The sequence below is a fragment of the Polyangiaceae bacterium genome, from assembly GCA_020633235.1.
Classification (GTDB): domain Bacteria; phylum Myxococcota_A; class Polyangia; order Polyangiales; family Polyangiaceae; genus JACKEA01.
Genome location: JACKEA010000010.1, coordinates 87,672 through 145,026 on the forward strand (window position 1 = coordinate 87,672; position 57,355 = coordinate 145,026).

Consider the following 57,355-nt stretch of genomic DNA (forward strand, 5'->3'; position numbering starts at 1 on the left):
GCATGAAGGTGGCCTTCACGGACGGCAGCCCCCACGGGCGCCTGGCGGCGGGTGAGTCGAAGGAAGGGATCGTTCGCTGGTCACCGCCGAAGGGCAGCGAAATCCCCGAGATCCACGGCCACCTGCTGGTGGTGATGGAGGGCCACGCAGACGTGGCGCTTGGCTTCGCTGCCGTGCTTCACGGACAAACCGGCGCTCAGAACCCGCTGCTCTGGTGGGTCCTGGTCCCGTTGCTCGGAGCCGCGATCGCCTTCGGGGTACGGGGCCGAGGCAACCTCGAGCGGCAGCTGGTGTTCGTGGTGGCGGCGGCGCAGCTCGCTATCGGCATCTGGCTCGCGGCGCGCTTCGACCCGCGCTTCACGCGCTTCGACGGCGCCAGCGGATACCAGTGGCTGGAGCGCGTGCTGCTCTCGAAGCAGTGGGGCATCGAATACGCGCTGGGGGTGGATGGCGTGTCCCTCAGCTGGCTCTTCGTCGTACCGCTCACGCTGCTCGCGGCCCTGGGGCTCGGGTCCAATGGCGCTCGGCGCGTGCCCTGGCACTGGCTCCTGGCCCTTTGTGCGAGCGTGAGCTTTGGCGTGGTCACGCTGGATCTCGCGCTGTGGCTCGGCAGCTGGCTCTTGGCGGTGCTGTTCGTGGTGCTGACGCTCATGGACGACGCGGCGCTCGCGAAACGCGTGGGCGTGGTGCTGGGCGTCGGCATCGTGCTCGTCGCCGTCTCGGTGGTGCTCTCGTCCGGCAGCATCGGATCGCTGTGGCTGCTGGATGGCTCGCACGCCACGCGCAGCTTTTCCCTCATCGATCTGTCTCACGCCGCGGCGCGCGTGGGTGCGGCTCCGATCTTGGGCCTGGCACCGATGCAGGTGCTGTATCCGCTGTTGCTCGTCGGCTGCTTGGTGCTGATGGGCGCGGCCCCGCTCCATGGCTGGCTTTCGGCCGTGGCGGCCCGGGCGTCGGCGCCCGTTGCTACGGTGGTCATCGGCGCGCTGTCGTCTGCGGCGGGGTACGGCCTGCTGCGTGTCGCCTACACCACGCTGCCGAGCGGCGTGCGCTGGGCGGCGCCCGCCACCTGCGCCGTGGGTGCGCTGGTCGTGCTCGCCGGCGCCCTCGCCAGTTGGGTGCAGAAGGATCGCCGCGCGCTGGTCGCCGACGCCATCGCTGCGCAGACCGGCTTCGTGCTGCTCGCCGTGGGGGGCCTCACCGCCATCGGCGTGCAGGGGGCTATCGTCGTGCTCGCCGGCCGCGCGTTGCTCGCGCCGCTGTTGCTCGGTGCGCTGGGCTCCGAGAGCCGCGTGCTGGGCGTTGCCCGGGGCGTGGGCTTCGCCGCCGTGGTGGCGCTCCCGGGCACCGTGGGATTCGTCGGCGTCGGTCTCGCAAGCCTTGGAGCGTTGCCCAAGCAGCCTGTCTGGGCGTTCGTAGCTCTCGCGGCGCTGGTCATCCTTGGAGCGCAGCTGCATCGCGCCGCAAAGGTGGGACGTGAAGGTGCGTTGCCCACATCCGACGCCCTCGGAAGCGTGGCAGTGGCCGCGGTTCTCTCGTTGTTGCTTGGTGTGTGGCCTCACCCGTGGCTCTTCCGGGTGGATGCGGGAGTGCTCGATTTGGCAGCGCGCGTGAATCCGCCGGGCCTACTGGAAGTGGTCCGTGCTCCCACATCGACCGAACGCGGGATGTTTGCTGGCAGATCTTCGCAGCGGCGGCGCACGACAGTTCCTGGCTGAGACTCGTTCGCGTTCACCGACCTAATTCTTCTTAAAGGGTGGGGTTTTCCTGCCGTTGTCCACCATCGTGGTGACGACGGTTCGAGTCTTGTCTGCTCTGGCCCTTTCGGCGGCGTTCCTTGCGCCTGCCGTGGCACAGGCGGAGACCTGCCGCTGGCCGCAGGATTCACTGACGTTGGTGGTCGATCCCTCCCTGGACGACGTGCAGGGGCACGGCACCGCGGCGGTGGGCGCCGCGGTCTCGGCCTGGACTTCCGAGCCGGTTGCCCTGCCGGCGGTCACGGTGAAGGTCGCCGATGCGGACGCGGTCGGCTACGTGCCCGGGCTCGCCAACAAGAGCACCGTGCGCTTCGCGCCCAGTGGACATCCGCTGACCAAGGGAGCCCTGGCCGTGACGGTCGTCACCAAGAGCGTGAGTCAGGGCGTGATCTTGGACGCCGACGTCATCGTGAACGGGGACTACCACTTCCGGCTCCTGGACTTGGAGGACGACTCCCAGAGCGACGGGCCCATCGTGTACGACCTGCAGAACACGCTCACCCACGAGCTGGGGCACGTGTTCGGCCTGGGGGAAGACTACGACCACACCGAGGCGACGATGTACGCTTACACCAAGCCTCGGGAGACCAAGAAGCGCGTGCTGTCGGCGGACGATCTGGACAGCATCTCCCGGGTGTATGCGGCCGTCGCCGAGAGCGACGCTGGCGGTGCGTCCTGCGGTGTGGCGGGTGGTCCGAGCGGTGGCTCTCCGTGGATCGCGATCGTGGCCACCGCGGCCGGCGTGGCGTTGCTCCGGCGGCGGCGCTGGCGCTGGGCCCTCGTCGCCGGGAGCTTTGCTCTCGCCTTTGCGCTGCCCGGCCACGCCGAGGCGACGCCCGTGTGGGAGACGGCGCGGATCACCTCCGTGAGCGCGCACTGGGAAGGCGGCCTCATCGTCAGTGAGCTTTCCTGGCGTGGGGACGAATGCGACGAGACCTGCCCGGAGGGCGCGACGCTCGTTCTCGGCGGTCGGGTGGGCGACATCGTTCAGGTGGTCGGCCACGTGCCCACCCCAGAGGCGGGCGCGCGCGTGCGAGTGACGAGGACGAACGGTCAGACGGCGCTGGCTCCAGTTTTGGAACGAACGACCAACGAGGGAACGAGGTAGGCGATGGAAGCAGTGAAGACCCAGGAGCTACGCAGCGAGCGGCCCGAAGCGCGCATCACCCGTCTCGAATCCAAGCACCCGAGCGCCGAGCCGAATCGCCGCATCCACCCCCGCTATGCCGTGGAGCTCGACGTGAGCGTGGGTAGCGACCACAACTTCTACGCGGGGTTCATCGAGAACATGAGCGTGGGCGGGGTGTTCATGGCCACCCATCTGCTCAAGCCGCTGGGCGAAATGATGGAGCTGACGATCTACTTGCCGGGGCGGGAACACCCGGTTCGCGCTCGCGGCGAGGTGCGCTGGGTGCGCGAGTTCAACGAAGCGAGCAACGTGCCGCCGGGCATGGGCATTCGCTTCGTGGAGGTGGACTCCGACTCCGTGCACGCGATCGACGAGTTCTTGGGAAGCCGCGAGCCCATGTTCTTCGACGACGACTGACGGGTATCGCGCCGAGCCAACAAGAAATCAGTAACCGAAGTCGCCCTCTTTGACCGTTGCCGTGGGTTTGGCGGTGGCGGTGGCCGTGGGTTTGGCGGTGGGCTTCACCGTTGGGTGGTGGGTAGCGACTGCAGGCTTGGACGTGTCCGCCGCCGGGGGTTCTTCGGTGGCTTCCGCGCTGGGTTCCGGTGCGGTGGCTGAGGGTTCCGCGGTTTCCGTGGTCGCTGGTTCCGTAGAGGTCGGCTCTGCGGTGGCGCTCGCGGGGGACTCGGGCGGGGTGACGTCCGCGGAGGCGACGTTGGCCGTGGGCTCGCTCCGAGCGGCGACGGCGCGCCAGGTGAAGAATGCACCACCACCCAGGACGAGCAGGGCGACCAAAGCGACCACCGCGATGAGCGCGGGGTTCGGGCCACGCTTGGGGATCACCGCGGACTGCGAGCTGCTCCAGGCGGACACGCTCGCGGATTGCGCAGGCACGCCGGCGGCGGGGCGCGGCGCAGCGTTGGTTGGTGGCTCCGTAGGGCGCGCCGCGGGGGGAATGGTGACCGGACGACCGGCGGTCTGCCATTCGTCGAGAGCCTTGATGAAGTCCTGCGCGGACTGGAAGCGATGGGTCACGTCCCGCGACATCGCCTTCAGCGTGATGGACTCGAAGGCCGGATCGAGCTCGGGGCGCACCTGCCGGAGGGGCGCGGGCTCGCTGAGCACGATCTTGAACAGTAGCTCGTTGAACGTCTCTGCGTTGAACGGCACGCCACCGGTGACGGCCTCGTACAGGATCACCCCCATGGAGTAGAGATCGCTGCGCGCGTCGATGTCACGGCTGCCTTTGGCCTGCTCCGGAGACATGTAGTACGGCGTGCCCATCACGGCGCCGGTGCGCGTCATGGACATGTCGCTGCCCGTCGCGGAAAACTTCGACACGCCGAAGTCGATGATCTTCACGAAGTCCGAGCGGCCCGCCTTCTCGCGACAGATGAAGATGTTCTCCGGCTTGAGGTCGCGGTGGATGATGCCGGCGGCGTGGGCCGCGTGCAGCCCCTCGAGGGCCTGACGCACGAGCGGCGCGACCTGCAGCGGATCCATGCGGCCGAGCCGTTTGATGCGAGCCCCGAGGGTTTCCCCGTCGAGGTACTCCATCACCATGTAGCGCTCGCCCTCGGGCAGCGTTCCGAGATCGATGATCTCCAGGATGTGGTCACTGCCGATGCGACCGGCGGCCTGGGCCTCGCGCTCGAAGCGCTCGACCACGTCGGTATTCGCGGCGGCCGCCGGGTGCAGCACCTTGATCGCCACGCGGCGGTGGATGAGGACGTTCTCCCCTTCGTACACGCCGCCCATGCCGCCCTCGCCGATGAGATCGACGATGCGATACTTGCCGTCGAGGATCTGTCCTTGCTCGATCATTGGCTGCCCCCCCGGTGAATCGCCGAACGAATGACGTAAGCCGCGTGAGCCCGGGCGCCGTCCGCCCAACCGAGGAGCTCGATGGATCCGTGGAAGATGGCCACCCACGGGTCGGGAACCAGTGCGATGGAGCGTACGACCCACAGGGCGCGCTCGAAAGGGATGTTCTCCCGCTGCTTGGGCGGCAGGTTGTTGTAGATGATCTCCGCGCAGCCCTGGATGGTCTGCTCCGACGGGGGCACGGCCTGGCGCAGGGCCTCGTGAGCACGGCGCACCAGCCGCGCGACCTTGAGCACGACTCCGTGCCGCACGCCGTTCATGGTCCAGGCGTCCCAGGCGCGGACGATGGCGGCCTGCTCCTCGTCGGGGATCAGACCGCGTGCGATGGCCGACTCCAAGGACTCGGCGAGGACCCGGGCGGCGCGCATCCATTCCGGAGCGTCCGCCGGCAAGGGGACGCGGGGCTGGGGAACCTTGCCGGAAGACGCCGCGATGGACTCCGGCGAGTCCAGGTCCAAGCGGGCGGTGAGCTGGATCAGCTCCTCCGCTGGGGGTGCGAAGGCGGTGACCGCATGCGTGGGGTCCTTGGGAAGGCGCTGCGTGCGCGGGTCACCCCGCACCAGAGTCAGGGTTTCGTCCAGGTCGGGCCGACGGGTCATGCGTCGAGAGCTCTCCGCGAAATGAAGGGTAGGCGCGTTCCCCATGATGGCACCCGGCCCCGAAGCTGCAAAGTCCCAGCCCCCCTTGTGCTAGCATTCGCGGCCGAGATGATGGGGCAAACCACCTTTCGGCGAGCGCTTTCCATTGGCGCGCTTTCGGCATTCATGTTGGTCGCATCCGGGGCTGGGGCACAGACCGATGCGGAGCGCGCGGGCGCACGGGCCGCGGCCAGCGAGGGTCTGAAGGCCTTCAAGGCGGGAGACTACGCCAAGGCCGTGGACCTGTTCAGCCGGGCGCAGTCCCTCGTCGATGCGCCGCCACACCTTCTGTACATCGCTCGCAGCCAAGAGAAGCTCGGGCATCTGGTGAAGGCGCACGAAGCCTACGTGAAGATCACGCGCGAGAAGCTGACCCCGGATGCGCCAGATGCGTTTCGCGACGCGATGGAGAAAGCGCAGACGGAGCTCAAAGCGCTGGAGCCGCGGCTGCCCTACTTGACGATCAGCGTGACCGGCGATGGCGCGGATGGCGCCGTGGTCACCATGGACGGCAAAGAGGTGCCCAAGGCGCTGGTGGGTGTGCCTGCTCCGGTGGATCCCGGCAAGCACGAGCTTCAAGCGACCGGTGACGGTGTGCAGAGCGACCTCGCGACGATCACGTTGGCCGAGAGCGCCAGGGAGACGGTGAAGCTGAACTTGGCGCCCGCGCCCGGCGCCACGGTGCCGGGAGGGACGCCCGGAGCGGAGCCGAACGGATCGGAGCCGGCGGGCACGCCGCCCACTACCGAGCCGACCCACGACAAGGGCGGCCTGAGCGGGATGCGCATCGGTGCCTACGCCGCGCTGGGTGTGGGCGTCGTGGGGTTGGGCGCCGGGACGTTCTTCGCGCTGCGCTCCAAGAGCAAGCGGGACGACGCCAACGCGTTGTGCACGAGCGCCGGCTGCCCCGCCGACAAGAAGTCGGAGATCGAGGACTTGGACAGCGCGGCGGACAGCGCCAAGACCAACGCCACCATCGGTTTCATCGTGGGCGGCGTGGGCGTTGCCGCAGGCGTGACGCTGCTCGTCCTCGACATGACCCAGAAGAAGGATCAAGCTGGGATACAGCCTTGGGTTGGGCTCGGCTCGGCGGGGGTCGCGGGCCGCTTTTAGTAGGGAGGAACCTCATGTCGCTTCGCCGCACGTCTTTGGCCGCTCTCACGTTGGTGGCGCTCGCGCCTGTGGCTTCGGTGGCCTGCGGCAGCGCGCAGGATCGGAACTACATCGAGACGGACGCCAGCTTGGGAGGCGGGTCTGGGACTGGGGGCGGCAATACCGGCGGGAGCGCGGGGAGCAGCACCGGTGGGAACGCGGGGAGCAGCACCGGCGGGAGCGCGGGAACGGGAGGCATCACCGACGGCGGCATTCCCGACGGCGCCGTTGGATGTAGCTCGCCGGCGGACTGCGACGACGGCGACGAATGCAGCGGCGTGGAGACCTGTACCAACGGCTTCTGTCAGTTCGGCACGCCGAAGAAGGATGGCGATCCGTGTGCATCCCCGGATGGTGGCGCCTGGAAGTGCTTTCTGGGTGCGTGCACCAAGAACTGCACGGCCGACAAAGACTGTGACGACGGCAACGTGTGCACGGGCACCGAGATCTGCCTCCAAGGTTCTGGAACCTGCGCAACGGGGACGCCGCTCTCGTGCGACGACAACGACGACTGCACCACCAACGAGTGCGATCCGGAGAAGGGCTGCTTCTATCCGGTCATCGACAACGACGGCGACGGCCAGGCGTCCACTTCCATCGGCGCGTGCGGCAAGGACTGCGACGACAACGACAAGACCATCTACGACGGCGCCGCGGAGCTGTGTGATGGCAAGGACAACAACTGCAACGGCCAGAAGGACGAGCTGGCGCCCACCTGGTACGTGGACTGCGATGCCGATAGCTTCGCGCCGAACCTGTCTGGCTCGGTGCAGGGCTGTGACAAGCCCACTCAGGCGAGCGCTTCGTGCAACGGAGTGAAGGGCGCCACGTGGACCGCCAAGGCGCCCGGAAAGGGCGCTACGGACTGCTGGGACCTGGACGCCGACGCGCATCCGTACACGGCGGCAAATGACTCCCAAGCCTTCCATACCGTCGGCATTGCCGGAGCGCCGGTGAGTGTGGACTTCGACTACAACTGCGACGGCAAGGAAGAGCAGCGCTACACCACCACAGGCATTAGCAGTGCAGCGCCCTGCACGTGGGTGGTCTCGGGTGGATTCGGGCAGTGCACCGGCCCCTACGGTTGGACCAGCAGCGTTGCGCCCGCTTGCGGCAAGTCCGCAACGTATACGAGCTGCAGCAGTCTGCTCGGGTGCAGCCGAGCAACTGGGTCCAGAACGCAAGAGTGCCGCTGACCCCTTCTGCCGCTCGACAATCCGGGGGAGTCGGAGCAAGCTCAAGGGTCGTATCGACTCCTTTAGCTTGGGAAGGATCACATGTCGTCTTACCGCACGTCTCTGGCTCTCTTGTCTCTGGTCGCACTCGTTCCCACGCTGTCCGTCGCCTGCGGTAGCTCCGAGGATCGGAAGTTCGTAGAGACTGACGCGTCCGCCGGTGGCTCGGGCGGAGGGAACACAGGCGGCGCTGCCGGCAGTACTGGCGGTGCCGCGGGGAGCACCGGCGGTAGCGCGGGAAGCGGCGGGGCGATACCGGATGGCGGCACGCCATGCACGTCACCGACGGAATGCGACGACGGCGAGGAGTGCAACGGAACGGAGACCTGCGCCAGCGGGTTCTGTCAGCCAGGCACCGCGAAGAAGGACGGCGACGCGTGTACCTCTGAGGATGGCGGCGCGAAGGTGTGCTTCGGTGGTCAGTGCGTTCAGAAGTGCACCGAGGACAAGGAGTGCGACGACAACGACGTCTGCACCGGGACCGAGGTGTGTCTGAAGGGCCAAGGGATCTGCGCTACAGGTACGCCGCTGGCTTGCGACGACAACGATGCGTGCACCAACAACGAATGCGATCCGCTGACCGGTTGCTACTACCCGGTGATCGACAACGATGGCGACGGGCAAGCGTCTACGTCACTCGGCTCGTGCGGCAAGGACTGCGACGACAGCGACAAGACCGTGTACGACGGCGCGGCGGAGCTGTGTGACGGCAAGGACAACAACTGCAACGGCCAGAAGGACGAGTTCGCTCCCACCTGGTACGTGGACTGTGACGGAGACGGCTTTGCGCCCAACACTTCCGGCGCGGTTCAGAACTGCGACAAGCCGACACAGCCCAGCGCATCGTGCAACGGTCTAGCCGGCGCGACATGGACGGCCAAGGTGCCCGGTGCTGGCACCTCCGACTGCTGGGACAAGGATGCGGACGCGCATCCTTACACCGCAGCCGACAACAACAACGCGTTTCAAGATCACGCGATCGCTGGTGCACCCGTCGGTGTTGACTTCGACTACAACTGCGACGGTACGGAAGAACCCCGCTATACGACGGCCGGTGTGAGCTCAACGGGCGGCTGCGCCTACATCAACAACATCTGTGGCGTGTTCTCTCCCGCCGGTTGGACCAGCACGAAGCCACCGGCATGTGGACAAACGGGCACCTACTCATCCTGCTCCTACAACAAGACGACCAAGGTTTGCGGCCGCTTGAACCTTCCCCGGAAACAAGAGTGTCGTTGACGTGACGTCTGCCGCGGCGGACCAACATCAATCGGAAGAAGACGCGCGTAGGCGCTTCTCTTCCTGACCCAGCTCGCCGATCACCTCGAGGCACCGCTCCGCGATGGCCTTGTAGGTGCGCGGCGAGCCGTTCTTGTCGAGCAGGTCGCCGAAGTCGACCGGCTCTCCGAAGACGATGTGGATGTCCTTGCCGGTTCCGTCGAAGTTGCTCAGCACCTGGCGCGGCAAGTCGTTGATGAGGCCGTTGATGAACACCGGCAGCACGGTGGCGCGCGAAGCGTGAATCACGCGCCCCACTCCGGGTTGGGCGGGCAGGAACGTGTAGGGGTCGTCGTCCTTCTTGCGCGTGCCTTCGGGATGGATGCCCACGAAGGTGCCGCCTTGGCGCACGAGCCAGGCCAGCTCCTCCAAGCTCAGCAGATTGAGCGCAGCGCGCTTCCGGTCTCGGAAGATGGGCGGGTACATGGCGAAGAAGCTCATGATCCCGTTCACGAAGAAGCCCGCCGGCGTGTCGTAGAAGAAGTTCGAGCGCACCGGAAACAGGATGCGGTGCTCGAGACCGTTCCGCACCAGGTGGCCAGTGACCACGTACAGATCGAAGAAGCTCCGGTGGTTCGAGACCAGGATGTAGCTCTTGTCGGGCGAAAGCGGCGGCAACCGCTCGAGGCCGTGCACGTGGCGCAGGTGCTTGGTGAAGTGGTGGATCCAGGTGGAGCCCACCACGCGCTGCAGCGTGCGCAACGTGTGGTCCATGCGGCCCGGCTCGAAGGTCTTGCCGATCCAGCGGATTTGAGCGCGCTCCAAAGCGCTCAGTCGATCCCCCGCTGCCGAGATCAGGTCGGGACGACCTTTCTGCGATGTCATTCCGGGCGTTCGAATATCACGTCGATGTAGCCGGGGGGAGGCAGAGCGTCTTTCACGGCTTCGATGATGAGCTGAGCGATGTCACCGAGCTCTTCGTCCGGACGTGTGGTGATCACGCGCAGCGTGGGATGCGGCTCCACGTCCCGCTCCGGGTTGAACGTGCGGGCAAGTGTGTAACCCGTTACGCCCTCCTGCTTGGCGAGACAGGCCTCGATGGCGCTGACCAGCTCCGCGGGATGCTCGTCACCGGGGTCGGCCTCCAGCGTCTCCTCGAAGTCCTGCTCCGGGATGGCGTTGACGTAGCCCACCAGCGGCACCGCGGTGCCGGCCAAGATGCTGGCGAGCTCCGAGCGCCGGAGCATGAGCTCGGACTCGTCCATCGGGTTCAGCACCACGCCCAGGACGTTCTCTTCGTCCACCACGTCCAGCGCCATCTCCAGCGCCACGCGCGCGGGCACGGTGGCGTACTCCAGCGCCTCGCCGTCCGTCTCCCAACCGAGCTGATCCACCAGCGGCTCGAGCAGATCCGCCCGGGTGAACAGGGCGCAATACAGCTTGCCCTCTTCGTCCACCAGCATCTGCGGGGACAGACGGAAGCCCTCGTCCACCTCGAGCTCTTCCCCGTGCTCCGCATCGGGGACCGAGTGCAAGAGCGGGATCAGGATGGTGCCCGCGTCCAACATGCGCACCAGTACGTCCACGTCACGCCGAAAGCCCCGCCGCGCGGTTTCCACCGCGATGGTCAGATCGTTCGGATCTCCGTGGCCATTTCCATTGCTGCCGTTGCTCTGGCCGTTCTCGGTCATGGTCGCGGAGGCCGTAGCACGGGGTGGGCGGACGCGTCGAGGCTCGACGCGCGCGATGGAGCCTGCGAAGGTCGGGACATGACCGAGCGGCGCACCCTTTACCCCGAGATCGAGCCCTATCGAAGCGGCAGGCTCGCCGTTTCCGACGTGCACGAGCTGTACTTCGAGGAGAGCGGCAACCCCGACGGCAAGCCCGCGGTGTTCCTCCACGGTGGCCCGGGCGGCGGTACCGATCCGAAGCAACGGCGCTTCTTCGATCCTGCGCGCTATCGCATCGTGCTCTTCGACCAGCGCGGTTGCGGCAAGAGCACGCCCCACGCGAGCTTGGAAGACAACACCACCTGGAGCCTGGTGAGCGACATCGAGAAGCTGCGCGAGCACCTCGGCATCGAGCGTTGGCAGGTGTTCGGCGGTTCTTGGGGCAGCACCCTGGCGCTGGCCTACGCGGAGAAGCACCCCGAGCGCGTGACGGAGCTGGTGCTCCGCGGCATCTTCCTGCTGCGCGAATACGAGCTCCGCTGGTTCTATCAAGAAGGCACCAGCTACCTGTTCCCGGATGCCTTCGAGAAGTACCTTGCGGCCATTCCTCCGGAGGAGCGCGGTGATCTCCGCGCTGCGTATCACCGTCGCCTTACCGGGGACGATCCCGAAGAGCGTCAGCGCGCCGCGCGCGCCTGGAGCGTTTGGGAAGCCTCCACCAGCTTCTTGCTACCGAACCCGGAGCACGTGGAGCACGCCGGCGAGGACGACTTCAGCTTGGCCTTCGCGCGCATCGAGGCCCACTATTTCCATAATCGAGGCTTCTTCAGCCACGAGAACCAGCTGTTGGACGACGCTGCCAAGCTCGAAAACATCCCCGGCGTGATCGTGCATGGTCGCTACGACGTGGTGTGTCCGCTGAAGAACGCGTGGGAGCTGTCCAAGGTGTGGCCCAAGGGTGAGCTCCGCATCGTGCCGGACGCCGGTCACTCCGCCTTCGAGCCAGGCAACGTCCACGAGCTGATCCTCGCGACGGACCACTTCGCTTCCGTTTAGGTTTGTTGGCTCGCCGCGGGAACGGCCTCGACAAGCAGCTCGAAGGACGCGCGATCGAAGGGTTTGCCAGGCGGCGGGCTGCGACGGACCACGCGCTCGCGCAAGCCCTGATCCGCAAGGCTGAGCGCGCGGTGATGGCAGTATGGATTATTGCCAGGACGACCGAACAGCGAGTCCGCCGTCCAGGTGCAGCCGCCTCCACAGGTGTCGGCGTAGTAACAATCCTTGCAGAAGCCCCACAGCTCGGAAGCCGAGCGGGTGCGCAGCTCTTGCAGCGTGACGGCGCGTTCCCAGATGTCGGTGAGCGATGCGGAGCGGACGTTGCCGGCACTCCAGCGCTCCGTGCGCAGGGAGGGGCAACCCTTGACGGTGCCATCGGCTTCGATGCCCAGCGTGAAGCTGCCCGCGCCGCAGCCGAGGGAGTGCGAGCACGGTAGCTCGGCGCGCAGCACTTCCTCGAAGGGGCCGAAGTAGCCGACGTTGTTGCCCGTCGAGATACGAATGCCCTGCGCGCGCGCCCGCGACACTTCGCGCGCGAGAATTGGAAATGCGTCGAGCAGCTCGTAGGGCTGCAGCAGCACCTCCGGTTGGTCCGCGGCGCGACCCATGGGTACGGTCAGCGCGAACTGCCACGCGTACACGTCCTCCCGAATCATCGTGTCTACCAGCGCTGGCAGCGTCGGGATGGTCACGCGGTTCAGCTGCGTGTTGACGGACACGCCGAGGCCCGCGCTTCGGAAATGGCGGACGGCCTCCACGGCGCGCTGGAACGAGCTGGGCGAGCGACGCAGAGCATCGTGAGCAGCGGCATCGCCATCGAGGCTCACCGCAACGGCTTGTAGCCCCGCCGCGCTGGCCTTCACCGCGCTCGCTCTGGTCACACCGCGGCCCCCCGTCACCATGTTGCAGCGCATGCCGGCTTGGCGGATGGCGCGGATGATGTCCAGCCAATCGTCGCGCAGGTAGGCCTCGCCGCCAATCAAGCTCACTTCGCGCACGCCCAGCGCTGCCAAGGCGGAGACGACATCCAGACATTCCGCGGTAGTGAGCTCGTCGGGGCGCGCCGCACCTGCGCGCGAGCCGCAGTGGGCGCAGGCGGTGTCGCACCGGAGGGTGAGCTCCCACACGGCATGGCGCGGTCGCGTGGCGCGATCGATGGCTCGCGAAGCCGCAAGGCCTGCGAGGGGGAGATGGACACGCGCCGTCAGGGATCGCCTCCCGAGAGGATCTGGAATTGGACGCGGCGGTTGGCCGGGTTGGGGGGCGGAGCAGTGGGCCAGTCCTTGCCAAGGGATTTGACCGTCAAACGTTCTGCCGCCACGCCGCGCCTCACCAGCTCCGCTCGAACCGCCTGCGCGCGCGCCTCTGCGAACTTGGGCGACTCGCCCTCGTCCGAGTGGCCTTGAATCTCGACTTGCATCTTGGGGTACTTCGCGAGCAGTTCCGCGATGGCGTCCAAGGTGGGCGCCTGAGCGGCGACGACGTTCGCGGAGTAGGGCGGAAAGGTCACCGACTTGGTGATCTTGATGGCGGTTGCGCTGTAGATCGCGATGACGTTCCTCGGCAGAGCGTCAGGAGCTTCCGCTTCCGGTCCTGCGTCGGCCGTTGGCGCTTCCGGCGGGGCTCGGACTTCGGTCGCCTCACGGCTGGGCGCCGGCGGCGGCGCGACGTTCGTCGGCCCGCCGCCAGAGGCGCAGGCGACGGCTCCCACGCCTCCCAGCGTGAGCTTCCACGCGAGCTGGGCCGCACGCCCGAAGCGCTGATCCGGAAGCTCGTCGCCGCGAAGGTCGCTGCTTGCGAGATCGCGATCGCAGAACGGACACCGTAGCTCGGCCACGCGCACGTGGCGGCGACACTCCGGGCAAGGGGCGTAGGGTGATCGCGGCATGTCTACGGCATTGGCGGTGCGCCGTAGATCGGCTGCGAAGCAGCGGTGCCGCCGTTGCCGCTCGCGCCCGCCATCCCCGCCGTGCCTCCGCTGCCGGCAGCGCCGGCTTGACCTGCGTCGCCCGCAGCGCTGCCGCTCCCTGCGACGCCTCCGCCGGTGCCGCCGCTACCGCTGCTGTCGTCCGAGCCGCAGCCCAAGATCGTGGCGCCGGCGATGGCAGCGCCGAAGGCGAACAACGCCGTGCGCCCCAGGCGGCCGCAAGGCATGGGCCGCGCGGGTGTTGCGGACAGGTCGAGGGCGACGCCGCAGAACGGACACTCGCTCTCACCTGATCGCACGTGGCGATCACACGCGGGACAGGGAACCAGGTGACTCATCGAGCTTCACCCCCAGCTTGTTGGTTCGGCGCGCTGGCCGCGCGGACGTCGATCGCGCGGCCAGCGTACTGCGCGTCACGGAAACGGAGGTGCGCCATAGAGCGGCTGCAGACCGGCGGCGCCACCGTTACCGCTGGCGCCCGCCATTCCCGCGGTGCCGCCGCTGCCTGCGGCGCCGGCTTGGCCGCCGCCGCCGGCAGCGCCACCGCTGCCCGCACTGCCGGCCATGCCACCGCTACCCGCGGTGCCGCCGCCGGTGCCACCGCTACCCGCGGTGCCGCCGCCGGTGCCACCGGAACCGGACGTACCCGCGGTGCCCGCGCTTCCACCGCTCCCGCTGCTGTCGTCGGAGCCGCAGCCGACCATGGTGGCGCCGGCGATGGCGGCGCCGAAGGCGAACAACGCTGCGCGTCCGAGACGGCCGCGGGGCATGGCTCGCGCCGGCACGGCGGACAGCTCGAGGCCGGCGCCACAGAACGGACACTCGCTCTCGCGAGACCGCACGTGCCGGTCGCATTCGGGACAAGGAACCAGATGACTCATCGCACACTCTCCTCGCTTTCGTCGTCTTCCACGATCAGATCGAAGGCGCCGTGATCGAACGGCTCGCCCGGTGCAGAGGCCTTCTGCACCAGTCGCTCTCGCTTGCCCTGCCGCTTCATCTCCAACGCACGGTGATGGCAGTAGGGGTTATTGCCAGGGCGACCGAACAGGGAGAACCCCGTCCAGGTGCAGCCCGCGCGACACTCGTCGGCGTAGTAGCAAGTGCGGCAATAGCCCCACAGGTCGTCCACCGTGCGGCTACGCGTGTAGCGGAGGGGCTCCGCGCGCTCCCAGATGTCCTGGAGCTTGTCGTCACGGATGTTGCCGCCCGTCCAGGCTCCGGTCTGCAGCGACGGGCAGCCCTTGATGGCGCCGTCCGCTTCGATGCCCAGCGTGGAGCGGCCCGCGCCGCAGCCCGCCATGTGGCCCTTGGGCGTCGTCCCCCGAAGCACGGACTCGTAGGGGCCAAAGTAGCCCAGGTTGTTGCCAGGCCAGATGCGCACGCCGAGCTCGTCCGCGCGTTCTTTGAGCTTTGCGAGCAGCGGAAACAGCTCGAGCAGATCGTAGGGTTGGAGCAGCACGTCGGGCTCGTCTGCGGCGCGACCCATGGCCACCGTGAGCTGCAGCTGCCAGCTGTGGACTCCCGCCGCGCCGATCGTCTCGAGCACCTCCGGGAGCTCCGGCATGCTGAGGCGATTGATCTGCGTGTTGGTGGACACCTTCACGCCCGCGCTCCGCAGGTTCTTCAGTGCATCCAGCGCCGAGCGATAGGAGCCGGTGACACCCCGCAGGCGATCGTGCGTCGCTTCGGCGCCGTCGATGGAGATGCTCGCGCTCATCAAGCCCGCGGCCGCAGCCGCTTCAGCACGCTCGGGCGTCACGCCGCGACCGCCGGTGGTCATCGTCGCTTGCATGCCGCGCCCGCGGATGGCGGCCAGGATCTCGACCCAGTCTTCGCGCAGGTAGGCTTCGCCGCCTATGATGGTGACCTCTTGCACGCCGAGGTCCGCCATCTGGTTCACGAGATCCAGGCACTCCGCCGTGGACAGCTCTTCCGGCCGGGCGTGACCCGCGCGAGAGCCGCAGTGACGGCAGGCGAGATCACAGGCGAGGGTGATCTCCCAGACGGCGTACAGCGGGCGCCACTCGCGATCGACGGGGCGCACCGCTTCCGCCAGCGGAAGGCGCCGGCGCGGCGGCTTCGCGACCGGCGCGATGGGCAGCTGCCGCGGCCGCGGCTCGCGCAGCGCGCGAGCCCGTTCGTCCGGCGTCAGTGGGTCCGGGCCTCGATCGACCATGGCCCGACCAGATTAGCAATCGCCGGGCCAGAGATGACAATCGTCATCATTCGTTGGATAGCTCAGTATCTTCGCTACGTTACGTTGTGGGTCCGATGTGCCAGCGCCCAATCCCTCTGACACACTGTGATCCCGCCGCCCCTTGCTACTGGCAGATCCCGTCCGTGTTGCAGCTCTGGCCCGTTGGGCAGTCGCCCACGATGTTTGCTCGACATGCCTTCAAGCATGCGCCACCGACCGGGTCGCATTTGCCTTGGAACTTCGAGCCATCGTACGCGCAGAGGGGATTGGGCGCCGCGCAGGGGTCCCCAAGCTGTGCCGAATCTCCGAAGGCCGACGGTAGACACACAAAGGGGCCGCAACCGAAGTCTGTGGGACAGTCCGGAGTCAGCGCCCAGAAGTCACAAGTTTCTAGGCAGGTGTCCAGGCAGATGGCTCCGGCCTCGCAGTCACTCTTTGTGATGTCGGTGAACGCCAGACCGTTCGGAATGTTCGTACAAGGGTCGCCGACCTTTGTTGAACCCGCGTCGATGCAGAAGCCAGTGCCATCGTCAGATCCGGCCGCGATGCAAGTCTGGCCTGAAGGGCAGGGGAACTCTGGGATCTTGCACTTGGTGTAGCAGGCGCCTTGGGTCAGCTGGGGGTCCTGGTGAACGCAGATTTGACCGCCTAGACAAGCCTTCGTGTCAGAGCATTGGAATGCGGAGCACGTGTGCGTCGCGGGATCGCATATGAACTTGCTTGTGTCGCCACAGTCCTGTGCGCCAACACAGCTCGGCCCAGCATCAACGCCGCCTTCGCTTCCTCCCAAGCCGCCGTTGCCCGAAGCGCCGCCGATCCCTGCGAAGCCGCCGCTACTGGCTCCGCCAGTCGCGGCTCCACTCGAGCCGCCCAGACCACCGTCTGCTCCACCTGAACTCGTTCCCGCGCCGCCGCCCGTACCTGCTCCTGCGGCTCCACCTTTCGCTGAGTTGGAAGGTTGGAACTCGTCGCTGCTGCAGCTGGGTACTAGCCACAAGAGTGCCGCTCCGATCACGCTCCCCCGGACTATCAAGTGTTGCATGCGTTGACGCTACACTCGTGCGACAGGTTCTGCCAGTTGGTTGCGCGAGGTTCCCCTCCTTCGAGGGTTCCGAAGCGGCTCGCGCCGAACCAACCAACAAATGTAAAGGGGGAGCTACTGGATGACGACGAAGTTCTTGTTGGTCTCGTCGTAGGCCCAGAGCTTCTTGGCGACGCGGTCGAAGGCGAGGCCGTAGGTGCTGGTGGCGCTGGAGTAGCCGGTGAGGACGTCGCTGTAGGGCGTGGCGCCCGCGGGATCGCAGACGAAGTACACCTCGCCCGTGCCCGTCTTGAAATACAGGTAGTCGGCGGTGCCATCGTTGTTGGTGTCGTCGGCAATGACGTCGTTGTGCAAGGTGGACAGATCCCAGGCGTCGGTGATCAACGTGACCACGCCGGTGGTGCGGTTCACGCGGATCAAGCGATCGAGATCGGCGCAGGCCATGTAGTAGTAGGTGTCGTCCATGGCGAGGCCGCTGCAGTAGCGCTCGTTCTTCACCTTGAGGGCAACGGAAACGGTGCCCGGAATCGTGGTGGGGGCCGCGTCCATGCTCCACAGCTCGGTGTCCGTGCCAACCGTGTACTCGTTGGTGGCCATGGTGATCTTGCCCTTGTAGGAGACGATGGACTCCAGGTAGTCCGACGGCGAACCGAGGAAATCTCCGAAGTCCGTCAGGTTCCAGCTGCTTCCGCCGTCGTTCGTGATGCGGAACAGCTGACCCGAAGAGCCGGAGCTCTTGGACTCCAGCGTGAACACGTTCTGGCCGTCCACCAGCATGGTGTAGCCGAGCTGGCTGGAGGTGAGGCCCGCGTCCACGTACAGGTCCTGGGCGGTGCCGCCGGCCTTGGGTACGCGGAAGAGATCGATGTAGCCACCGATGTACACCCAACCGTTCGGCTGGTCGTCCACGCCCATGTAGTACTCGGTGAAGGACGTGCTGATGCCGGTGGGGATGGTGCTGGTGGTGGTGCCGATCATCCCGTTCTGGCCCGGTGTGCACGGCGGCACGATCACGTCGAAGGCCCAGGTGGGCTGAGCCACCGGGTTCTTGCAGGTCGCGTCCACGATGCCCGTGAAGCTCACGGTCACGTGCTCTCCGGCCTTGAAGGCGGTAGCGGCCACGGTGAGCGTCTTGTTGCCGTTGGAGAAGCTCACGGCGCTGGGGCTGGTGGACAGATCGAGATTCAGGCTGGTGCCCTTGTCGCCGGTGGCCTTGAGCACGCCCGTGGTGGTGTCGATGGCGGCGTCGAAGTCGACCACCAACTTGGGCGCCAGGGTGTTGGTGGTGGAGCCGTTGGTTGGGCTCACCGGCGTGGCCGTACCAGAGAACGTGGCGCAGTTGAGCTCCGTGAGGGTCACGTTCAGTGGGTTGGAAAGCGGAGCCGTGCCACTGGTCGTATCCGCGATGTAGATGTAGACGGGCTTGCCGTTGGAGACCGGCACGCTGCCGCCCATGGTGTCCAGCGTGTACTCCGACACGCAGGCGAGCTCCGGCACCAACGTGCCGCAGGCGCCGTCCGTGGCCAGCGCCACCCAACGGTTGTTGGCGGGCTTGTCGAAGGAGAAGTCGATGCTGCCGTCGAAGCTGGGCTGATAGACCAACACCACGTCCGGCCCATCCACGGTGTAGAGGTCCGCGCACTGGGGCGTGACGGTGAGGTGATCGTTCTTGGTGGCCGTCCAAGCAATGCTGTGGGTGCCCGCGGTGATCGGGATCGCCGTGCCGCAATCTTCACCGGTGGCGGGAGCCGTTTGGCACGAAGCCGTGCTGCCGTTCGCGACGCAGGTCTGACCGAAGGGGCAGGTGGTGTCCTTTTCCCACTGCTGGCAGGTGTTCGGCTTCAGCGTGCACACCTGTACCTCGTTGAAGAGGCATTGCTTGGCGCCGACGGTGGGGCATACGTCGAAGCAGTTCGCGACGCACGCCGCAGTGCTCCCCGTGGTCTCGCAGATCTTGCCTTGGGACGGACAGTTCTGTCCGGTCACCCAGTCCAGACAGCCATTGCTCTGCTTGGTGCAGGTGGTGACGGAGCCGGCCACGCAGCTCTGGGCGCCTTCCGTTGCGCATTGATTGGAGCAGCTTCCGCTGCAGATGGCGGCGGTGCCCTGGGCGACGCACACCTGTCCGGAGCTGGTGCAGTCTTGCGTGGTGCTCCAACCCAGACAGCCGTTGCTACCCTTCGCGCAGGTCTGGATCACGTTGCCGCTGCATTGATAGTCGCCGGCATTCGGGCACTGATCCGTGCAGCCCGCTTGGCATACCGCCGTACCGCTCGCGAGCTGGCAGGTCTCGTCGTTGGGCTTGCAGTCCTTGCCCGTCGCCCAATCCAGGCAGCCGTCGCTGCCCATGGTGCAGGTCTCGATCACGTCACCGTTGCACTGGGTGGTGCCCGCCTTGGGGCACTGATCGGTGCAGCTCTGGACGCATTGAGCCTTGCCGCCGGCGTCGCTGCAGGTTTGGTTCAGCGTGGCGCAGTTGGTGAGCGACACCCACAAGTGGCAACCGCTGGAGGCGAGGTTGCACTTCTGCGTGACGTCGCCCTTGCAGCGCTCTTCGCCATCGGTGCACTCGTCCTTGCAGCAGGCGTCGGTGTTCACCGTGCAGTCCGGGTTGCAGCTCACTCCGCCGCCCACGAAGCCTTGCTCCACGCAGTCGTGGCCGTAGAGATTCTGGCCGTCGCAGGCTTCGCCACTCTCCACGATGCCGTTGCCGCAGCTGCCGCATTGCCCACCCTGACAGCTGGTGCAGTCGCTGGGACAGCTGGTGATGGTCTCACCGGCCTCGCAGATCCCGTTGCCGCAACCCGGCAGCATGCCGCCAGGTGTGGTGGTGTCGTCTGCTGCCGCACATCCAACCACCATCGAGAGCGCAAGCCAGAGCGCTGCGAAGAGTGTCGCCTTCTTCATGGAATCCTCCAGTTCAGCGAGTCCCGTCACACCTCGCTGAGGGCGGCGGCCACGTACCAGCGGATCTCGAGGGAGTCAATTTGGCCCGCGGGCCGGCCTCCGTCGCGGTAGACCCACGACGTGCATTTGAAGGTTCTTCACGCCGAAGTGGACGCGGAAGCACAGGCGTTGGCAGCCCGCCACGCCTCCCGCCTTCATTGCCGCCAAGGCTGCTCGGCCTGCTGCACCGACGATCTCACGGTGTTGGAGGTCGAGGCCCGCAGGATCCGCGAAGCCAACACCACGCTGCTGCAGAACGAGCAGCCGGCACCGGCGGGGCGGTGCGCGTTCCTCGATGCCGAGGGCGCGTGTCGCATCTACCAAGATCGGCCCTACGTGTGTCGCACCCAGGGGCTGCCGCTGCGCTTTCTGAGCGAGGACGAGGACGGAGAAATCGTGGAGGAGCGCGACATCTGTCCGGAAAACGCTGCGGGTCCAGCCCTCGAAAGCATGGACGAAGCGGAGCTCTGGCTGATCGGACCTCGGGAGGAGCAGCTGGTGGAGCTCCAGCTACGGGAGCACGGCGAGCTTCGGCGGATTCCGTTACGACAGCTATTTCGGCAGCGCGGGTGACGGCTGTGAAAAATGCTTTAGGATCCGGCCATGACGCTCTCAGTCGACACCACGCAAGCCAAGCCCGCCGCATCCTCTCGCCACGCGAGTGACGAGGAGATCGTCGCTCTGGTGCAGCGCATGCGTTCGACCTTCGAGTCGGGCGTGACGCGCTCGGCGGAGTGGCGCATGCGGGAGCTCAAGCAGCTGGAGCGTCTCATCAGCGACAACGAAGCCGAAATCACCGAAGCGCTGCACGCGGATCTCGGCAAGTGCCACTTCGAGGCGTTCATCGGCGAGACGGGCTTCATGCTGGGGGACGTCAAGCACGCCATCAAGAACGTCCGCCGCTGGATGAAGCCCAAGCGGGTGAAGGCTCCGCTCACGGTGCAGCCCGCGAAGGCCGTGGTTCACAGCGAACCGCTCGGCGTCGTGCTCATCATCGCCCCGTGGAACTACCCGTTCCAGCTCGCGCTTTCCCCGTTGGTGGGCGCCATCTCCGCGGGCAACACTGCGATTATCAAGCCTAGCGAGGTGGCCCCGGCAACCAGCGCAGTGATCGCCAAGTTGGTTCCGCGCTATCTCGACCGCGACGCGATCGCCGTGGTGGAGGGCGGAGTTCCGGAGACGACGACGTTGCTCGCGCAGCGCTTCGATCACATCTTCTACACGGGCAACGGCACCGTGGGGCGCATCGTGATGGAGGCCGCAGCCAAACACCTCACGCCGGTCACGCTGGAGCTTGGTGGCAAGAGCCCCTGCATCGTGGACCGCGAAGTGGATCTGGACGTGGCGGCGCGACGCATCGTGTGGGGCAAGTTCTTCAACGCCGGCCAAACTTGCGTGGCTCCCGACTACATCTTGGTGCACGAGAGCATGCAGCAGCGCTTGCTGGACAAGCTCGACGAGACGATCAAGCAGTTCTACGGCGCGGATCCCCAGGCCAGCTCGGATTACGCACGTATCGTGAACGAGCGCCACCACGACCGCCTCACGAAGCTCTTGGACAGCGGCGAGGTCGTCAGCGGTGGCAAGGCGGACAAGAAGAACCGCTACATCGCGCCCACGGTGCTGCGGGACGTACCGGCTACCGCTCCCGTGATGGCGGACGAGATCTTCGGGCCCATCTTGCCGGTGCTTTCCGTCAAGGACATCGAAGAGGCCATCCGATTCATCAACGACCGCCCGAAGCCGTTGGCGCTGTACGTGTTCACCAAGGACAAGGACGTTGCCGAGCGCGTGCTGGGGCAGACCAGCTCCGGCGGTGCCTGCGTGAACGACTGCGTCACTCACCTGGCTCCACCGGACTTGCCCTTCGGTGGCGTGGGTGCGAGCGGCATGGGCGCGTATCACGGCAAGACCAGCTTCGATACCTTCACCCACAAGAAGAGCGTGCTCGACAAGGGCTCCATGGATCCGCCGCTGCGCTATCCGCCCTACACCGACGACAAGCTCAAGTGGGTGAAGCGACTGTCCTGAGGCAAGCGGGGTCAGCGGGGCAGAACGCCGCGCCAAGAAGTGCGAATTCCCCGAGAATTCGCCTGGCATACAGCGTGCTCGATAGTCCTGTATGCAACGAACACTCGTGGCCGTCTGCGCCGGCGTCCTGCTGGCGTCCATCGCACCGTTGGCTGCTGCCAAGAAGCCGCCTCACGACCGTCCCCGCGTCGTCGAGCTCATCGGGCTCGGCATGCACGTGTTCGTGGACGGAGTCGAACTGGTTCAGTTCGACTCTCCCGTGCTGGATGACCTGCGGGCGAAACCCGATGTTCACAAGCGCGGCGTGACGCTGGGGCTCAGGTTCTGATGGGCTCGCCACTGCAGGTGCGTGACGTCATGAGCAAGGACGTTGCTACCGTGGATTCCCACGAGTCCGTGGGCGCCGCGCGAGAGAAGCGGAGCGCTGCGGGTGTGCACTACCTTGCCGTTCACGACGAAGGCGAGCTCATCGGTGTGGTCTGCGCCTGCGACTTGTCGAACGAGTTCTTTGATCACGCGGTGCAGAGCGCATGCGGTCGGAGCCCCGTGTTCGTCAGTGGTGAGAGCAGTCTTCAGCACGCAGCGGAGGTGATGACGAACTGCGGCGTGGGGTCGCTCCTAGTCTTGGACGATGGCGTGCTGGTGGGCATCATCACGAGCGCGGATTTGGTCGCGCAGAACATCTGGCAGCGCGACGCTTGGTCCTGCGCCTCGTGTGGGGCTCACCATCACCTGTCGGGGAGCGAGTCAGCACGCTTCTGTGCGGATTGTCTGGAGCAGACTCGCAGTGACGGCTACCGCCAATACTACTTCACTCTGGGTGGCGGGGACTGATTGGAGCAAGAACATGACCATCGCACCCACCCTGGATACGACGCTGAAAGGCAGCGTCGACGCCCGTCCGATGCGCGTCGTTGCGGCAGGCTTCACGGACGTGGGCCGTCGGCGCGCCCAGAACGAAGACGCCTATCTCATCGCCCACGTGGAGCGCAGCTTGGCGCTGGATGCGACCAACTTGCCCAGCGTTTCGCTGCCGGCGGCAACGCCGGAGGGCACGCTCCTGGTGGTGGCGGACGGCATGGGAGGTGAGGGCTCAGGGGACGTGGCGAGCGGCTTGGCGATCGAGAGCGTGGTCGCCTCCCTACAAACGTTCCTGCCCTTCGTGGATCGCAAGATGGCGGCGAAGTCCTCCCACGCGTCGCTCAACGACGTGCGCGCCGCGCTGGACACCGCCATGGTGGTGGGGGACGAAGACGTATTTCGCGCGGCTGGTCGCGGCGGCAACAGCCCCACGATGGGAACCACGCTCACGCTGGCGTATCTGTTGTTCCCCGTCCTGTACGTGGCGCACGTCGGAGACAGCCGCTGCTATTTGTACCGCGGTGGCAGCCTCGAGCAGCTGACCCACGACCACACCTTGGCCGAGGAAATGGCACGCGCCGGAGAAGAGCGGGTGCCGGACGAATACAAGGACATGTTGAGCAATGCCCTCGGCGGCGGCCGCACCGGGGTCCACCCCGAGGTCAGCAAGTTCGGCATTCAGCGTGGTGACTGCGTGCTCTTGTGCAGCGACGGCTTGTCCAAGCAGCTCACCGCGCAGGAGATCGCGCGGGAGATCGAACGAAATGCCTCTCCGCGGGATCGCTGCCGGCGCCTCACGATGCTCGCGAACGAACGGGGTGGCGTGGACAACACCACCGTGGTCATCGCGGCGGTACAGTAGCTACACTGGGTCGGTGTCCGACCATCCTTATCCCGATCCGCCCTGGCACATGCATGGCTTCGCGGTGCTTTGCCCCGTCATCGTGCGGGCGCGGGATCTCGAGCTCCCCTCCGGCCTAGAGCCCATAGTCGTGGCCGGGCGTGCGACGGGAATGATCGGCTACGTGGAGTATCTGCCACCGAGCCCGCTCACCTATCACGAGCTCATTTGGATGCCCTGCCAGGTGCGCTTCCGTTCTTCCGGGGGGTTGGCTCGCCGCGGTTACTACGTGGCCCGCATGTACGTGGACAGCGCGGCGACCCTCGCCGGCGGCCGCGAGATCTGGGGCCTTCCGAAGACCATGGCGGAGTTCGTGCGGGACGACCGCCACGTGCGCGTCCAGGCCGACGACGGTACGGCTCTGGAGCTCGAGGTCCGCGGCGTGGGTCCGCGCTTCTCGGCGAAGACACGGGTCGCCACTCTGCAGGCCCCCGAAGGCGAGGACGTCATCCGCTTTCGCGGCAGCTTCGACGCGCGCGCTCGTGTTTCCACGCTGCGCGTCACCAAGATCCAACACGCGCATTCAGCGTGGCGCACCTTCGGAGGCGCGTGGCGCCTGCCGCGCCCGGCAGTGATGATGGACCCGTTCGACAGCGAGATGAGCGAACCAGAGCGTATCCCGCGTTGAGCAGCGACGTTCCGCGGCGGACCGACAAGAAACCCGAAGGAGCGCTTGTTGCCGTGAGCTACTGATCGAGCACTGCAACGTCCGGGTGTTGCGGGTCCACACGGACGTAGAGCATCGTTCCCGGCATCAAGATGTGTTGCTCGCCGGGGTTGACGAGCATGCGAATGGCGGTGCGCACCGGCGGTTGGAGCAGCACTTCCAGCTCGACACGCATCTCCGGAATGTCGTTGATCTGCGTCCCCGTGGGCGCCGACCCGATGACCCGCGCTTGGGCCCGCACGCCGGCGGCGAACACCCGTCGCTCGCGAAGGCCCACGCGCAGCGTCCGCAATCCCCAAAGCCCGAACGCGAGCACGAAGATGAGCGAGAACGGAACTCCGATGGCGGCTTCGTAGCTTCCTTCGGCGAGGAACTCGTACAGCGCGACGCCGCTCATGATCACGAAGGGCAACAGCGAAACGCCGATGAGCACGCAGCCCATGCCGATCTTGCCCGTGCCCGCCGTCGCCCGGGCGGCCTGTTCGTGCGCGGCCTGCACCGCGGGCATGGTCTGTTGCATGAGGCCCAAGCTCGGATACTGCGCTTGGATGCTCTCCACGGCGTTGCGCATGCCCGGACCCTTGGCGAACAAGTCGCGTAGCTGTTGGGTCGCTTCCGCGGTTCGCCCCATGCGCTCGAGCGCATTGATTCGAAAGATCGCGGCCTGAGGATCGAGGGCGTCCTGGATGGCGATCTGGTCGAAGGCACTGCCTACGGCGTTCAGCACCGCCATGAAGTCGCCACGCGCGGTGGCCACCACGGCGGTGCTCACGCGCAGCTCGCTCTCGGATTCGAGATCTTGGGTCGCTTCGAAGCAAGAGAGCCACGCGCTTGCCGATTGGACGTCGCCGGCACGCGCAGCCATGCGTGCCATCATTCCGAGCAGGATCGAGCGCTGCCGTGGGAGCTGCACGCTCTCGAGCGCGGCCTCGATCATGGCGCGAGCGCGTGGGAGGTCTCGTCGCGCCTCGGCCTTGCTCGCCAGCTCGCGGGTGAGCATGCAGATTTCCTCTCCCGCGCCGACGTCCATTGCAGCCGCACGCCGGCGTGCGCCTTGCCAGGCCACGAGCGCTTCGGCCTGGCGATGCGCCGGGATCTCCCCGCCGTTTTCCCAGAGGAACATGATGTTGGGCGGCGGCACCAACGGCTTTCCGTCCTGCGCGCGCATAGCCGGATGTTGCGGTCCCAAGTGAGTGTTCTGCGGAGTCGCGAAGCTCGCCCGCGGCTTGAGCTCCACCATTTGAGCGCACCGGCCACACTGCGCTTGGCCGCCGTCCGGACCCGAAACCGGCTCACCGCATTGCCAGCAGCAGGACATGCGCTGCGAGAACGAGAACGGAGCGCCCATCATGGGACCCTGCATCATGGCTCGTGCCTCCGAGTGGCGCCGACGCTATCACGCGCAGTGGCGGTGGGTGCGTGCCCTGCGATCCGCAGTACATCGAGAATGCCGAGCTACTTGCTGGAATTGACGAAGGAATTCTCGCTTGGTGGCAACTTTTCACGGGCACCGGTAGAGACTCGAGATGGCTCGCTACCTCGTCCGCACGCTGGGCGTGCTCGCCGCTTTGAGTCTGGGTGCTTGTGGATCGTCGGATGAGAGCACCACCAGCGAAGTCCCCGAAGGCTCGCTGAACGTCTCCTGCAGCGGGAAGTGCGACGGCTGGGGCTCCATCAAGTCGCTGTGGGGCGACGCCAAGAAGCTGGACCTCGGTGATCTGATCAGCAAAGGCGCGGGCTTCGCGACGGATGGCCTCAACAACGCGTTGGACGTCAGTGAGTACGCCGGCATCCAGCTCAGCGCTCCGAAGCTGTACAGCACGCAGGACAAGGCCGCAGGCGATCTGACTCTGGGCAACCTGGACGCGCTGACGACCGGGCTGGCCAGCGCCTTCGGCGAGCGCGAGCTCACCACCGAGGTGAACGCGCTCCGTCGCGACCACTTGTATCAGTCGAGCGACGTGGTGTACGGCGAGTTCGCTTTCCAGCTGTCGGCGGCGTTCGGGCACAACTGGGGCCTCTCCGCGGACGGCTTCGGCGGTTCGGTGTCTCTTGGCTTCAACGCCAACGCCAATCTGACGGCGCGGGTGATCGCTCCCTTCGACAGCGAGCTGAAGGCCACCGGCGGCGCGCCGCTCAGCGCGCTGCGCGCCGCCCGCGGCTTCGTGTTGCCGCGTAGCTTGGACGACATCCAGGCCATGAAGCCCGGAGAGCTGATGGCGTTCTCCGGCAACGGCGGCGTGGGTTTGAACCTGGGCGTCGGAGTGCCGCTCTTGGTGGCCACGCCCACCGCCGGCGTGAGCTACAATCTGGTGCTGTCCGCGGGGCTGCGCACCCATCTCAGCGGCGAGATGGACGTGCAGCTGGTGCGCTTGGCGGGCGATCAGGTGGTGGTGGACGTCGGCGTGAACGACGCGCAGGTCAACAGTGCCTCGGTGGCGCTGTCCGACGGCTGGGGCGTGCAGGGGCTCTTGAAGAGCCAGGTCAGCCTCGGCGGTTACGACGTCGATCTCGGCAAGCTGGTGGAAAAGGCCCTGCAGAAGCAGATGAACGCGAAGCTGAGCTTCATCGCGGCGCGGGCGGCCAAGACCAAGATCAAGACCCGGCTGAGCGTCGCGCGGCTGCGCTTCTCGTTGAACGCTTCTGGGGATCGCACGGCCCTGGAACAAGCTTTGGCTCAGGCGCTGCGTGGTGATCTGCGTTTGGCGCAGGCCTTGTCGGCGCGCGGCGAGCCCGGCGTCATTGCGGAGTTCGATCTCTCTCGCTCCGGCGTGTCGGCCACGTCGAACGCCGGCATCGACATCTTCGGCATGAGCTTCTTCAAGAACGTGGAAGAAGGTCAGGGCTCGGTGGTGATCCAGACGCCCGGCGGCGCACGCACCCTGCTGTTCGATTCCTTGCAGCAGCAGAGCGGTTGGTTCTTCTCCTCGCACGGCTACAGCCGCGTCGGCCTATCGGGCCTGATCTTCGATCCCGAAAGCCCGATGGTGCCGGCCCAGGGCGAAGCCAACCTCTTCATGCAGCTGGAAGAGGGCGACGACTACATGGAGCGCGACAAGCTGCTCGACCATCTGGATGGTGTCATCCAGAGCTTGGGCGGCAAGGAAGCGTTGACGGCCATCGAGAGCAAGGGCAACGAGCTCGAGCGCTACGTCGTGCAGGCCTGTCCCAACAGTCAGGCCTTCGATCCCTGCCGGCTCTCGGTGCTGGACGATCCCAACGTAGTGAGCCTGCGAGCCGAAGGGGCGGCCGCGCTTCAGGCTGCCGTCTCGGGCCTCGAGCCCGCGGCGCAGGCGCTGGTGATGAAGTGCGGCACGCTGCGCCTCACCGCCCAGGCCACCTTGGAGCCCGCCGCCTCACTGGTCGGGCCGCCCAGCTCGGTGGTGGTCGACCTGCGCCTGGACGACCAAGCGCTCGGCCAGATGTTCTCGAACCGGAACGAGTACGAGCTGAAGAACGCGCTCACGGACTTCCTGCGCGCGGCCATGATCGACCGCGGCGCATCCGCTGCGGAGATCCAAGCGGCCCGCTCCCACATCCCCAGCGCGAAGGATGCGGCAGTCCTCGACAGCATGGCTGCGGAGTACAAGCTTCGCGCCGGCAACTACGAGAAGCTGATGGCTGCCGAGAAGGCCGTGATCGACAACATCGGTGCCGTGGGTCCCAAGACCGTGGAGCTGCGCTTCCCCGTGAATGCCCAGAACCGCCCGGACTACGAGAACGCCACGGCGGCGTCCCTGTCTCAGGCCCGCGCGCGTGAAGCCACGCAGCTCTTCGACCGATTGGTGCAGCTGTCGGACGGGCTCGAGCCGCTGGCCGAGCAGCCGGTGCTGTACGCGTTCTTGGCGCTCACGCCCCCGAGCTCGGCGGACGTGCGCGTGAACGTGCAGATGAGCACGGCGGACAGCTGGGCGCAGTCCTTCGAGCACTACAAGAAGGCGGGCTACGCCGGCTTCGACCAGTACGCCAAGGGCAGCGCCGTCGCGCCCATCGATGGCGGCCTGTTCGACGTGAACGCGCTCCTGAACGTCAAGCAGTAGCGGGGTCAGATCCCGTAGTCGCAGACTTGCGAAACATACAGGGCATCCACGGCCCAAGTGGAATGCATCACGCAGCCGAGGCCGTTCGCCGATCGGTCGTCTCGCTCCCAGTGGAGGCCCTCGCTGGGTGGACAAGCCACGTCTTCCGAGCGTACCCAATCTGCGGCCCCGAGCTCGCAGGTGGTGTCCGCGGGGGACGCCGCCAGCCCCAGGGTGGAGGCGTACCGTTCGGCTTCCTCTCGCGTGACGTTCCTCGCGTGGAGACGGTACACCGAGTAGTCCTGAAGCTCGGTTGACGCGAGCCGCGATACTTGCGCCGAGAGCGGCAGCTTCCAGTCCATGTCGCCTCCACCGTGAAGCGTGGCCAGAACGACGGCGGCGCCCAGCACTGCCGCGCAAATCCAGGCGCGCCCGCTCAGGGCAAGGCTTCGCCAAAGCGCGAGCACCAGCAGGGGCCCTTCGATGGCGGGAAGCACCAGCACCACCGCAACCGCTTCGTGCGGTCCGACCGTCGGATATTGGGGGTAGGCGAGGACGTCGATCACGCCGGTCGCGAGCAGCGCCAGCACGCCGACCGCCAGCAGTTGTCCGGCTCGTGTGAGTCGCCTCCAGCCCGTGCCCGACAGGTATCCCACGAGGGCCAGCCCGGGCAGAAAGACAGTGGCCGTGTGCAGGTAGAGCCTCCGACTCTCCGTGGACGGTGCCTGGAACCCGAACCAAACCTCTGCGGCGATAGCCAGGACGGGCCAAGCCAACACGGCGACCCAGAACAGAACGTTGGCTGCGATCAGTGTCCAGGGGTGGCCTTCACCCGAGTCCTCCACGCCGTGCGCCATTGGTAGTCACCGGCGCGGGGCACGGCGAGCGAGGATGATGTCGCGAGACATGGCGTTGGAGCCGACAGGGTAACCACGCGTCGGTCGGGCGCCATGACTCGTCCCTCGAATGGCGTCGACGCCATCACGGTTTGGGCTGGGGCGAAGCGGAGGTTGGCTGGAGCTTCCTGCGCACTTACTCTAGCGCCATGCAACACGGTTGGCCGCCCACCTGGATGCTGAGCACTGCTGCGGTTCGACCGATGACGCTCGAGCAATGGGCGGAGCTGCCCGAAGAGGAATCCGGCGAGTTGATCGACGGATTCCTCCTGGAGGAAGAAGTACCGGACCCGGTGCACGAGTTGGCGGTGGCTTGGCTGGTCGTACTGTTTGGAAACTGGCTTCGGGGCAAGGGCGGCTTCGTGTTTGGCTCCGAGGTGAAGCTACGCATCTCGCAAGAGCGCGGCAGAAAGGCCGACGTCGTGGTCTACTTGCCGGGTAGACCGCCTCCGCCGCGTCGCGGGCTTCTGACGGAACCGCCGGACGTGGTGGTGGAGGTCGTCACTCCGACGCCGCGAGACGAGCGTCGCGACCGTGTCGAGAAGATGAACGACTACGCAGCGCTGGGGGCGAGATTCTACTGGTTGCTCGACCCAGCGTTGGGCAGCCTCGAGATCTTTCAGGTCTCGGAGCAAGGGCGCTACGCCAAGGTCGTCGGCGCGACCGCCGGTTCCATCGAACCAGTTCCTGGCTGCGCAGGTCTGAGTCTCGACTTGGACGAGCTCTGGCGCGAGTTGGATCGTCTTGGCCCCGATGACTGAAGGCTGCGCCGCGTGGTTCCGCGCCGAGCCAACATTCAAATGATCAGCGAGTAGCTCGTACGCTACTGGTCGTCGTTGGCGTCGGAGGGAGCGCTGCCAGTGCCGGCGGCTCCGCCGTTCGCGTCCACAGCGGCGTCGCTGCTTCCGCCGGAACTGCTGGACGCAGCGTCGCTCGGGTTACCGCCGGACCCGCCGGAGGCTCCGTCGTTCAACACCCCGCCGGCGCCACCGACGGACAAGCACGGCCCGGGCCTGCTTTCTCCACAGGCCGCGGCACCCAGGGCGGCGAGGCCCGCGGCGATCAGCCGGGCACGGCGAGCGAGGATGATGTCGCGAGACATGGCGTTGGGCCGACAGGGTAACCACGCGTCGGTCGGGCGCCAGCGTCTCCATGCCTGTCCTCGCTCGCCGTTCAGGCCACACCCCGTACTCGCAGGCTTGCAAGAACTACAGCGCTTCCACGGCCCAAGTGGAATGCACCACGCAGCCGAGGCCGTTCGCCGATCGGTCGTCTCGCTCCCAGTGGAGGACTCGCTGGTTCACAGGTCGCCGCACGCGAAGCAACAACCAAATGAACAGGGCTGGGTCAGGGCATGCAGCAGAACGTCTGGGCGCCGGTGGCGCTCACGCTGCCGCTCAGCGTGCTGGCGCTGGGGGTGCAGCTGACGCTCGGCTTGGCTGCGGCGTACTTCATCGAGCAGAAGCCGTGGCTTCCGCAGCTGGCCATGGAGGTCGTGCTCGACGGCACGCCCATGCAGCCCGCTCCATTGTTGTAGAACGAGAGCGTTCCCGCGCTGCAGCCGCCCTTTGGCGTGCCGCAGCTGCAGGCGGAGCACTCGCGGGAGTCGGAGACGCCCGTGTAGAACAGGTGCTTTTCCGAGTATCCGGTGGTCGGACATGCCGTGTCGCCCAGCACGTAGATGCACATGCTCGAGCCGCTGGGCTTCGAGGGCAAACAAGTCTCGCCGCTCCCGCACAGCCCCGCGGTGGAGCTCGTCTGGCACGCGCGTGCTTCGGTTGCCCAGCTGGGCGTTGGCAGCGTGTGGGCCGGCTTCGGAGTGCAGGGCCCGGCGCTCAACGTGGACGTGGCGCGCACGTTGGTGCTGACGCAGATGGCGGGGAGACTGAAGCACTCCCCGTCCTTCACTGTCCAAATCTGCCCGGTCACCGGTGTCGTGCACACGCCGTTGCCGTAGCCGCCCACGCTCGCCGAGGAGCAGGTCGCACCGGTGGGCGGGTCGCAGGCGCACGAGCAGCTCGACGTGCCTGCGTCGAGATCTCCGTGGACCACGTCTGTCGCCAAGGCCGAGGTCGGATAGTCACCGGCACACGCGGCCGGCGCACCGGTGGCGACGTTGAGCGCTACCGGCCCGAGCCAGCCCTGAGGTGCACCGGGCAAGCACTGCTTGCCCAGCGCGGCGCACTCCGTACTGGCGGCGTCCGGATCCTCGCCGGAGTCTGCGTCGCTGCCGCTATCGCCGGCGTTCGCGGCGACACCGGCGGTGCCGGCAGCTGCAGCGAAGCCGCCATCGCTGCTTCCGCCACCCCCAGGGTCGTTTGGGTCTCCCTTCAAGTCGTCCAGGCTCGAGAACACGGTGCACGCCGCGAGGCACCCGGCGGCAGCGAACGGCAGTAGTCCGAGGATCCCCTTCACGACGAGACAACCTAGCCGCCGCCCTCGTCCAGCGTTACTCGCCCCGCACTCCGCCGTAACCTCCCGTGAACGCGGCCGATTTCCCGCGGCTGCGGGAGAGTGCTCGCGGCTTCAGATCACGATCCGCGATCTGAAGCAGCAGCTTCGTGTTCGCGCTGCGCGCCAGGGCGTCTCGATGCATGCAAGGACTCTCGCTTCGGACATTGGTTTGTCGCTGCGCCGCGGAAACAGCGCGTTCGGACGTCGCGGCTCACAACACGCGGAGCGGCCGGCGGACCCAGCGAAGGGCGTCCTGGGTGCACTTCATGCGGAGCGCGCGATAGTACGCTTCGGACTTCTTGCGGCTCTCCGGTGTTTCGGCCTTGCCGAGGGGTTTCGTCAGGCGGCCGCTGCAGAGCTCCGGGACCTCGTAGCCGGACACCGCGGCGGCGCTCATCAGGGCTTCGACGACGCGCGCGTCGTTGGTGTTCGGTGCCTTCTTGCGGATGACCCAGCGCAGGATGACTTTGGAGTGCTGCTGGGAAAGCCCGCGCAAGATGGCCGCTGCGGTCTCGTCCGCGGCCCCGGCCTGCTTCGCGGCATCGCCGTAGAACCACTCCGACAGTACCGGGATGCTGCGCCTCGGATAGCGACGGGCCAGCGCCTCGAGCAGCCGCGGCTGGGAATGCTCGCTCTCTTTCAGCGCGTCGAGCAGCATTCGCTGCCCGTCGTCGTAGGGAACCAGCTCCACGATCCCCACGGCGAGCTCCGCTCGCAGCCCGTCTTGTTCGCAGCACTGCTTTTGCTCCCACAGGGCAAAGAGTGACGCCGCATGCTTCGCTTCGAATATGTGGACGGCCCGGCCGAGCACCGTAGCGGCGAAGCGCGCATAGCCCGCCGGGACCTGGAGCTCCGGAAACGACTCTTCCCTGCGCAGCAGGCGGAGGATGCGTTCGGGGCCGACGTTCGTCTTGGCGACGGCATCGAAGATGGGCCAGGTATCGTCCGAAAGTACGTCCGGCTCTTGGGCGACGACGCGGAACAAGAGCTCGGGGCTGTGCCGGCGCAGCTGATCCACCAGGCTCTTGGGGGCGGGGCGCGTGGTGCCCAGGGTCTTTTGCCAGTAGTCGACGGTGTTCTTCGGATCGCCGTGGGTTTCGATCCATGCCTGCGCATCCTGAGCGCTTTGGAAGCGCTCCGACGTGATGCGCGAGAGCGCTTCCAGGCACTGAGCGCCCAACGTCTCCTCGCTCCACGCCACGGGGTAGCAGCGTTGGGCCAGCTGCCCGACGATCACCGTTGGAAACACGCCTGCCGGCTCGTTCGAATACAGGCAGCGGGACAAGCGCGAGACGTCTTGGACGTCGAGCGCTCGAGAGAGCCAAAGGGCCGCGACGGCGTGGACCGCCGGGGTTGCGGGAGCGTCCAGGATCGCGCGTAGCTCCGCCGCGTGGCGGGCGTCGGCGTGTCCTGGCCACGCGCGCTGATACGCCTCGGGCAGCTCCCCGAGACAGCACGAATCCGTGCAGCCTCGACGTGCCGCCACGTGGTTCAGGAGGGCCTCGACACCGTCTGCGTCGAGCGATGCGCGGGCTTCGGTCACCACCTTTGCAGTGGCCATGGGCGCAGGCGTGGCAGCAGGCGCCTTGGGCGGCGGACCGCCACACGCTGCGATCAAGATCACGAGCGATAGTGCCCGGCGTGGCATGTCCGCCATGGTAGCGCGCGACGTCTGGTCGGCACACCGCCGACGACGCGGTGCGCCGGCGTGCCGCGTGGTTCCGCGGCGAGCCGACATCCTGATGACCTGGCTGCTTTGGGTGTGGCGATTGTGCGCGAAAAAGCGATGGGCGCGACGCGGGGGCGGCGATGGTGTAAACAAAAAGACGCGCTTTTGCGCGCTACGATGAGAGAGCGGAAGACCACCGTGCGGGATCTGATGGGCGCCATGAAGCGCGCCCTGGGAGAGCGGCGTCGGCGTGTATGGATGGGCACGCGTCGCGCGCACATCGAGGTGCGTCAGCTCGGGGCGGACGAGCTCGCGCGGCTCTCGGAGCGGCTGTCGGTGGACGTGGCGCAAGCACCGTCCGTCAATTGGGTGGAGCTCAATCCGCACACGCGGCGTCTGGTGTTCGACTTCGAGCCCGGCGTTGGCGAAGCGGAGCTCTTGCGCTTGGTGGAGGACGCCGAGGCGAGCCTCCAGATCGACAACGCTGGTTTCGACGACGAAGCGCCGCCGCATCCCGCGGACGAAGACGCCGCGGAGCGGCTCTTGTTGGAGCTGCTCACGGACAGCGCGGGGTTCGTGCTGGGCGGCGGCCTCAAGCTGTCGCTGCTCCGGCCCTCGTCCCTGGCGGGCAGCGTGGCGGCGGTGACGGCCATCGTGCGGGGCGCACCCAAGCTGCGCAAAGGGCTGGACGAGCGCTTCGGTCGAGAGCGGGCGGATCTAGGCATGAACATGCTGGCGGCCACGGCCTATGGCCTGGCGCAGCGGCCGTTCTCGTCCCTGGTGGACGTGGCTCACAAGGCGTCCTTGCTGCGCGAGAACCGAGCGCAGCGCGGGGTGTGGGAGAGCCGCGAGCCGGACCTGTGCGCCGAGCCGCAGGAGCACACGCCGCGGCGGGCGGAATCGCGTCCGGTGCCGCTGCCCCGCGGGCCCATCGAGGAGTACGCGGACCGCGCGTGGCTCGTGTCCTTGGCGGGCTTCGGGGTGAGCTTCCTCACCACGCGCAGTGCGCAGCGCGCGGTTGCGGCGCTGTTCGGTGGCTTGCCGAAGCCGGCACGTCTCGGGCGTGACGTGTTCGCCGCGGAGCTCGGGCGCGCGCTGGCCGCGCGGCGCGTGCTGGTGATGGACGCGACGGTGCTGCGGCGCCTCGATCGCATCGACTGCCTGGTGCTCACGGCGGATCTGGTCACGCGCGATCGCTTCGACGTGGGTGAGATCGTGACGGACGGCGAGCTCGCGCTGGTGAGTGCGAAGGAGCGGGTGGCGGCGCTCCTGGATCCGGAGCAGCCCGTCGAGATCCAACACGACGACGGCTGGACGTTGGGGCCCGCGCGGCGCATGGACGTCTCCGTGGGGGACGAGCTCGCGGCCCGGGCGGACGAGCTCAGTCATCGCGGTGCGCTGGTGCTGTCGCTGGCCAAGGACGGTCGCGTGCGGGCAGTGGTGGAGCTCCGCATCGTGCCGCAGACGGGCGTGGAGGAGCTGATCAGCGCCGCGCACGAGGCGGACATGCGAGTGGTGGTCGCCACGGACGACGACTCCGTGCTCGAAGGTCTGAACGCCGACGACACCATTCCCGCAGGGCCGGCGCTGGAGAGCGGCGTGCGCCGGTTGCAGCGCGAAGGGCGTGCCGTGTTGCTGGTGGCGGCGGCGCCGCTCCGCGGCATGGAGGCGGCGGACTGCGCGGTGGGCCTGGTGCGTCCGAAGGAGAACACGCCGTGGGCGGCGCATCTCTTGTGCGAGAGCGATCTGTCCGACGTGCGCTTCATCCTGCAAGCGTGCGTGGCGGCCAAGCGCGTGGCGAAGCAGAGCGTGAACGTGGCGCTGGGCGCCGCCACCGTGGGAACCCTCGTGAGTGCCGGCGGGGTGCTGCCGATGACCACGCGGCGCATCATCGGCGTGGTGAACATGGCCACGCTGGTCGCCATGGCCAACGGTGTGCGCACCTCCGCCGCGCTGGAGCGCCGTGCGCTGCCGGCGCCGCGCGATCGTACGCCGTGGCATGCGCTCGATGCCCACGGCGTGTTGGAACGCCTGGGCAGCTCGAGCCGCGGGCTCACTCGCGGCGAGGCGCAGTACCGCTACCGTCCCGATCCCAACGAGAAGCCCGCACTGGTGGAGCTGGGCGAAGCGATCTCCGACGAGCTGTTCAATCCCCTCGCGCCGCTGCTCGCCGCTGGCGCGGGGCTCTCCGCGGTGGTCGGTTCCTTGGCGGACGCCACCATGGTGGGCGGCGTGGTCGTGCTCAACGCGGTGGCCGGCGGCGTGCAGCGCTTCCGTACGGAGCGCGCCATTCGCGATCTGTCGCGCACCTCTCGGCGCAAGGCGCTGGTGCGGCGGGGCGGGGAGATCCGCCAGGTGGACGCCACGGATCTGGTACGCGGCGATGTGGTGCTGTTGAGCGCTGGGGACGTGGTGCCGGCGGACTGCCGCGTGCTGGAAGCGGAGTCCCTGGAGGTGGACGCCTCCAGCCTGACCGGCGAGTCGCTGCCGGTGAAGAAGTCTGCGGCGCCGAGCTTCGACCGCGAGGTGGCGGATCGCAGCAGCATGCTGTTCGAGGGCACCAGCGTGGCCTCGGGGCGCGCCGTGGCGGTGGTGGTGGCCACCGGGGACGCGACGGAAGCGCGCCGCAGCGGGCCCGCGCCGGCGGTGGATCCGCGGGCCAGCGGCGTCGAGCAGCGCCTCGGCACCATCATCGACTTGACGGCGCCCATCGCGCTGACGGCGGCGTCGGGCTTGGTCGGCGCGGGGCTCCTCCGCGGCCGCAAGCTGAGCGACGTGCTGGGCGCCGGCGTGAGCCTAGCCGTCGCGTCGGTGCCCGAAGGCTTGCCGCTGATCGCGACGGCCGCGCAGCTCGCGGCGGCGCAGCGGCTCAGTCGTCGCGGTGCGTTGGTGCGCAATCCGCGCAGCATCGAAGCGCTGGGGCGCGTGGATCTGCTGTGCGTGGACAAGACCGGCACCGTGACGGAGGGCCGCATTTCCCTGGGCGCCGTCACGGACGGTACGACGGAAGAGCCCACCACGGATCTCACCGGCGCGCGGCTCCGGGTGCTGGCGGCGGCGATGCGCGCCACGCCGGATCCGCGTCTGTCCGTCGGCAGCTTCGATCCCACGGACGCCGCGCTGGTGCGTGCCGCCCAGGAGCTGGCGATCACGCCGGCCTACGGCACGGATGCGTGGCAGCGCGCGAGCGAGCTGCCCTTCGAGGCCGAGCGCGGCTACCACGCGGTGACGGGGCAGTGCGGCTCGGACACCTGGCTCAGCGTGAAGGGAGCGCCGGAGGTCGTGCTGCCGACGTGCTCCGGATGGATGCGCGATGGCTCGCGGCGACCGCTGGACAGCGAGCAGCGGGAAGAGCTCGGTCGCGTCGCTTCGGAGCTGGCGCGGCGCGGGCTTCGGGTGCTGGCCGTGGCGGAGCGCGCGGTCGGACCCGACGACCGCCTCGATCCGAGCCGCCCCGTCGGGCTCGCGTTCTCCGGTTTCCTGGCCTTCAGCGATCCCGTGCGCCCCTCGGCGGCCGCCGCCCTCGCGCGGCTGCGCACCGCCGGCGTGGAAACCATCATGATCACCGGGGACCACCCGAGCACGGCGGAGGCCATCGCCACGGAGCTTTCGCTGCTCAACGGCAAGGGGCAGCTCACCGGTGCCGAGCTCGCCAACATGAACGAAGAAGAGCTCGATCGCCGCGTGCGCAAGGTCGCGGTGTTCGCGCGGCTCACGCCCTCCCAGAAGGTCCGCGTGGTGCGGGCGCTGCAGCGGGCCGGGCGCTGCGTCGCGATGGTGGGGGACGGCGCCAACGACGCGCCGGCCATCCGTCTGGCGAACGTGGGCATCGCCATCGGCGAGCACTCCACCGCCGCTGCCCGCGGCGCGGCGGACGTGGTGCTCACGGACGAGCGCATCGAGACGCTGGTGGACGCCATCGTGGAAGGCCGCGCCATGTGGGCCAGCGTTCGGGATGCCGTGAGCATCTTGGTCGGCGGTAACCTGGGCGAGATCGGGTTCACTTTGAGCGCCGGCTTGATCGACGGGCGACCGCCGTTGAACGCGCGGCAGCTGTTGCTCGTGAACTTGCTCACGGACGTCGCGCCGGCCATGGCCATCGCGCTGCGCCCGCCGGATACGGAGACCTTGGAGGCCTTGGCGCAGGAAGGTCCCGACGCGTCCCTCGGAGAGCCGCTGGGGCGCGACATCGCCTCTCGTGCGTTGGTCACCACCGCGGGCGCCGGCGCAGCGTGGCTGGCGTCACGCTTCCTGGGTAGTCGCGAGCGCGCGTCCACCGTGGGTCTGCTCGCGCTGGTGGGCACGCAGCTCGGACAGACGCTGGTGAGCGGTGGCTTCAGCCGTCCGGTGGTCGCCACCAGCGCGCTGTCCGCCGCCGCTCTCGCGCTCACCGTGCAGATGCCGGGACTGAGCCACTTCTTCGGCTGTCGCCCGCTGGGCCCCGTGGGTTGGGCCACCGCCGTGGGCGCCTCCACCTTGGCGACGGCGGCCGCCGTGACCTATCCCGAGGCCGTCACCCGCGTGGCTCGTCGCCTGCGTCTGGCAAAGGTGATCCCTGCGCAGGATCCCGCGCAGCTCCACGCCAAGGGCTGATGGCCAAGAAGGCCTTCAGCAGGAACGCCTGGGGCCTGCTGATCAGCGGCATTGTGGTGGTGTCGGCGCCGGTGATCGGTCTGTTGGTCACGGTCTTGTTCCTGCGCGGTGCCTTCGACGCCACTGGTGGCACCAGCATTCCGCCATCCGACAAGGCGCGGGTCCTGGCGGAAGGTATCTCGAACGCCATGAACGGGACGGCCATTGGCATCGGCGTCGCGATCCTCGCGATGGTGCCCACGGTGTTCTTTCTCGTGCGGCTATTGCGCGAGCGTCGCGAAAACCGCTGAATCGGGCGCCGCACGATTCAGAACAGGAAGCCCAAGGTCACCGGCACCGTAGGTTCGAGCATGAAACTTGTGAAGGCATCGGGATTGGTGGTGGGAGCTTGCTTGGTGGCTGCGCTCGGCGCGTGTAGCAGCGACGACAGCGGTGGCGGCAGTGCTGCTGGGGGCAGCGCGGGTAGTGGCGCCAGCGCAGGGACGAGCAGCGGCGGCACTGCTGGTTCGGGAGGCAGCGCGGGGGCGAGCACCGGCGGGGCTGCCGGCTCGGGAGGCAGCGCGGGGGCGAGCACCGGCGGGGCTGCCGGAGCGGGAGGCAGCGCGGGGGCGAGCACCGGAGGCGCCGCCGGAGCGGGAGGCAGCGCAGGAGCGGGCACCGGCGGGAGCGCTGGAGCGGGAGGCAGCGCGGGGGCGGGCGGCGCGGGAACCTGCGCCAACGAGTCCACGAAAGCCCAGTGCGACGCGTGCTGCAAGACGACGAACCCCAGCGGCCCAGCGGCAATGACCGGGCACATCGCGGCGTGTCTGTGCAAGTCCGAGTTCTGCTCGTCTTCGTGCACGGCGTTCTGCAGCAGTCACGACCAGGCGGATTTCGACCAGACGTGCGAGACCTGCTACGGCTCCACGTTCAGCACGTCGTCGTACCAGCAATGCTTCTTGGCAGAAGACGCCAAGTGTCAGGCCGACGCGACCTGCGCCGCCTACAGCGCCTGCATCACGAGCTGCATGAACTTGCCGTGAAGCGTTTCGCGTGCGCCGAGCCTTGGCTCAGCGCGCGGAAAACGTCACCCAGAATACCGGTCCGTTGGGGGCTGAACCATTCGCTCGCGTTCGCTCGCGGGTGCAGCGATCGAGGGCCTCGACCAACACAACTTGGTGTCGAGGTGCGGATCCGTCGGATGGACGGTTTCTTCGCTTTCCACCACGCTGCCCCGCTTCCACAGCAGTCGGAACCCGGATGACCCCGGCTGGGACGCCGCTCTCGCCGACGTTCGCTCCGCCGAGTCGTCCCTCAGCGGGCGCCTGCGGGTGAACGTTCCCGTGGTGTTCGGTCGTCGCTTCGTGGTGCCGGTGGTGGCAGAGCTGCTCACGCGGCACCCGCGGCTCGCGGTCGACCTGGTGTTCGACGACCGCTACGTAAACCCGGTGGACCAAGGCTTCGACGTAGTGGTGCGGATCGGAGTGCCGGTAGACTCGTCCCTCACGAGTCATTCCCTGGGTCAGTCCACCCGCACGTTGGCAGCCGCACCCAGTTACATCGCCGCTCACGGCAAGCCGAAGGCGCCGCGGGATCTCGCTCGGCACCAGTGCTTGGTGCACACCGAGCTCGGTGCCAGTGCGGTGTGGAGCTTCAAGAAGAGCGGAAAGAGCCACCGTGCTTCGGTACGGGGGCGCATTTCGGCCGACAACAGCGAGGCGACCCTGGCTCTGGCGCGCGCCGGTCATGGCATCTGCTTGCTGGCGTCCTGGTTGCTACAGGATGACGTGCGCGACGGGACCCTGGTGCCGCTGCTCTCCGGCTACGCGCCGCCGTTGGCGCCCATCCGAGCGCTGACGCCGCCAGGGCGACAGATACCGCCCCGCGTGCGGACGTTCATCCAGGCGCTTCGCGAGGTTACCGCGGCGGACCGACAGCAGAAGACGGCACTTATGTAACCCTCCCCAAATTTGGCCGTGCCGCGGGGTCTGTGTGCATCAGCGTCGGCATGCAGCACAAGCTCATCGCCCTCGCGTCCGTATCCCTGCTCGCCGTCGCCTGTGGTGCCGCGAGCGCTCCCGCCGGCAAGAGCGCCGACGACGCCGCCTCGGAAAAGAAGCCTGCCGCAGCGAAGACGGAGAAGTCTTCCGAGCTGGCGGAGAACGTGGATTTCGACGAGCCCGAACGGGTGGCACCGCTGGCCAGCCGTGACGTGGGCGATTTCTTCGTGCACCGCTTCAGCGGCAGCTTCAGCGACAAGCCGATGACCTTGTCGGAAGAGGTGGTGGCCAAGAAGGGCAACCTGATCGTGATCGACTACACGCTGGAGCAGGGGGGCAAGCAGTCGCGTCTGCGCGTCACCCACGACGCCGGCTCCGATCGCGTGCTTCGCGTTCTCGAGATGCAGGGCGACAAGGAGCTTCCCTCGGACATCCAGGCCTACGAGGCCATGATGGAGAAGACGCTCTTCATTCCGGACGAGAACGAGAAGCAGCTCGGCCAGGAGAAGACGACCTGCCTGGTGGGTGAGAAGGAGCTCGACTGCGAGAAGACGAGCTACGAGGTGCGCGTTGGCGACAAGACCGCCACCTTCGTGGTGACGCACTCGAACCAGATCGAGGACCGTGACGTCGCCGGGGAGATCTCCACCAAAGATGGCAAGATCATCTACAAGGCGGAGCTGGTGGACATGGGCCACGGCACGCCCAGCGGCGTCGCGTCCCGCTGAGTCGACGCCGAAAAACCGAGGCCGGTGCCACGTCGCGCCGGCCTCGCACGCGTGGTAGCGTCGGCGCCCCATGAAGTGGGTCCGCGCGGCGGCGCTCATGACTCTGGTGACTGCGAACGCGTCGGCGCAGCCGACGGGCACTCTGCCTCCGGTGGAGGAAACACCGGCGGAGCCTCCGCAAACGGAGCCGCCCGCACCGCCTCCGGATGCGAGCGCGCCGGCGCCCGCTCCGCAGCCGCAGTCGCAGCCGCAGCCGGTCTACTATCCCGCACCTCGCCTGCCACCCCCGCCGCCGCCACCTCCGCCGCCGCGTCCGCGCAGCGTCTCCATCACTTTCTCGCCCATCCATCTGCTGTTGCCGGTGCTCGAGGGCGAGGTAGAGGTTCGTCCGGTGGATCACTTCGGGGTCGCGGCGCTGGTGGGTTACGGAACCGTGACGGCGTCGGATGGTCTCGGCAACGACTACCGCTTTCACGCGCTGGAGCTGGGCGGCCAGTTGGTGGCGTACCCGATGCACGAGTTCGATGGTCTCCAGCTGGGAGCCGAGATCTTGTACGTCAAGGTCGACAACAGCGACGACCCGGCTCAGGACGTTCGCGGTGTGGCGGAGGGGCTCGCCCTGGGACCGATGGTCGGATACAAGCTGCTCACCTCGAGCGGCTTCACCTTCGTTGCCCAGGGCGGCTTCGAGTACGTGGCCTACGATGCCCAGGCGAACGACTCCACCGGCAACAGCTCCAGTGGTAGCGACAACCGCCTGATCCCGCTCTTGAATCTGAACTTGGGCTGGTCCTTCTGAACATGAAGCGCGGAGCGACGCCTCGGAAGTCGGTGCGCCTCGCGGTGGTGGGGGACGTGCATCTGCGTTGGAACGACGCGGATGTGGAGTACTTCGACGACTCCGACTACGACGCCGTGATCTTCGTCGGCGACATCGGGAGCTATCGCCACAAGCACACGCTGGAGGTAGCGCGCTCCATCTCGCGCTTGAGGAAGCCGGCGCTGTTCGTGCCCGGCAATCACGATGGCGTGGTGGCGCCGCAGCTCTTGGCTGAAGTACTGCGCAACGACGTGGCCGTGTGGCTCATGAGCCCGCTGCAGCCGCACCTGTTCGAGCAGCTGTCGGGCGCTCTAGGGGACGTGACCGCGGCGGGCTACAGCCACCACCGTGTGGGGGACGTGACGCTGATCGTGGGGCGACCGCATTCCATGGGCGGCAGCTACATCGCCTATGCGCCCCTCATCGAACGGCGCTACGGCATTCGCAGCATGGAGGAGTCGGCGGCGCGGCTGAAAGCGCTGGTGGACCAGACCGGCGACGAACGCATCGTGTTCGTGGCCCACAACGGCCCCACGGGCCTCGGCCAGCACCGCACGGACATCTGGGGTTGCGACTTCAAGCCGGGTGCGGGGGATTTCGGCGACGCGGATCTGGAGCAGGCCGTGGCCTACGCCATCGAGAAGGGCAAGACCGTGCTCGCCGTCATCGCGGGGCACATGCACCACAGGCTGAAGGGTGGGGGCGAACGCGAGTGGCGCAAGAACCGCGACGGCGTCTTGTACGTGAACGCCGCTCGCGTGCCGCGCATCTTCCGGCGGGAGCGCAAGAAGCTCCATCACCACGTGCGCGTCACCGTGCTCAGCGATCACGCCACGGCGGAAGAAGTGCTGGTTCCGGAGTAGTCAGGCGCTGAGCGCATTCCTCAGCCGCTCGAACTGCTGCCGCTCGTCGGGATCCACCTCGCCGTCGATGTAGATCAGCGCGCGCACGGACTCGATGAACGCGCGGCGGTGCTCCGGCGGCACCAGGCTGGGGTCCACCTCGCCCGGGGCCGGCGCCACGTGCAGCCACTGCTCCACCTGCTCGCGCTCGTCCGCGCCGAGCTCCAGCTTGTGGGCGAGATGCTCGACGAAGCGCCGTTCCGCATCGCGGATCTCGAGGTCCGTCCACGCAAAGGCACACACGAACTTCATCAGGAGCAGCCGGTGTTCGGGCGACAGAGCTTCGAGCATGGGCGGATCGTATCGTCTGCCCGCCGGGCGTGTGGGGGTTTTTGTCGGTCCGCCGCGAAAACTCGATGACGTCAGCTCCACAGGCGCTCGGCAACGTTGCGCAGATCCGCGAGGGCGCACATGTCGCGGGAAAGCTCGGCGACCGTCGCGTGCTCGACGCCCGGCGGCAGCTCGTTCCGGAGCTTCTGCCACAGAGCGCGTTCGTCGCGCGCCCGCGCGAGGGCGTCGGCGTGGGCGCGGCGGAGCCAGGCGCTCGCTTCGCTCTCGCCCAGCTCCGCCAGCAAGCTCTCGGCGCGCGCCTCCGCGCCGCCGGGCTCGATCGAGCCCGGCAGCGCGTGGGCGCGGTTCTCGATCACGCCCGCGAGACGGATGCCCAGCTCGTCCAAAGCTCCGCGCAGGGCGCCACTCTCGGTGAGGCTCTGCGGCGTGGGCGTCGTGACCAGTAGGAACGCCGTGCCCGGCGCCGAGAGCAGGCTCCGCGCGGTCCGCGCGCGGCGCTGCACGTCGCTCCGCAGTTCGTCGAAGGCGGCAAAGAAGCTTCGCAGCTCCGAGAACGTCCGCCGCCCGGTGGCGCGCTCGAGGCTCCGCACCACGAAGCGCACGGCGCGCCCCGCGTGCCGCGGTGCCTCCGTGAGCCAGTGCGACAGCTCCGGCGAGAGAAAGCGATCGATGCGCTCCGGCGCGCGCACGAAATCGAGGGCATGCGCCGCGGGCGGCGTGTCGAGCACGACGACGTCGTACTCGCCGGACTCCGAAAGCCGGCACAGCTCCTCGATGGCGACGTACTCGATGGCGCCGGAGAACCGCAGGGACAGCTCGCGATAGAACGGATTGTCGATGATGGCGTCGCGCACGCGGGGGGACGGTGCGTGGCGTGCGATGAACGCGTCCCAGGACCGTTTCTGATCGAGCATGGCCGCGTGCAGGAAGCCGTCCGCGCCGGAGATGCGCTCGGGCTCGGAGCCCAAGCGCGGGAGACCGAGGGCGCGACCGAGGGCACGGGCCGGATCGATGGTGAGCACCATGGCGCGGCGTCCGCGGGCCGCCGCGCCGACGGCCAGCGCTGCCGCCAGCGTCGTCTTGCCGACGCCACCGCCGCCGACGCAGACGACCAGGCGACTTCCGTCCACGACCTGGCCAATGCTCATGCGACGACCTCCGTGAGCCGGCGCGCGAGCACTGGGACGGGATCGCCGACCACGCGCGGCAGCCGCAGCGGAGTGACGTCCGTGGCGCGGTGGAGCCGCGCGAGGCTCTGCTCTTGGATGTCGGCCCAGCCGAGGGCGTGCTGGGCGGTGACCAGGAGCTGATCGCGGGTGGCCGAGGGCGAATGCGCCGCGAGGCGCGCGAGCAGCCGCTCTGCGCCGGCGGGAGGCACCTCGCGGCACAGGTTGGCGATGACGACTCCGACGGGGAGACCGAGCTCGCGCAAGTGGGCCACGCTCTCCGCTGCTTCGGCGACGGGCATCTCCTCCGGGGTCGCCACGACGTGGATGGCGGTCTGTGCCGGGTCCGCCAACAGCGCGTGGACGCGCTTCGACTCGCGGTGCACCCGACCCGAGCGGAAGGTGTCAGCCGCCGCGGCGGGCATGCGCAAATGCGCGAGGGCATGCCCCGACGCGCCGGCGTCCACCACGACGACGTCCCAGTCCTTCTGGAGCAACAGCTCGTCCCGCACTTTCCCGATCGCCATCAGCTCGCGAAGCCCGGGCGCCGCGGCGACGAAGGCGCGGTACAGCGGATGGGCGAACACGGCGTCGAGCAGCGCGCCGAGGCGCACCACGCGCTCGAGGTACTCCGCGAGGGCCGCGGCGCCGTCGAACCAGGTGATGCTCACGCCCGAGGGCGTGCGCACCACCTGGCCCGCCGCCTCGAAGCGTGCGCTCGAGCTCCGGGCGAGGCCGCCCGGAGCATCGAGCTCGATGGCGAGAACGCGCTTGCCGTGGCGGGCCGCCGCCACGGCAAGCGCGGCGCTCACCGTCGATTTGCCCACGCCGCCCTTGCCGAGCACGAAGTGCAGGCGCGCCGCCATCAGCCGACCAGGAGCACTCCGAGAGCGGCACCAACGGCGAGCAACACGAAGGACAAGAGCGTCGCTTGCTGCGCCGGGACGAGCCGCTCCGCAACGTCCGGAAAGCGCAGCACCCGGCGCGCTGCCCGGAGCGCCAACGGCGCGCCGATGAGCGCGCCCCAGATCCCGAGCGGCAACCCCAGGAACGGCAGCACCACCACGCCCAGCCAGGTGATCGCCAAGAGCGCCGCGAAGGCCTTCGCCGCGCGCGCGTGGCCCAGCACCACCACCAGGGTGCGCTTGCCCGCGGAGGCGTCCGCCCGCGCGTCCGGCAGCTCGTTGATCCACAAGAACGCCGTGATCGCGAGACCCAGCGGGATGGACGCCAGCAGCACGTCTGCGCTCACGGTGTGGCGCTGCACCAGGTACGTGCCCGCGGCGATGATCGGCCCGTACGCGAGGCCCACGGCGACCTCGCCGAGCCCGCGGTAGGAGAGCTTGAGTGGGGGCGCGTGGTAGAAGAACGCCAGCGCCATTCCCGCGACGCCCAGCCAAAAAACCAAAGGCTCGCGATAGCCGACAATCAAGAGGCCTGCGACGGTCGCGAGCACGTAGAACACGCCCGCCACGACGGCGAGCTGGCCGCGCGACATGAGCCGGTCCACCAGCACCCGCTTGCCACCGCTGAAGGGCGTGCGTTCGTCGTCGCGCAGGGCTTGGTCGGTTCCCGAGTCCCAGTCCACGATCTCGCCGGAGGCGTTCTTGGCAGCTTCCACACAGAAGATGCCGAGCACCGTGATCGCGAGCCAGCCCCAGGAGATGGCGCCGTCGTAGCCGGCCAGCGCGGCGCCCAGGATCATGGACGCCACGGACGCGAGGGTGATCTTGGGATCCGCGATGCGCCAGATCCCGCGCCACAGGTCGCGGTCGAAGGGCGGAACATGGGTTCGTAGGGTTTCTGCGGTCATGCCACACCTCCTACAGAAGAACGCGGGTGAGGCCCCACACCACGGCGGGCACCACGACGTTGTCGCTGCTCTTGGGGGACAGCGCTTCGGCGACGGCAGCGCTCGCTCCAAGCAGCACGACGCCCACCACGCCGACGTGCACGCCGAAGCGCGCGGATGCGATCAGCACGCCCAGCGCCGCGGCGACGAGCACGGCCAGAGATCCCTCCAGGCTCTTCTCCTTGGCGCCGGGCACGCGAAAGTGATGCTTGCCGAAGCGCCGGCCGATGGCGCCACCCACACCATCCCCCAACGACAGCGCGAGGAGCCCCGCCGCCGCGGGAAACGGGCCGAGCCAGAACGCCGCCAAGGTGAGGGCGGCGTACGAACCCGTGTAGCCCACCAAGCCGTCGAAGCGTTCGTCGGCATCCGACACACTGCTCACGAAGGCGCGCGCCCAACGGTTGTGCAGCCGCGGCACCAACGACACCACCAGCAGCGCGACGAAGGGCAACAGCACCGGCGCGACGCTTCCGCGCCACTCCGGCCAACCCAACACCCAGACGCCGGTGCCCACGTGCAACAGGTCGCGCACGTAGGTGGTGCGCACGCCGAGCTGGGCGAGCAGCAAGCAGCCGCCGATGCCGATGGACAGCACCGCGAGCCACACGACGAGCCAGCCCAGATCCGTCATGCCGCATCCAGCACGACCGCGCGTGCTGCCTCCAGGTGGCTGCGAATGGCGGCTACCGCTTCCATTGCGGAGCAGGCCGAAAGCTCCGTTCCGATGCCGCGACCGCCGGCGCCGTCGCCACACAGGAACAAGCCCGGCACCGGCGTCGTCACCGGCAACCGGTCGCTGCCCACTTGCCCTGGGAGCTGACCGTTGCAGATGGCGGCTCTGTTGCTCTTGCCCATCCATCCGGCAATGGACGGCACCGGGCTCATCTCGAAGAATTCGAGCTCGTCCGCGAGCCCCGGGACGATGCTCTCGAAGGCCGAAAGAATGCGCTCGCGCCACACCTCCGGTGCGTCCCGTGGATGCTCGCACACCGGCCCGTAGATGCTGGCGACGATCAGCTGCTTGCCTGCCGGCGCGAGGCTCGGGTCGTAGTTCGTGGGCACCGGCGCGTAGATGGCCATCGGATCCGAGACACGCCCCACGTCGATGGCGCTCACGGTGTCTCGCATCAGATCGAGGCTCAGGTCCGCGAGGGTCTTGCCCGACAGCGACACGCCGCCGATGAGACAACCTTCGTCCACCAGTGGCCGGCGGAGTCCGAGCTTCACCTGGTGTGCGTTGCCGGAGCCGCGCACCTCCAGCGCCTGGCCGACCCACTCCGGCGGCAGCGTCCAGCCGTCGAGCACACCCAACAGATCTGCCGGCGCCAGGTTGGCGGCGATCACCGGTGCGCGGTACTCGCGCCCGTCTTCCGTGATGGCCGCGAGCCCCGTCCGGCTCGGGCGAATCGCGACCACGCGCCGCCCCGTGACCAGCTCGCCATTCGCAGCTGGAACCAGCCCCAAGAGTGCATGCGGGATGCTGTCCATGCCGCCCTCCACGTAGGAGAGGCTGTAGGCGGTGATCACCCAACGCAGACAGCGAATCGCCTCACCGGCCGACACCTGCCACGGCGGCAACACGAAGAAGATGCTCGCCAGGAAGCTGAACAGGAAGTACGCGCCCGGGTGCTCGGTGTGCTCCCGGACGAACTCGTCCAGCGTGCGGCGATCCCACTTGCGGAGCTCGAGCTCCGTCAGGGTGAAGACCTGAAACAACATGCGCGCGATGCTGGCCATCTCGCGCGGCGGCAGATCGAGCAAGCGCGCCGCTTCGAGCGCGTAGGCGGGGAGCTGGCGTCGGTGCTCCGGCGCCGCGATCGCGTACATCCCGCGTGAGCGAACCGGAATGTGATGCGTGATGAACCGCGGTCGCGAAAGCCCCAGCTCGCGCAGCACGGCCCCGAGCGGTCCCCGTGCACCCCGCGAGATCAAATGGCTGCCCACGTCGAGCTTGAAGCCGCCTCGCTCGGTGCTCGCCAAGATGCCGCCGAGCACGGGGTTCTTTTCCAACACCAGCACGCGCGCGCCCTGCGTCGCGAGCAGCGCCGCCGTCACCGAGCCCCCCACGCCGCTGCCGATCACGATCGCGTCCCAGTGCTCTCGCGATCCCACGCTGTGCGTGGGCGGAACGGGCACGACGGTCGGTCGCGTTGTCGGCATGGGCTCACTCCCGTGCTCGATCGCCCTCCGTCTCGACGCGAACCTTGCGCAGCTCCTGGTGCGGTACGCCGAATCTGCGGAAACGCTCGCGATGGGGCATCGAGCGCCGTGCGCAACTCACCGGAACAACGAGGGAAAAGTCGATGCTCCGGTGCGGCTGCGTCACGTCCTTGGAGGCTGCAGCGCCCATGCCACAGCCCTCACTCCGCATCCTCGTCTGGATGTTGGTCCGCCGCGGAACCCCAGTTCCCACCGGCGCGTGATTCGACCGACGTGGCCCGCCGCCTCCCACAACCACGGCGGAAGCGACGACCAGAACCTATGGGTACCAGGCCGGATGAAACGTGTCACCGATCTCGACGTCGTCGATGACGTAGCCGAGATCCGTGGTGGGCGTCGCATTGTCCATGTACCCGCCTATCACGGCGCCATCACCCCATCCAACGACACCGAGGCCACCGGTCAGCCCGTTGCGCTCGGCGCTCGGCGAGTTGAAGTCGTTGTTGTTTGCCCAGGACTTGAACACTCCTTGGCCGGGCCCACCGCTCTGAGCGTAGATCTGGATGTGGTACCAGCCGTCCACGGCTTTCGCGGAGTTCGCAGGACCGGGGCGAGCCTCCAGTGGGTTACTTGGAATGGTCTGCAGCACCGGCGGACCGCAGTCCCAACTGATGTTTACGTGCGGTGCGAGGCTCCACGCGACAGGGATCAAGCTCGCGAAGCTGGAGCCGCTGACGCCGTAGTAGCTGGGCACGGCCCACGCAGGAGTTTGACCGTTGTCCGTGAAGTCGAGGGTGCAGCCGCGCGACGGGTGCGGAGGATTCATGTAGATGATGAGACGGGAATTGGGCGTCGTCCCAGTCGTCCCCATCAAGATGAACTTGTTGCCCCAATCGGGCGTTCCCCTCATGGCTTCGTCGTAGCGAATCCGAAATCGGATGTAGACGCCTTCGCCATTCTGGAACGTGTGACCCAACTGCTGCGTCACGAAACCGAACGAGTACTGAGTCTGTCCCGCGTGCATCTGAATGTGCGCCGCGCCACTTGCCCCCCAGCCACCTGTCGGAAGGTGAGTCCACGTCCAAGAACCCTGCGGGTACTTGTAGGAGTAGTTGTAGCGTTGGTCCCCATTGGGGTTGGGGTTCTCGTGGTCGGCTCGGAAGTACACGTTGCCGGGGCTGGCCCCGCCGGTGCCTGGACTACTACCTGAGCCGGACGTGCCGCCCGTCGCTCCAGACCCGGAGCTTCCTCCCAAAGCGCCCGTACCACCCGTGGCGGCTCCGGCCGACCCGGCGGCTCCGCCCGACCCTGTTCCCGCGCTCGCGGAGCTTCCCCCAGAGCTGACGCCAGCGTTCCCTCCGGCGCCTCCGGAATCGCCGCCTGTTCCGCCCAATCCGGTCGAGCCCGAAGCGCCCCGAACGGGTTCGTTCTCGCTTCCGCATGATGAGGCTGCAAGCAGCGCGAAGAGAATCAACGGGCGTGGTGTTTGCCTGGCGCGCGGAGCATTCATCATCTTGCTCTCCTCGTGGAGGCCTCAGGGGTCAGGTCGCCGGACTGATCGTACACCTTCTGCAGTGGCCTCACTCATCGTATCGCACAACGCGCTGCGCGGTCAGGGCCTTACTCTCATCCAACGCTCAGAGGATGCTTGGACTCTGCTGAAGCTGAGAGCCGCGCGGGTTCTGGTAGAAAGCAGCATGGCGTTTTCCTTTCGGTTCTATGGTCGCAGGCCGGCGGAGTTCGCGGAGGGAGCGAACGAAGGCTACCGATTCAGTGTGCAGTTCCAGCGCGTCCCGACCGACGAACAGTGGGAAGCGCTCGGCTTCACGTTTGCATCACTGCTCCGCAGTGGCCCGGCGGATCCCAGCGGCGCGTGGCGAACGTCCGATCGGTTCGCAGTGTTCGATGTCGGGGAGCGTTGGATGAGTGGCTACGGCTTTTTGGGAGTCGTGGCGGATTTCTTCGAAGCGGCGCATCGCATCGTGCCGATCGCCGACGTGGTGTTCCACAACGCTCGCGACGGCGAAGGCGCCTGGAGCCGTTGGTCCCTTTCCCAGAGCGCGCCCGACGCCGGGCCCGAAGGAGCGGGGGGAACCAGCTTCGCGCCTTTCGCGCGCGCGGTCGATTCGGCACTGCCGCCGCTCGAGGTGAACGCCGCGGTTGCTGCAGGTAGGGGCCGCGCGCAAACCATGCAAAGCCAAACGGCTGTCGACGATGCCATCATCGTGTCGACGCCGGGCAAGTTGGGCGTGCAGCCAAGTGGGATCGCAGTCCCCGAGACGCAAGACTTCTTCGATTACCCGCCCGAGACGGAGGCTCGCTTTGCCCTCCCCACCGAGCCGGACCAGGAACGGCGCAGCTCCGCCGGCGGCGTGTACTTCGTGCACGCGCCCGGCGACCGGCCGCTGCGCTGCGCCCCCGCGAGCCTCGAGCGCCCCCTGGCCTTGGTGGGGGGCGGGCCGAACAGGAACACCATCAGCTTGGCTTGGCTCGACGCGCAGGGGCAGCGCAAGGCCGCAAGGTTCCCGGAGGGAACTCGAGACCTGGCTGGGCCGGTACTCAGCCACGACGGCAGCCACGCCATCATGTGGACGAGCTGGCAAGCGTACGTCATCGATCTGAGTAGCGGCGACGTGCGCAAGTTCTGCGAGCGCATCGATTCGCGTCTCGACGGTTCCAGGTTCGTCGGCGCCGCCTTCTCCCCTGAAGGCGATTGGATCATCGCGACGGAAAAGCGCGTACGCCTGTTCGCGGCAGGGAGCGGGGAAGAGCTCGACGTCCTGAAGGCGTCTGGCGATCGGGTGCTCACGTTGCGGCAGGGAGAGATCCTGTGTTTGCGAGGCAAGCAGTTGACCTTCATTGGTGTCGCCAACAAGAAGCTGAAGAAGCTGGGCTCGCTTTCGGGCAAGGTGCCGTCCCCGTTCGAAACACCCAACGGTCGCGTGGCCCTGGCCGTCAATGGACAGGCGTACGAAGTAACCTACCTCGACGCGCTGTACGAGCAGTTTGCCAGCGGCAAGAAGGCAAAGCCGAAGGCGAAGAGAGGGGAAGGCGCAGTAAAGAAGAAGCCGGCCTCGGCGGCGCTGAAACGCATGGCGAAGGTCGGGCGCGTGGACGAGCCGAGCAAGTATCAGCGCGTCACGGAGCCGGCGTTGTGCGCTGCCCTCGAAGTCCCGACGTCAGCACACGTGGTCACGCTGGCGGACGGTGCTGCCCTCGCGCTCCACGGCAAAGACAATGCCTACATGCCTCACGCGGCAGTGCACGTTCGCGTCGCGGAGAACGCCCCCGTCGTGCGCCTCGCGCTCCAGACATACGGCGCCGATCTGACGCCGGACCGGAAGCATCTGTTGCTCGCGCAGCGTGGGGCTCTCGATCTTTGCGATGTGGCCCAGGCTGCGAAGCCCGTTGAGGTCTTTCGATTGCCCAGCAAGGAACAAGGCAAGGGCGTGATGTCGCTGCCCGAAAACCGCGTAGCGTTCCTGTCGTCCAAGGGTCTGTACTTGTTGCAGCTCGATCTCGACGCGAGAGCCGCCACGTTGCTGCACCTGGCCAAGCTCTCCAACCCCAATGCGCTGCTGCCATTGCACGACCTCGGTGTTTACGTCGTGACCACGAAGGTACATCCGTACAACGTGTACGTGGGCGGAGTCTCCGAGGGTAAGACCCGCTGGTTGTTCAAGGAAAAGCTCTACTTGCAGGAGGCGCGCCGGGACGGTGACGACGTCCTGGTCGGCACCGTGGACCGAAAGCCGCATGTGCGCCTGACCGGCCTCGGAAAGGCCGCGGAGGTGCATCTGGACTGATCGCGCTGGTCGGTTCAGTCCGCGCTTTGGCCGGCCTTGGGTCCGTCGGCCCACACGTTGCCGGTGTGCACGACGGGCGGATCGACGGACGTCATGGGGCCGTAGGCGCCGCCCTTGGGCGAGACGACGGTGGAGAAACGGTTGTCCGTGATCTTGATGTTGCTGACCTTGGAGACGTCGTCGCTGCCGGCCTCGTATCCGCCGTAGATGGTGTACGCGCCGCCCGCGAACAGGTTGCGGTCCATGGTGATGTTGCGCATGTCGCTGGCCGACCCCGTGCTCAGGATCACGCAAGACGTAGCGTTGCCGCCGAGAATGCAGGTGTTGTGGAGGATGTCGAGCTTGGTGGTGCCCAGGCTCTGCATACCGTCGTTGTGCGACTGCGCGGTCTGCTTCAAGTCGTGGATGTACGAGTCTTGCACCTTCACGTTGCTGCCCACCTTCAGGCCGTCGGTGCAGCCGTGGATGTTCACGCGGAGGTAGGTGATGTCGTCGCCCGCGCCGCCGGCGTCATTGGCGGTGTTGCCTTGGCAATCGAGCTCCGTGTCCTGCACCGTGACGTTGGTGGCGCCGTTGTTCAGGATCTGCCAGTAGCAGCCGGCGGACTTCACGCGGACGTTCTTGATGGTGACGTTGGAGATCTTGTCCGCGATGGTCACGCAGCCGTGCACCTCGGTGTCCTGCAGCACGGTGTTCGATTGGGTGATGCTGAGGTCGCCCTGATGAACGGTGAGGTTCGTGCCGGACGGCACGCCGGTGTTGTCCGGACCCGGCCAACAGCCGCTCCACGCGTCCGGACCCCCGGGCGTATTGACCGCGCCGGTGCAGCTCCCGCCGGTGCCACCGCTGCCGCCCGCGCCGCCGCTGCCCGCAGCACCACCGGAACCGCCGCCGCCCGCAGCGCCACCGCTACCCGCAGCGCCACCGGAACCGCCGCTGCCGGCCGTACCACTGGAACCGCCGCCGCCGGCCGTGGCGCCGGACCCGCTGCTCCCACCTGAGCTCGAGCCACCGCTGCCCCCCGAGCTCGCCCCGCTCCCTCCGCTGCCGCCGCTCGCGCCTGCCGCGCTGCCGCCTTGGCCACCGGAGCCCGCGGAATCGTCGGAGCCACCACACGCCACCACGCTCAACGCGAGGAATGCGGTCGGGATGGCGAGTGCTCGTAACGCGAATCGGGAAGTGATCATGGCTGCAGCACCGTTCCGTTGGTTTCCTTGTTGTCGGACCACTCGAGGAAGGCGCCGGAGATGGCGTTGGTGGTCGTGAGCGGGCCGTAGGAGTAGGAGCCGGTTTCGATGCGGTTCCCCGTCACGCGGTAGTAGCCGCTCTCGTGCAGCCGCAGCGTGTACCCTCCGCCCATCAAGTAGTTGTCGCGAATTTCGTAGGTCCCGGTCGCGCCGTCGGCGACGAAGATGGCGCCGTTGGCGCCGCTCGTGCTTCCCGAAACGGGGCGGCAGTCGATGTTGTTGCGCAGGATCACGCCACCGCCGGAGGCGCCGTACATCTGCACGCCGTCGTTGTGATCCTGGGAGCTCTGGGTGGCTACCCGGATGTAGTTCTCGATCAGCGTGTCCGTGCCGGAGCCGCCGAAGCGAACGCCATCCGAGCTGCCCACCAGCTGCGAACGGATCGCCGTGAAGTGCGAGGAGCCGAGTGCCCAGTCACCGGGGGACGGGGCCTTGACCATGCAGTAGCTCAAGGTGATGTCGTTGTTGCTACCGTTGACGACGTTGGCGTCGATGCGGCAAGCGTTCAGCGTGATCGGTGCATCGACGGTGATGCCGGCCTTCAGCCACACGCAGGTCGCGGTAGCGCCGAGCTGGCTCGCCTTCACCTTGGAGGTGTAGACGGTCATCGTCGCTTCGGTGCAGGTCTCGCCCTTGGGACCCTTGTACGCGAGGTAGCCGGTGTTGCTGGTCGAGATCTGGCTGCCGTGAGTGACGGTTCCGCCACCGGAACCACCCGAGCCGCCGCTGCCGCTCGCACCACCGGACCCGCCGCTGCCCGCGGCACCACCGGAACCGCCGCTGCCGCCCGCGCCGCCGCTTCCGGCCGAGCCACCACTGCCGGCGGCACCGCCGCTGCCCGCAGCGCCGCCGCTGCCCGCAGCGCCGCCGCTGCCCCCGGTCGCGCCGCTGCCGCCCGAGCCGCCACTCGCCGCGTTGCCTCCAGTGGCGCCGGCGCCGCTGCTGCCCGCAGCTCCGCCGGTCGCGCCGCCGTCACCCTGCGGATCCGACCCGCACGCCACCGCGCTCAGGCCGACCATGAGCACCCCCGTCGCCATCCATCGCATCCGGCGATCTTCCCCGCGCGCCCATAAGCCCGCCCTTACAAAGCCTGCGCGGAATGAATCAGCGGCTCTTTGCGGAGTTTTCGCCGCTCTGAGCTTGGCTCTGCAGCTCCTTGGCCTCGCGGGTGCGGCCCTGCCGAAGGAGCACCTGGATCAGGTTGTTCCGCATCTTGGGGTCGTCGGGGAACCGCTGGCGGCCGGAACGCAGCACGCGCTCGGCGCCGGGCAGGTCGCCGTGACGCGCCAAGAGCTTCGCCAAGTTGTTCGTGGCGCGGCGGCCGGCTTCGTCGTGCCCCTCCGACCGCCGCAACACTTCGCGATAAGCGGCGATGGCGCGGGCGTCGACGCCGATTTCCTCGTACGCCTGGCCGAGCTGGTACGGGGCCATGGTGGCGTACTGAGTCTTCTTCGTGGCGTCCGAGAACGCCGCGATGCTGTCGGCGAAGAGCGAGCCGCGGTTCAACGTGGCGAAGGCCCAGCCCGCGATGGCCACGCCGCCCAGGGCGACGCCGGGCCGCGCGAAGCGCGCGGCAACGGCGCCGAGCAGCAGGGCGACGGCCATCACGCTCAGGAACAGATAGCGGTCGGCCATCTGGTTCTGCAGCGGGAAGAGCACCTGGCTCACCGGCGCCAGGGGCACGACGAACCACGCGAAGCTCGCGAGGACGATGCGCTGATCGCGCTTGCGCCACAGGACGACGCCGGCGACCCCCCAGCCGACAACGGCGAGATAGCCGAGAGCGGAGAGGGCGTCGAAGCTCGTGCGCACCGGGACGTCGTGCACCAAGGAGAGCGCGGGGGGCCATACCAACACGACCAGGTAGCGCAGCCACACCGGACCCATGGTGGCGAGCTGAGCGAGCCGCGAACCGCCGGCCGGCGGAACGGTCATGTGCACGACGTGGCCGACCTTCATGTGGACCGCGAGGGCCGCGACGGCGATCGCCATGCTGATGCCGAGGACGCGCCACTCGGGCTTGCGACGAGCGAGCAGATCGTGGACGAAGAGCAGTCCCACTGCCGTGACCGTCATCGACTTGGAGAGGTGGGCCAGGGCCAGCGAGAGCGGGACGGACCACAGCCTGTTCCGCGACGAACCGGCATAAAAGAAGAGGGCAGCAGCTACGAAGACGAGAGCCAGCACGTCTTTACGCCCGGCGAGCCAAGCAACGGACTCCACGTGCACGGGGTGCAGCGCGAAGGCCCAGGCGGCGACTTCCGCGGCGGCGAAGCTCGACAGCGCGCGATGCAGCGCACCGCGAAAGAGCAGCACCGCGACGACGTAGAGTCCGAGGGACGTGGCGCGCAGCAGCTGGGGGCCGAGACCGAAGAGGCGCGCCTCGAGCCACAGCTCCGTGTCCCGCACCGGCAAGTACTCTGCACCCAGGGTGAGCCGTGTTTCGCGGGATAGATCGGTCCAGATGCTCAGCAGTGCGTGCGGAGATCCGTTCGCGAGCACGGGGTTATCGCGGATGAGCCAGGGGTCGTCCCAATTCAGGTATCCCCCCGCTAGCGACGGCAGGTACACCAGCACCACCACGACGGCGAGCAACCACGGAGCCGCACGGGCGAGTCGGCTCATGGGCGGGCGCTGGTGACCGGCGCGGCTTCGATGCCCTTTTCCGGTGGGCTGAACACGGTGGGATCCGAGTGCTTGCTGACGGCCACGAGCTTGGCGGCGCCCCAGGCCACGCCGGCTCCGAGCAAGAACGCGAACAGCGAGGTGGCGGCGACGCGCACGGTGTCGCGCCAGGTGCTCTCCGGCTTGGGAGCGATGGTGACGTCCGGAATGGACGTGGGGATCGATGGCGGCACGCTGAAGCTGCCGCTGATGGACGGCTGACTCGGTTGAAACGAGCGCGGAGGCGCCGTGATCTGCGGGCGCTCGGGATCGAAGCTCACTCCTTGCGGCTCGCGGATGGTGGGCTCGTTGTCGGTGACCGCGGCGCCTCCGAACACCGGCTCCCACAGGAGCTTTGCCCGGGCGCTTGCGAATGGCAGCAGCGCCCGGCCCAGGTCGTGAACGCTGGGAAAGCGATCTTCACGATGCTTCGCCATGGCGCGCAGAACGGTCGCCTCGAAGGCAGCGGGCAGCTCGGGACGGTGGTGGCGCAGCGGTAGGTAGTCCGCCTCGGTGATGGCGTACATCAGCGACATGAACGAGTCCGCGCGGTGCGCGAAGGGCCGCACGCCACAGGAGCCTTCGTACAGCATCACGCCGATGGCGTATTGATCCGAGCGGGCGTCGAGGTTCTTGTCTCCCCGGGCGAGCTCCGGGGAGGCGTAGTGCGGCGAGCCCAGGAAGGACGAGCTCGCCTTGGTGATCTCGCCGGGATCCTGCATCAGCTTGGAGATGCCGAAGTCCAGCACCTTGGGCTCGGCGTCTCCCGTCCAATTCCTGGCCAGGTAGATGTTGGCCGGCTTGAGATCCCGATGGATGACGCCCTGCTTGTGCGCGGCATGCACCGCTGCGATCACCGGGAGCATCAGATCCACCAGTCGGTTCAGCGGGATGAGCTTCTCCCGCTTGAACATCGCCGACAGCGGCTCCCCCTCGAGGTACTCCATGATCAGGCATGGCAGTCCGTCGATGACGCCGACGTCGGTGACGTTCACGATGTTCGGGTGGTGAATGCGCGATGCGACCTGCCCCTCGCGCAAGAAGCGAGCGACGATGGTCTCGTGCTCGGCGTGCTCCCGCCGTAGCGTCTTGATGGCGAACTTTTTATCGAGGCCGACATGGAGCGCTTCGTACACCTCACCCATGCCGCCGGTGCCGATCCGGCGCGTGATGGTGTACTGGCCAACGGTGGCGCCGGGCTGAAAGTCGCTCTTGGGCTGGGCCACTCGGCCCGAAGGATACCAGACGAGCCCGCTAAAGCAGCGAAATCACCCAGCTGGCACCCACCCAGGCCCCCACCGCGGAGCCCAAAGTCGCCATCACCGTGACCAGCAGCACGCGGGTGACGCGGTTCTTGTACACCCCGCGCACGCTGGACACGTCGTCCCCCAAGCGTTCGCAGTCGTCCACCGTTGGTTTGCGCAGCCACGCCTCCACCAACCCCGCGGCCATGCCGGCACCGATGGTGGGATTCAGCGACGTGATGGGCGAGGCGACGAGCGCGACGAGAACCGTCAGGGGTTTGGCGCCGGCGACGATGCTGAACAGCGCGGCAGCCACGGAGTTGGGGATGATCCAGGCCTTGAGCATGTGCGCCAGACCTTCCGTGGAGTGCTCGCGCCAGCCCCAGTAGAACGCCGCCAACACGATCAGCGGGATCACCCACTTGAGGGCGCGGGTGACCTGCGACGGCGGCGGAATGTGGGTGAGGGCGTCGCGATCCAGCGCTTCTCCCCGTCGCGCCAGCATGCCGCGCACGTGGCCGGCGCCCACCACGGCCACCACCTTCTTG

The 57,355-nt window shown here is 67.7% G+C and carries 51 protein-coding genes (2 of these 51 only partly in view); 23 read left to right on the forward strand and 28 right to left on the reverse strand.

The features are described 5' to 3' along the window. The 3 genes from H6717_39925 to H6717_39935 form a co-directional block, all read left to right on the forward strand. A protein-coding gene (locus H6717_39925) for a hypothetical protein (protein ID MCB9583270.1) crosses the window boundary here: on the forward strand, nt 1–1,718 show its 3' portion. It extends 238 nt beyond the left edge of the window; only the last 1,718 of its 1,956 coding nucleotides appear in the window; its start codon lies beyond the left edge, outside the window; its stop codon occupies nt 1,716–1,718. Nucleotides 1,719–1,911: 193 nt separating this feature from the next. Next, nucleotides 1,912–2,865 (forward strand): matrixin family metalloprotease, encoded by a 954-nt coding sequence (locus H6717_39930; protein MCB9583271.1) that lies wholly within the window; start codon nt 1,912–1,914, stop codon nt 2,863–2,865. A gap of 3 nt (nt 2,866–2,868) precedes the next feature. Beyond that, entirely contained in the window at nt 2,869–3,303 is a 435-nt protein-coding gene (locus H6717_39935) for a TIGR02266 family protein (protein MCB9583272.1), read from the forward strand. 27 nt (nt 3,304–3,330) lie between these two features. Here H6717_39935 and H6717_39940 read toward each other — a convergent pair whose 3' ends face one another. Both H6717_39940 and H6717_39945 read right to left on the reverse strand, forming a co-directional pair. Further along, on the reverse strand, nt 3,331–4,710 hold the full coding sequence (locus H6717_39940; GenBank protein ID MCB9583273.1) for a protein kinase: 1,380 nt from the start codon (nt 4,708–4,710) through the stop codon (nt 3,331–3,333). After that, nucleotides 4,707–5,369, reverse strand: coding sequence for a hypothetical protein (locus H6717_39945; protein MCB9583274.1), 663 nt, complete (start codon nt 5,367–5,369; stop codon nt 4,707–4,709). Before H6717_39945 ends, H6717_39940 begins: the two co-directional genes overlap by 4 nt. Nucleotides 5,370–5,477: 108 nt before the next feature. Here H6717_39945 and H6717_39950 point away from each other — a divergent pair, with 108 nt between their 5' ends. The 3 genes from H6717_39950 (at nt 5,478) to H6717_39960 (ending at nt 9,034) form a co-directional block, all read left to right on the forward strand. Next, on the forward strand, nt 5,478–6,521 hold the full coding sequence (locus H6717_39950; GenBank protein MCB9583275.1) for a hypothetical protein: 1,044 nt from the start codon (nt 5,478–5,480) through the stop codon (nt 6,519–6,521). A 14-nt stretch (nt 6,522–6,535) separates the two neighbouring features. Continuing rightward, a complete protein-coding gene (locus H6717_39955; protein MCB9583276.1) occupies nt 6,536–7,756 on the forward strand; it encodes a putative metal-binding motif-containing protein in 1,221 nt (406 codons plus the stop codon). A gap of 81 nt (nt 7,757–7,837) precedes the next feature. Next, a complete protein-coding gene (locus tag H6717_39960) occupies nt 7,838–9,034 on the forward strand; it encodes a putative metal-binding motif-containing protein (GenBank protein MCB9583277.1) in 1,197 nt (398 codons plus the stop codon). Between the two features lie 27 nt (nt 9,035–9,061). Here the strand turns inward: H6717_39960 and H6717_39965 are convergent, their stop codons facing one another. Continuing rightward, nucleotides 9,062–9,898 carry a 1-acyl-sn-glycerol-3-phosphate acyltransferase gene (locus H6717_39965; protein ID MCB9583278.1) on the reverse strand — a complete coding sequence of 279 codons (837 nt, stop codon included), beginning with the start codon at nt 9,896–9,898 and terminating at the stop codon, nt 9,062–9,064. Then, nucleotides 9,895–10,704 carry an SseB family protein gene (locus H6717_39970; GenBank protein ID MCB9583279.1) on the reverse strand — a complete coding sequence of 270 codons (810 nt, stop codon included), beginning with the start codon at nt 10,702–10,704 and terminating at the stop codon, nt 9,895–9,897. The genes H6717_39965 and H6717_39970 overlap by 4 nt, the downstream gene beginning before the upstream one ends. Nucleotides 10,705–10,782: 78 nt before the next feature. Between H6717_39970 and pip the strand changes: the two genes are divergently transcribed. Further along, nucleotides 10,783–11,739, forward strand: coding sequence for a prolyl aminopeptidase (pip, locus tag H6717_39975; GenBank protein MCB9583280.1), 957 nt, complete (start codon nt 10,783–10,785; stop codon nt 11,737–11,739). On the opposite strand, the gene H6717_39980 is transcribed toward pip, so the two are convergent. From H6717_39980 to H6717_40005, 6 genes are all read right to left on the reverse strand, one after another. Then, nucleotides 11,736–12,866 (reverse strand): radical SAM protein, encoded by a 1,131-nt coding sequence (locus tag H6717_39980; GenBank protein MCB9583281.1) that lies wholly within the window; start codon nt 12,864–12,866, stop codon nt 11,736–11,738. The genes pip and H6717_39980 overlap by 4 nt on opposite strands. A gap of 77 nt (nt 12,867–12,943) precedes the next feature. Continuing rightward, nucleotides 12,944–13,627 carry an OmpA family protein gene (locus tag H6717_39985; GenBank protein ID MCB9583282.1) on the reverse strand — a complete coding sequence of 228 codons (684 nt, stop codon included), beginning with the start codon at nt 13,625–13,627 and terminating at the stop codon, nt 12,944–12,946. Nucleotides 13,628–13,629: 2 nt separating this feature from the next. Next, entirely contained in the window at nt 13,630–14,004 is a 375-nt protein-coding gene (locus H6717_39990) for a hypothetical protein (GenBank protein MCB9583283.1), read from the reverse strand. 75 nt (nt 14,005–14,079) lie between these two features. Beyond that, nucleotides 14,080–14,508, reverse strand: coding sequence for a hypothetical protein (locus tag H6717_39995; protein MCB9583284.1), 429 nt, complete (start codon nt 14,506–14,508; stop codon nt 14,080–14,082). A gap of 35 nt (nt 14,509–14,543) precedes the next feature. Beyond that, on the reverse strand, nt 14,544–15,845 hold the full coding sequence (locus H6717_40000; protein ID MCB9583285.1) for a radical SAM protein: 1,302 nt from the start codon (nt 15,843–15,845) through the stop codon (nt 14,544–14,546). Nucleotides 15,846–17,022: 1,177 nt separating this feature from the next. Further along, a complete protein-coding gene (locus H6717_40005) occupies nt 17,023–19,815 on the reverse strand; it encodes a hypothetical protein (protein ID MCB9583286.1) in 2,793 nt (930 codons plus the stop codon). Between the two features lie 120 nt (nt 19,816–19,935). Between H6717_40005 and H6717_40010 the strand changes: the two genes are divergently transcribed. The 6 genes from H6717_40010 (at nt 19,936) to H6717_40035 (ending at nt 24,275) form a co-directional block, all read left to right on the forward strand. Further along, nucleotides 19,936–20,427, forward strand: coding sequence for a YkgJ family cysteine cluster protein (locus H6717_40010; protein ID MCB9583287.1), 492 nt, complete (start codon nt 19,936–19,938; stop codon nt 20,425–20,427). A 30-nt stretch (nt 20,428–20,457) separates the two neighbouring features. Next, nucleotides 20,458–21,885: an aldehyde dehydrogenase family protein gene (locus H6717_40015; protein ID MCB9583288.1), complete on the forward strand. Its 1,428-nt coding sequence runs from the start codon at nt 20,458–20,460 to the stop codon at nt 21,883–21,885. A 91-nt stretch (nt 21,886–21,976) separates the two neighbouring features. Further along, nucleotides 21,977–22,213, forward strand: coding sequence for a hypothetical protein (locus tag H6717_40020; protein ID MCB9583289.1), 237 nt, complete (start codon nt 21,977–21,979; stop codon nt 22,211–22,213). 29 nt (nt 22,214–22,242) lie between these two features. After that, nucleotides 22,243–22,719, forward strand: coding sequence for a CBS domain-containing protein (locus H6717_40025; protein ID MCB9583290.1), 477 nt, complete (start codon nt 22,243–22,245; stop codon nt 22,717–22,719). 13 nt (nt 22,720–22,732) lie between these two features. After that, nucleotides 22,733–23,608: a serine/threonine-protein phosphatase gene (locus tag H6717_40030; protein ID MCB9583291.1), complete on the forward strand. Its 876-nt coding sequence runs from the start codon at nt 22,733–22,735 to the stop codon at nt 23,606–23,608. Between the two features lie 13 nt (nt 23,609–23,621). Further along, a complete protein-coding gene (locus tag H6717_40035) occupies nt 23,622–24,275 on the forward strand; it encodes an acetoacetate decarboxylase family protein (GenBank protein MCB9583292.1) in 654 nt (217 codons plus the stop codon). Nucleotides 24,276–24,333: 58 nt separating this feature from the next. Here the strand turns inward: H6717_40035 and H6717_40040 are convergent, their stop codons facing one another. Then, nucleotides 24,334–25,680 carry a hypothetical protein gene (locus H6717_40040; GenBank protein ID MCB9583293.1) on the reverse strand — a complete coding sequence of 449 codons (1,347 nt, stop codon included), beginning with the start codon at nt 25,678–25,680 and terminating at the stop codon, nt 24,334–24,336. 160 nt (nt 25,681–25,840) lie between these two features. Here H6717_40040 and H6717_40045 point away from each other — a divergent pair, with 160 nt between their 5' ends. Next, complete coding sequence (locus tag H6717_40045) at nt 25,841–28,354, forward strand: hypothetical protein (GenBank protein ID MCB9583294.1); 2,514 nt, start codon at nt 25,841–25,843, stop codon at nt 28,352–28,354. 5 nt (nt 28,355–28,359) lie between these two features. Here the strand turns inward: H6717_40045 and H6717_40050 are convergent, their stop codons facing one another. Then, a complete protein-coding gene (locus H6717_40050; protein ID MCB9583295.1) occupies nt 28,360–29,190 on the reverse strand; it encodes a hypothetical protein in 831 nt (276 codons plus the stop codon). Nucleotides 29,191–29,432: 242 nt separating this feature from the next. Between H6717_40050 and H6717_40055 the strand changes: the two genes are divergently transcribed. Further along, the gene (locus tag H6717_40055) at nt 29,433–29,990 is read left to right on the forward strand and encodes a Uma2 family endonuclease (GenBank protein MCB9583296.1); all 558 of its coding nucleotides are present in this window, start codon (nt 29,433–29,435) and stop codon (nt 29,988–29,990) included. 62 nt (nt 29,991–30,052) lie between these two features. Here the strand turns inward: H6717_40055 and H6717_40060 are convergent, their stop codons facing one another. From H6717_40060 to H6717_40075, 4 genes are all read right to left on the reverse strand, one after another. Further along, complete coding sequence (locus H6717_40060) at nt 30,053–30,331, reverse strand: hypothetical protein (GenBank protein MCB9583297.1); 279 nt, start codon at nt 30,329–30,331, stop codon at nt 30,053–30,055. Nucleotides 30,332–30,576: 245 nt separating this feature from the next. Then, the gene (locus H6717_40065) at nt 30,577–31,644 is read right to left on the reverse strand and encodes a hypothetical protein (GenBank protein MCB9583298.1); all 1,068 of its coding nucleotides are present in this window, start codon (nt 31,642–31,644) and stop codon (nt 30,577–30,579) included. Between the two features lie 34 nt (nt 31,645–31,678). Beyond that, the gene (locus tag H6717_40070; protein ID MCB9583299.1) at nt 31,679–31,825 is read right to left on the reverse strand and encodes a hypothetical protein; all 147 of its coding nucleotides are present in this window, start codon (nt 31,823–31,825) and stop codon (nt 31,679–31,681) included. 69 nt (nt 31,826–31,894) lie between these two features. Continuing rightward, complete coding sequence (locus H6717_40075) at nt 31,895–33,331, reverse strand: hypothetical protein (GenBank protein MCB9583300.1); 1,437 nt, start codon at nt 33,329–33,331, stop codon at nt 31,895–31,897. 198 nt (nt 33,332–33,529) lie between these two features. On the opposite strand from H6717_40075, the gene H6717_40080 reads away from it, so the two are divergent. From H6717_40080 to H6717_40110, 7 genes are all read left to right on the forward strand, one after another. Further along, nucleotides 33,530–37,945: an HAD-IC family P-type ATPase gene (locus H6717_40080; GenBank protein ID MCB9583301.1), complete on the forward strand. Its 4,416-nt coding sequence runs from the start codon at nt 33,530–33,532 to the stop codon at nt 37,943–37,945. Continuing rightward, complete coding sequence (locus tag H6717_40085) at nt 37,945–38,235, forward strand: MotA/TolQ/ExbB proton channel family protein (GenBank protein ID MCB9583302.1); 291 nt, start codon at nt 37,945–37,947, stop codon at nt 38,233–38,235. Before H6717_40080 ends, H6717_40085 begins: the two co-directional genes overlap by 1 nt. 60 nt (nt 38,236–38,295) lie before the next feature. Next, nucleotides 38,296–38,967, forward strand: coding sequence for a hypothetical protein (locus tag H6717_40090; protein MCB9583303.1), 672 nt, complete (start codon nt 38,296–38,298; stop codon nt 38,965–38,967). A 135-nt stretch (nt 38,968–39,102) separates the two neighbouring features. Then, nucleotides 39,103–39,882, forward strand: a complete 780-nt coding sequence (locus H6717_40095) for a LysR family transcriptional regulator (protein ID MCB9583304.1) — start codon at nt 39,103–39,105, stop codon at nt 39,880–39,882. A 50-nt stretch (nt 39,883–39,932) separates the two neighbouring features. Further along, complete coding sequence (locus H6717_40100; GenBank protein ID MCB9583305.1) at nt 39,933–40,652, forward strand: hypothetical protein; 720 nt, start codon at nt 39,933–39,935, stop codon at nt 40,650–40,652. A gap of 70 nt (nt 40,653–40,722) precedes the next feature. Next, a complete protein-coding gene (locus tag H6717_40105; protein MCB9583306.1) occupies nt 40,723–41,451 on the forward strand; it encodes a hypothetical protein in 729 nt (242 codons plus the stop codon). 2 nt (nt 41,452–41,453) lie between these two features. Then, nucleotides 41,454–42,335, forward strand: a complete 882-nt coding sequence (locus H6717_40110) for a metallophosphoesterase family protein (protein MCB9583307.1) — start codon at nt 41,454–41,456, stop codon at nt 42,333–42,335. Here H6717_40110 and H6717_40115 read toward each other — a convergent pair whose 3' ends face one another. From H6717_40115 to H6717_40145, 7 genes are all read right to left on the reverse strand, one after another. Continuing rightward, complete coding sequence (locus H6717_40115) at nt 42,336–42,626, reverse strand: TerB family tellurite resistance protein (GenBank protein MCB9583308.1); 291 nt, start codon at nt 42,624–42,626, stop codon at nt 42,336–42,338. Nucleotides 42,627–42,736: 110 nt separating this feature from the next. Continuing rightward, nucleotides 42,737–43,813 (reverse strand): AAA family ATPase, encoded by a 1,077-nt coding sequence (locus H6717_40120; protein ID MCB9583309.1) that lies wholly within the window; start codon nt 43,811–43,813, stop codon nt 42,737–42,739. Next, entirely contained in the window at nt 43,810–44,697 is an 888-nt protein-coding gene (locus H6717_40125; GenBank protein ID MCB9583310.1) for an ArsA family ATPase, read from the reverse strand. The genes H6717_40120 and H6717_40125 overlap by 4 nt, the downstream gene beginning before the upstream one ends. Next, entirely contained in the window at nt 44,697–45,644 is a 948-nt protein-coding gene (locus H6717_40130) for a prenyltransferase (GenBank protein ID MCB9583311.1), read from the reverse strand. Before H6717_40130 ends, H6717_40125 begins: the two co-directional genes overlap by 1 nt. 10 nt (nt 45,645–45,654) lie before the next feature. Then, nucleotides 45,655–46,317 carry a hypothetical protein gene (locus H6717_40135; protein ID MCB9583312.1) on the reverse strand — a complete coding sequence of 221 codons (663 nt, stop codon included), beginning with the start codon at nt 46,315–46,317 and terminating at the stop codon, nt 45,655–45,657. Next, complete coding sequence (locus H6717_40140) at nt 46,314–47,846, reverse strand: NAD(P)/FAD-dependent oxidoreductase (GenBank protein MCB9583313.1); 1,533 nt, start codon at nt 47,844–47,846, stop codon at nt 46,314–46,316. Before H6717_40140 ends, H6717_40135 begins: the two co-directional genes overlap by 4 nt. A gap of 319 nt (nt 47,847–48,165) precedes the next feature. Continuing rightward, a complete protein-coding gene (locus tag H6717_40145) occupies nt 48,166–49,014 on the reverse strand; it encodes a hypothetical protein (protein MCB9583314.1) in 849 nt (282 codons plus the stop codon). A gap of 529 nt (nt 49,015–49,543) precedes the next feature. Between H6717_40145 and H6717_40150 the strand changes: the two genes are divergently transcribed. Further along, nucleotides 49,544–51,652: a hypothetical protein gene (locus tag H6717_40150; protein ID MCB9583315.1), complete on the forward strand. Its 2,109-nt coding sequence runs from the start codon at nt 49,544–49,546 to the stop codon at nt 51,650–51,652. 14 nt (nt 51,653–51,666) lie between these two features. Here the strand turns inward: H6717_40150 and H6717_40155 are convergent, their stop codons facing one another. The 5 genes in view from H6717_40155 to H6717_40175 are tightly spaced (at most 58 nt apart) and all read right to left on the reverse strand, a layout consistent with a single transcriptional unit that may run on beyond the window. Beyond that, nucleotides 51,667–52,839 (reverse strand): hypothetical protein, encoded by a 1,173-nt coding sequence (locus H6717_40155; protein MCB9583316.1) that lies wholly within the window; start codon nt 52,837–52,839, stop codon nt 51,667–51,669. After that, nucleotides 52,836–53,945: a hypothetical protein gene (locus H6717_40160; GenBank protein ID MCB9583317.1), complete on the reverse strand. Its 1,110-nt coding sequence runs from the start codon at nt 53,943–53,945 to the stop codon at nt 52,836–52,838. Before H6717_40160 ends, H6717_40155 begins: the two co-directional genes overlap by 4 nt. 58 nt (nt 53,946–54,003) lie before the next feature. Next, nucleotides 54,004–55,524, reverse strand: coding sequence for a hypothetical protein (locus H6717_40165; protein ID MCB9583318.1), 1,521 nt, complete (start codon nt 55,522–55,524; stop codon nt 54,004–54,006). After that, nucleotides 55,521–56,789 (reverse strand): serine/threonine protein kinase, encoded by a 1,269-nt coding sequence (locus H6717_40170; GenBank protein ID MCB9583319.1) that lies wholly within the window; start codon nt 56,787–56,789, stop codon nt 55,521–55,523. Before H6717_40170 ends, H6717_40165 begins: the two co-directional genes overlap by 4 nt. Before the next feature lie 28 nt (nt 56,790–56,817). After that, nucleotides 56,818–57,355, reverse strand: the end of a protein-coding gene (locus H6717_40175; GenBank protein ID MCB9583320.1) for a TraB/GumN family protein. It continues 632 nt past the right edge of the window; the window shows 538 of its 1,170 coding nt (coding positions 633–1,170); the start codon falls outside the window, past its right edge — the gene reads right to left on this strand; it ends in the stop codon at nt 56,818–56,820.

What these genes read in the sequence shown, in the direction of transcription:
- H6717_39935 (MCB9583272.1), top strand. Translation starts at nt 2,869, where the DNA reads ATGGAAGCAGTGAAGACCCAGGAGCTACGCAGCGAGCGGCCCGAAGCG.
- H6717_39940 (MCB9583273.1), bottom strand. Translation starts at nt 4,710, where the DNA reads ATGATCGAGCAAGGACAGATCCTCGACGGCAAGTATCGCATCGTCGAT.
- H6717_39945 (MCB9583274.1), bottom strand. Translation starts at nt 5,369, where the DNA reads ATGACCCGTCGGCCCGACCTGGACGAAACCCTGACTCTGGTGCGGGGT.
- H6717_39950 (MCB9583275.1), top strand. Translation starts at nt 5,478, where the DNA reads ATGATGGGGCAAACCACCTTTCGGCGAGCGCTTTCCATTGGCGCGCTT.
- H6717_39955 (MCB9583276.1), top strand. Translation starts at nt 6,536, where the DNA reads ATGTCGCTTCGCCGCACGTCTTTGGCCGCTCTCACGTTGGTGGCGCTC.
- H6717_39960 (MCB9583277.1), top strand. Translation starts at nt 7,838, where the DNA reads ATGTCGTCTTACCGCACGTCTCTGGCTCTCTTGTCTCTGGTCGCACTC.
- H6717_39965 (MCB9583278.1), bottom strand. Translation starts at nt 9,898, where the DNA reads ATGACATCGCAGAAAGGTCGTCCCGACCTGATCTCGGCAGCGGGGGAT.
- H6717_39970 (MCB9583279.1), bottom strand. Translation starts at nt 10,704, where the DNA reads ATGACCGAGAACGGCCAGAGCAACGGCAGCAATGGAAATGGCCACGGA.
- pip (MCB9583280.1), top strand. Translation starts at nt 10,783, where the DNA reads ATGACCGAGCGGCGCACCCTTTACCCCGAGATCGAGCCCTATCGAAGC.
- H6717_39985 (MCB9583282.1), bottom strand. Translation starts at nt 13,627, where the DNA reads ATGCCGCGATCACCCTACGCCCCTTGCCCGGAGTGTCGCCGCCACGTG.
- H6717_39990 (MCB9583283.1), bottom strand. Translation starts at nt 14,004, where the DNA reads ATGAGTCACCTGGTTCCCTGTCCCGCGTGTGATCGCCACGTGCGATCA.
- H6717_40000 (MCB9583285.1), bottom strand. Translation starts at nt 15,845, where the DNA reads ATGGTCGATCGAGGCCCGGACCCACTGACGCCGGACGAACGGGCTCGC.
- H6717_40005 (MCB9583286.1), bottom strand. Translation starts at nt 19,815, where the DNA reads ATGAAGAAGGCGACACTCTTCGCAGCGCTCTGGCTTGCGCTCTCGATG.
- H6717_40015 (MCB9583288.1), top strand. Translation starts at nt 20,458, where the DNA reads ATGACGCTCTCAGTCGACACCACGCAAGCCAAGCCCGCCGCATCCTCT.
- H6717_40020 (MCB9583289.1), top strand. Translation starts at nt 21,977, where the DNA reads ATGCAACGAACACTCGTGGCCGTCTGCGCCGGCGTCCTGCTGGCGTCC.
- H6717_40025 (MCB9583290.1), top strand. Translation starts at nt 22,243, where the DNA reads ATGAGCAAGGACGTTGCTACCGTGGATTCCCACGAGTCCGTGGGCGCC.
- H6717_40030 (MCB9583291.1), top strand. Translation starts at nt 22,733, where the DNA reads ATGACCATCGCACCCACCCTGGATACGACGCTGAAAGGCAGCGTCGAC.
- H6717_40040 (MCB9583293.1), bottom strand. Translation starts at nt 25,680, where the DNA reads ATGATGCAGGGTCCCATGATGGGCGCTCCGTTCTCGTTCTCGCAGCGC.
- H6717_40045 (MCB9583294.1), top strand. Translation starts at nt 25,841, where the DNA reads ATGGCTCGCTACCTCGTCCGCACGCTGGGCGTGCTCGCCGCTTTGAGT.
- H6717_40050 (MCB9583295.1), bottom strand. Translation starts at nt 29,190, where the DNA reads ATGGCGCACGGCGTGGAGGACTCGGGTGAAGGCCACCCCTGGACACTG.
- H6717_40055 (MCB9583296.1), top strand. Translation starts at nt 29,433, where the DNA reads ATGACGCTCGAGCAATGGGCGGAGCTGCCCGAAGAGGAATCCGGCGAG.
- H6717_40060 (MCB9583297.1), bottom strand. Translation starts at nt 30,331, where the DNA reads ATGTCTCGCGACATCATCCTCGCTCGCCGTGCCCGGCTGATCGCCGCG.
- H6717_40070 (MCB9583299.1), bottom strand. Translation starts at nt 31,825, where the DNA reads ATGCATCGAGACGCCCTGGCGCGCAGCGCGAACACGAAGCTGCTGCTT.
- H6717_40075 (MCB9583300.1), bottom strand. Translation starts at nt 33,331, where the DNA reads ATGCCACGCCGGGCACTATCGCTCGTGATCTTGATCGCAGCGTGTGGC.
- H6717_40080 (MCB9583301.1), top strand. Translation starts at nt 33,530, where the DNA reads ATGAGAGAGCGGAAGACCACCGTGCGGGATCTGATGGGCGCCATGAAG.
- H6717_40085 (MCB9583302.1), top strand. Translation starts at nt 37,945, where the DNA reads ATGGCCAAGAAGGCCTTCAGCAGGAACGCCTGGGGCCTGCTGATCAGC.
- H6717_40090 (MCB9583303.1), top strand. Translation starts at nt 38,296, where the DNA reads ATGAAACTTGTGAAGGCATCGGGATTGGTGGTGGGAGCTTGCTTGGTG.
- H6717_40100 (MCB9583305.1), top strand. Translation starts at nt 39,933, where the DNA reads ATGCAGCACAAGCTCATCGCCCTCGCGTCCGTATCCCTGCTCGCCGTC.
- H6717_40105 (MCB9583306.1), top strand. Translation starts at nt 40,723, where the DNA reads ATGAAGTGGGTCCGCGCGGCGGCGCTCATGACTCTGGTGACTGCGAAC.
- H6717_40110 (MCB9583307.1), top strand. Translation starts at nt 41,454, where the DNA reads ATGAAGCGCGGAGCGACGCCTCGGAAGTCGGTGCGCCTCGCGGTGGTG.
- H6717_40115 (MCB9583308.1), bottom strand. Translation starts at nt 42,626, where the DNA reads ATGAAGTTCGTGTGTGCCTTTGCGTGGACGGACCTCGAGATCCGCGAT.
- H6717_40120 (MCB9583309.1), bottom strand. Translation starts at nt 43,813, where the DNA reads ATGAGCATTGGCCAGGTCGTGGACGGAAGTCGCCTGGTCGTCTGCGTC.
- H6717_40125 (MCB9583310.1), bottom strand. Translation starts at nt 44,697, where the DNA reads ATGGCGGCGCGCCTGCACTTCGTGCTCGGCAAGGGCGGCGTGGGCAAA.
- H6717_40130 (MCB9583311.1), bottom strand. Translation starts at nt 45,644, where the DNA reads ATGACCGCAGAAACCCTACGAACCCATGTTCCGCCCTTCGACCGCGAC.
- H6717_40135 (MCB9583312.1), bottom strand. Translation starts at nt 46,317, where the DNA reads ATGACGGATCTGGGCTGGCTCGTCGTGTGGCTCGCGGTGCTGTCCATC.
- H6717_40140 (MCB9583313.1), bottom strand. Translation starts at nt 47,846, where the DNA reads ATGCCGACAACGCGACCGACCGTCGTGCCCGTTCCGCCCACGCACAGC.
- H6717_40150 (MCB9583315.1), top strand. Translation starts at nt 49,544, where the DNA reads ATGGCGTTTTCCTTTCGGTTCTATGGTCGCAGGCCGGCGGAGTTCGCG.
- H6717_40155 (MCB9583316.1), bottom strand. Translation starts at nt 52,839, where the DNA reads ATGATCACTTCCCGATTCGCGTTACGAGCACTCGCCATCCCGACCGCA.
- H6717_40160 (MCB9583317.1), bottom strand. Translation starts at nt 53,945, where the DNA reads ATGCGATGGATGGCGACGGGGGTGCTCATGGTCGGCCTGAGCGCGGTG.
- H6717_40165 (MCB9583318.1), bottom strand. Translation starts at nt 55,524, where the DNA reads ATGAGCCGACTCGCCCGTGCGGCTCCGTGGTTGCTCGCCGTCGTGGTG.